The organism is Variovorax sp. P5_A3 (genome assembly GCF_056400665.1).
Genome location: NZ_JBFUKW010000041.1, coordinates 1 through 41,211 on the forward strand (window position 1 = coordinate 1; position 41,211 = coordinate 41,211).

General features: G+C 62.0%; 32 protein-coding genes and 5 pseudogenes. 23 read left to right on the forward strand and 14 right to left on the reverse strand.

The annotated features are described in order from the left end of the window. Positions 1–141: 141 nt before the first annotated feature. A pseudogene (locus AC1D3B_RS34105) lies at positions 142–1,249 on the forward strand (IS256 family transposase); the annotation flags it as partial. Between the two features lie 163 nt (positions 1,250–1,412). Continuing rightward, entirely contained in the window at positions 1,413–1,664 is a 252-nt protein-coding gene (locus tag AC1D3B_RS34110) for a hypothetical protein (RefSeq protein ID WP_478195100.1), read from the forward strand. A gap of 484 nt (positions 1,665–2,148) precedes the next feature. Here AC1D3B_RS34110 and AC1D3B_RS34115 read toward each other — a convergent pair whose 3' ends face one another. Further along, entirely contained in the window at positions 2,149–3,021 is an 873-nt protein-coding gene (locus AC1D3B_RS34115) for an SDR family NAD(P)-dependent oxidoreductase (protein ID WP_478195101.1), read from the reverse strand. Between the two features lie 212 nt (positions 3,022–3,233). On the opposite strand from AC1D3B_RS34115, the gene AC1D3B_RS34120 reads away from it, so the two are divergent. Beyond that, the gene (locus AC1D3B_RS34120) at positions 3,234–4,313 is read left to right on the forward strand and encodes a helix-turn-helix domain-containing protein (protein WP_478195102.1); all 1,080 of its coding nucleotides are present in this window, start codon (positions 3,234–3,236) and stop codon (positions 4,311–4,313) included. Positions 4,314–4,520: 207 nt separating this feature from the next. Here the strand turns inward: AC1D3B_RS34120 and AC1D3B_RS34125 are convergent, their stop codons facing one another. After that, positions 4,521–5,006, reverse strand: a complete 486-nt coding sequence (locus AC1D3B_RS34125) for a SixA phosphatase family protein (protein WP_478195103.1) — start codon at positions 5,004–5,006, stop codon at positions 4,521–4,523. Positions 5,007–5,087: 81 nt separating this feature from the next. On the opposite strand from AC1D3B_RS34125, the gene AC1D3B_RS34130 reads away from it, so the two are divergent. Both AC1D3B_RS34130 and AC1D3B_RS34135 read left to right on the forward strand, forming a co-directional pair. Continuing rightward, on the forward strand, positions 5,088–5,264 hold the full coding sequence (locus AC1D3B_RS34130; protein ID WP_478195104.1) for a hypothetical protein: 177 nt from the start codon (positions 5,088–5,090) through the stop codon (positions 5,262–5,264). Positions 5,265–5,763: 499 nt separating this feature from the next. Further along, positions 5,764–10,959, forward strand: coding sequence for a RecQ family ATP-dependent DNA helicase (locus tag AC1D3B_RS34135; protein ID WP_478195105.1), 5,196 nt, complete (start codon positions 5,764–5,766; stop codon positions 10,957–10,959). 144 nt (positions 10,960–11,103) lie between these two features. Here the strand turns inward: AC1D3B_RS34135 and AC1D3B_RS34140 are convergent, their stop codons facing one another. After that, the gene (locus AC1D3B_RS34140) at positions 11,104–16,719 is read right to left on the reverse strand and encodes a DUF3320 domain-containing protein (protein ID WP_478195106.1); all 5,616 of its coding nucleotides are present in this window, start codon (positions 16,717–16,719) and stop codon (positions 11,104–11,106) included. Between the two features lie 700 nt (positions 16,720–17,419). On the opposite strand from AC1D3B_RS34140, the gene AC1D3B_RS34145 reads away from it, so the two are divergent. From AC1D3B_RS34145 to AC1D3B_RS34170, 6 genes and pseudogenes are all read left to right on the forward strand, one after another. Then, on the forward strand, positions 17,420–19,336 hold the full coding sequence (locus AC1D3B_RS34145; RefSeq protein ID WP_478195107.1) for a metallophosphoesterase family protein: 1,917 nt from the start codon (positions 17,420–17,422) through the stop codon (positions 19,334–19,336). Between the two features lie 18 nt (positions 19,337–19,354). Continuing rightward, positions 19,355–19,504 (forward strand): annotated as a pseudogene (locus tag AC1D3B_RS34150) (STAND family AAA ATPase); the annotation flags it as partial. A 69-nt stretch (positions 19,505–19,573) separates the two neighbouring features. Next, positions 19,574–20,524, forward strand: coding sequence for a hypothetical protein (locus AC1D3B_RS34155; protein WP_478195108.1), 951 nt, complete (start codon positions 19,574–19,576; stop codon positions 20,522–20,524). 866 nt (positions 20,525–21,390) lie between these two features. Further along, the gene (locus tag AC1D3B_RS34160) at positions 21,391–21,759 is read left to right on the forward strand and encodes a hypothetical protein (RefSeq protein ID WP_478195109.1); all 369 of its coding nucleotides are present in this window, start codon (positions 21,391–21,393) and stop codon (positions 21,757–21,759) included. Continuing rightward, positions 21,756–22,031: a hypothetical protein gene (locus tag AC1D3B_RS34165; protein WP_478195110.1), complete on the forward strand. Its 276-nt coding sequence runs from the start codon at positions 21,756–21,758 to the stop codon at positions 22,029–22,031. Before AC1D3B_RS34160 ends, AC1D3B_RS34165 begins: the two co-directional genes overlap by 4 nt. A gap of 102 nt (positions 22,032–22,133) precedes the next feature. Then, the gene (locus tag AC1D3B_RS34170) at positions 22,134–22,646 is read left to right on the forward strand and encodes an HIRAN domain-containing protein (RefSeq protein ID WP_478195111.1); all 513 of its coding nucleotides are present in this window, start codon (positions 22,134–22,136) and stop codon (positions 22,644–22,646) included. An 11-nt stretch (positions 22,647–22,657) separates the two neighbouring features. Here AC1D3B_RS34170 and AC1D3B_RS34175 read toward each other — a convergent pair whose 3' ends face one another. Together AC1D3B_RS34175 and AC1D3B_RS34180 are read right to left on the reverse strand one after the other, a co-directional pair. Continuing rightward, on the reverse strand, positions 22,658–24,121 hold the full coding sequence (locus AC1D3B_RS34175; protein WP_478195112.1) for a hypothetical protein: 1,464 nt from the start codon (positions 24,119–24,121) through the stop codon (positions 22,658–22,660). Between the two features lie 228 nt (positions 24,122–24,349). Beyond that, positions 24,350–25,447 (reverse strand): site-specific integrase, encoded by a 1,098-nt coding sequence (locus tag AC1D3B_RS34180; protein ID WP_478195131.1) that lies wholly within the window; start codon positions 25,445–25,447, stop codon positions 24,350–24,352. A gap of 217 nt (positions 25,448–25,664) precedes the next feature. On the opposite strand from AC1D3B_RS34180, the gene AC1D3B_RS34185 reads away from it, so the two are divergent. Continuing rightward, a complete protein-coding gene (locus AC1D3B_RS34185) occupies positions 25,665–26,765 on the forward strand; it encodes a DNA-binding protein (protein WP_478195113.1) in 1,101 nt (366 codons plus the stop codon). A 21-nt stretch (positions 26,766–26,786) separates the two neighbouring features. Here the strand turns inward: AC1D3B_RS34185 and AC1D3B_RS34190 are convergent, their stop codons facing one another. Next, complete coding sequence (locus AC1D3B_RS34190; protein WP_478195114.1) at positions 26,787–27,803, reverse strand: NADP-dependent oxidoreductase; 1,017 nt, start codon at positions 27,801–27,803, stop codon at positions 26,787–26,789. Between the two features lie 255 nt (positions 27,804–28,058). On the opposite strand from AC1D3B_RS34190, the pseudogene AC1D3B_RS34195 reads away from it, so the two are divergent. The 3 genes and pseudogenes from AC1D3B_RS34195 to AC1D3B_RS34205 all read left to right on the forward strand — a co-directional run. Next, positions 28,059–28,299, forward strand: a pseudogene (locus AC1D3B_RS34195) (hypothetical protein); the annotation flags it as partial. Between the two features lie 118 nt (positions 28,300–28,417). After that, a complete protein-coding gene (relB, locus tag AC1D3B_RS34200; protein WP_478195115.1) occupies positions 28,418–28,729 on the forward strand; it encodes a type II toxin-antitoxin system RelB family antitoxin in 312 nt (103 codons plus the stop codon). Further along, the gene (locus tag AC1D3B_RS34205) at positions 28,726–29,022 is read left to right on the forward strand and encodes a type II toxin-antitoxin system RelE/ParE family toxin (protein WP_478195116.1); all 297 of its coding nucleotides are present in this window, start codon (positions 28,726–28,728) and stop codon (positions 29,020–29,022) included. Before relB ends, AC1D3B_RS34205 begins: the two co-directional genes overlap by 4 nt. 422 nt (positions 29,023–29,444) lie before the next feature. On the opposite strand, the gene AC1D3B_RS34210 is transcribed toward AC1D3B_RS34205, so the two are convergent. The 3 genes and pseudogenes from AC1D3B_RS34210 to AC1D3B_RS34220 all read right to left on the reverse strand — a co-directional run bounded on the left by AC1D3B_RS34210 (position 29,445) and on the right by AC1D3B_RS34220 (position 30,401). After that, positions 29,445–29,681, reverse strand: coding sequence for a hypothetical protein (locus tag AC1D3B_RS34210; protein WP_478195117.1), 237 nt, complete (start codon positions 29,679–29,681; stop codon positions 29,445–29,447). An 85-nt stretch (positions 29,682–29,766) separates the two neighbouring features. Beyond that, a pseudogene (locus tag AC1D3B_RS34215) lies at positions 29,767–30,172 on the reverse strand (IS6 family transposase); the annotation flags it as partial. A 13-nt stretch (positions 30,173–30,185) separates the two neighbouring features. Continuing rightward, positions 30,186–30,401: a porin gene (locus AC1D3B_RS34220; protein WP_478195118.1), complete on the reverse strand. Its 216-nt coding sequence runs from the start codon at positions 30,399–30,401 to the stop codon at positions 30,186–30,188. A 556-nt stretch (positions 30,402–30,957) separates the two neighbouring features. On the opposite strand from AC1D3B_RS34220, the pseudogene AC1D3B_RS34225 reads away from it, so the two are divergent. Then, a pseudogene (locus AC1D3B_RS34225) lies at positions 30,958–31,451 on the forward strand (porin); the annotation flags it as partial. 223 nt (positions 31,452–31,674) lie between these two features. After that, complete coding sequence (locus AC1D3B_RS34230) at positions 31,675–32,574, forward strand: pirin family protein (protein ID WP_478195119.1); 900 nt, start codon at positions 31,675–31,677, stop codon at positions 32,572–32,574. Between the two features lie 59 nt (positions 32,575–32,633). Here AC1D3B_RS34230 and AC1D3B_RS34235 read toward each other — a convergent pair whose 3' ends face one another. Then, a complete protein-coding gene (locus AC1D3B_RS34235) occupies positions 32,634–33,530 on the reverse strand; it encodes a LysR family transcriptional regulator (protein ID WP_478195120.1) in 897 nt (298 codons plus the stop codon). A gap of 144 nt (positions 33,531–33,674) precedes the next feature. On the opposite strand from AC1D3B_RS34235, the gene AC1D3B_RS34240 reads away from it, so the two are divergent. After that, the gene (locus tag AC1D3B_RS34240) at positions 33,675–34,328 is read left to right on the forward strand and encodes a hydrolase (protein ID WP_478195121.1); all 654 of its coding nucleotides are present in this window, start codon (positions 33,675–33,677) and stop codon (positions 34,326–34,328) included. 283 nt (positions 34,329–34,611) lie between these two features. On the opposite strand, the gene AC1D3B_RS34245 is transcribed toward AC1D3B_RS34240, so the two are convergent. Beyond that, positions 34,612–34,914 (reverse strand): hypothetical protein, encoded by a 303-nt coding sequence (locus AC1D3B_RS34245; protein ID WP_478195122.1) that lies wholly within the window; start codon positions 34,912–34,914, stop codon positions 34,612–34,614. Between the two features lie 510 nt (positions 34,915–35,424). Between AC1D3B_RS34245 and AC1D3B_RS34250 the strand changes: the two genes are divergently transcribed. From AC1D3B_RS34250 to AC1D3B_RS34265, 4 genes are all read left to right on the forward strand, one after another. Further along, the gene (locus AC1D3B_RS34250) at positions 35,425–35,616 is read left to right on the forward strand and encodes a hypothetical protein (RefSeq protein ID WP_478195123.1); all 192 of its coding nucleotides are present in this window, start codon (positions 35,425–35,427) and stop codon (positions 35,614–35,616) included. A gap of 789 nt (positions 35,617–36,405) precedes the next feature. Beyond that, on the forward strand, positions 36,406–37,569 hold the full coding sequence (locus tag AC1D3B_RS34255) for a serine hydrolase domain-containing protein (RefSeq protein ID WP_478195124.1): 1,164 nt from the start codon (positions 36,406–36,408) through the stop codon (positions 37,567–37,569). 557 nt (positions 37,570–38,126) lie between these two features. After that, complete coding sequence (locus AC1D3B_RS34260) at positions 38,127–38,522, forward strand: hypothetical protein (protein WP_478195125.1); 396 nt, start codon at positions 38,127–38,129, stop codon at positions 38,520–38,522. Between the two features lie 240 nt (positions 38,523–38,762). Beyond that, a complete protein-coding gene (locus AC1D3B_RS34265) occupies positions 38,763–38,981 on the forward strand; it encodes a hypothetical protein (RefSeq protein WP_478195126.1) in 219 nt (72 codons plus the stop codon). A 199-nt stretch (positions 38,982–39,180) separates the two neighbouring features. Here the strand turns inward: AC1D3B_RS34265 and AC1D3B_RS34270 are convergent, their stop codons facing one another. The 3 genes from AC1D3B_RS34270 to AC1D3B_RS34280 form a co-directional block, all read right to left on the reverse strand. Continuing rightward, positions 39,181–39,405 (reverse strand): hypothetical protein, encoded by a 225-nt coding sequence (locus AC1D3B_RS34270; protein WP_478195127.1) that lies wholly within the window; start codon positions 39,403–39,405, stop codon positions 39,181–39,183. Continuing rightward, positions 39,402–40,013, reverse strand: coding sequence for a glycerophosphodiester phosphodiesterase (locus AC1D3B_RS34275; protein WP_478195128.1), 612 nt, complete (start codon positions 40,011–40,013; stop codon positions 39,402–39,404). Before AC1D3B_RS34275 ends, AC1D3B_RS34270 begins: the two co-directional genes overlap by 4 nt. A 213-nt stretch (positions 40,014–40,226) precedes the next feature. Further along, complete coding sequence (locus AC1D3B_RS34280) at positions 40,227–40,688, reverse strand: hypothetical protein (protein WP_478195129.1); 462 nt, start codon at positions 40,686–40,688, stop codon at positions 40,227–40,229. 323 nt (positions 40,689–41,011) lie between these two features. Between AC1D3B_RS34280 and AC1D3B_RS34285 the strand changes: the two genes are divergently transcribed. Next, the coding region (locus AC1D3B_RS34285) for a hypothetical protein (protein WP_478195130.1) at positions 41,012–41,211 on the forward strand (200 nt) is incomplete at its 3' end.

A 41,211-nucleotide genomic window follows, 5' to 3' on the forward strand; every position in this document is an offset into this window, starting at 1 on the left:
ACGGTCGGCCGCATGAAGCTGGAACACACGCTTGGCCAAGTCGATGCCGAGAATATCGATTTCCATGTTGAGCCTCCTATGTCAGCGGTTGATAGTGCCGCTCAGTCTTCCAGAGAGGTGGCGTCGGGTCCATCTCAGTAGTTCATGGCTCAGCGCCTGATGGAGCTCGATGTCGAAGGCCGCTGCGGCGCCGCGTACGACGAGAAGAATCCCGAACGCCTCAACAGCCGTAACGGCTACCGCGAGCGAACCTGGGACACCAGAGCCGGCAGCGTCGAACTGAAGATCCCCAAGCTGCGCCAGGGCAGCTACTTCCCCGAGTTCCTGGAGCCTCGGCGCACCGCCGAGAAGGCGCTCACCGCCGTCATCCAGGAAGCCTATGTGCAAGGCATCTCCACGCGTTCCGTGGACGATCTGGTCAAGTCGCTGGGCATGAGCGGCGTCTCCAAGAGCCAAGTCAGCCGGCTGTGCGGCGAGCTCGATGAGCGCGTCAACGCCTTCCTCGGGCGCCAGATCGAGGGCGACTGGCCCTACCTGTGGATCGACGCCACCTACGTGAAGACGCGCGAGGCTGGGCGCATCGTGATGCGTGGCCGTAATAGTGGCGGTGGGCGTGAACACCGACGGCCAGCGCGAAGTGCTTGGTTTGAAGGTCGGCGCCTCTGAAGCCGAGCCCTTCTGGACCGAGTTCCTGCGCAGCCTGAACCGTCGAGGTCTTCGCGGTGTGAAGCTCGTGATCAGTGACAGCCACGAGGGCATCAAGGCGGCCGCCGCGAAGGTGCTGAAGGCCACCTGGCAGCGTTGCCGAGTTCACTTTATGCGAAACGCTCTGGCGTACGCTGGCAAGACCCAGCGGCGCATGGTCTCGGCCGCCATCGGCACGGTCTTCGTACAGGACTCGGCCGATGCGGCTCGAACGCAATGGCGATCGGTGGCCGATCAGCTCCGAGACAAATTCCCCAAGCTGGGCGCCCTGATGGACGATGCGGAGAACGACGTGCTGGCCTTCATGACCTTCCCACGAGCCCACTGGACGCAGATCTACAGCACAAACCCTCTGGAGCGGCTGAACGCCGAGATCAAGCGACGTACGAACGTCGTGGGCATCTTCCCCAACGACGCCTCGATCACGCGCTTGGTTGGCGCCATGATGCTCGAGCAGAACGACGAATGGTCGCTCAACCGGCGATACATGCAGCTTGAAGGCTTGCAGACCCTGAGCGACACTGCACCCACTCGGCTGTCCGCTGTCTCGCTGAGTACCGTGCAGCTCAGCCTTCTCCGGGCTGGGGAGCTACACCACGGAATGGGACGCGACCTTCCTTGCGCCCTCGTTCGCCCGATTACCGCCCCTGGCTTACTTGCTCGACGACCAGGTTGAGTCGCGAAGGAAAATTGCTCGGCATCTGGGGGTGAGCTTACGGACGCTGCAGCGCTACCAGGCCAGCGGCAACGCACCCCGGGCGGTGTATTTAACTCTCTGGTTCGAGAGCCGCTGGGGCATGGCCGCCCTGCACACGCAGGCCTACAACGAAGCCCAACACGCCCGCGCCTGGGTCGCCTCCCTGGAGCGCGAGTGCGAGCGGCTGCGCGGCGTCATCCGTGTGTACGAGCGGGCGCAGGGGCAGCCGGCGGCGAATGGGGCGGTTTTTCACTCGGTTTGAGCACGCGGCAATGACAGGACGTGGGCCGCCCCAAGACCGTTGGACGGCTCTGTTCGCCGAATTCGGCTCTGCGGTTGCTGTCTGTCGCAGCCGACTGACGAACTCACGCTGTAACTCAGGTTGCAGTCATTCGGGTGCGGCGAGCGTCGCAGCATCGACGACCGGTTCAAGTGTGCAGACATAGCCGCGCAGAAACCCTCGAGGGGCATTTTGTTCGATGCATCGAAGACCAACCGAACGGCCGCCATGCTGGCCGTCGGAATGGTAGTCCGGGCCCTGAGCTGACCGACAGACTACGAAAGCCTGCGCCCCGAAGCAGTCGTTTGGGACAGCCGCGTTGCCCATCAAAAACTCTATTCCGCACGTGCAGATGCCGGTCACGCAGCGGCTCAGCGCGTGCGACCTCGAGAATAACAAGCTCAAAGGGCTCCTGGTCAGCTCGATGTTCGAAGTCGCCTCTGTGCGCGAGGCACGCACGCAAAGATCAGCGTGGACTGTGTTGCTTAATGAGCTTCCCAAATTTCCGCAGACCAATTGCGTCGGCAAGGGACGGCGAGACGGCGTTCGCAAGCGTGAGCATTTTGAGTAGCCCTCCCCCCATGACATGGGCCCGACGTCGTTGGCGGATTGTGGCAAGGATCTCGCGAGCGACCACTTCGGGCTCGCACAGGGCGACGCCCATCTCGCGCCACATGTCGAAATACGGAGATTCCGACTCGGTGTTGGAGGGTACAGGACCGAAGAAGGAGAGCACCACGTCGGTCCCGGCCAACTCGCGGTTAGCGCCTTGCACGTAGCTTGCCAGCGCGCCGCGGGTCGCCGCGTAGGCGCTCATGAAAGGCAGTGCTACCCGGCCGTCCATGGCGCCGCCGAGATGGACGATCACTCCGCCGCCGGCTTGCTTGCGCAACCCCGGCAGGAATGCCTGAGTCACGAAGATCGGTCCCTTGACGTTGATCGCCATCAGCGCGTCGATGTCGGCCATCGTGTAGTCCTCAAGAGGCTTGCGTGGCGAGATGCCCGCGAGGTTCACCACCGCATCGATCCGGCCAAGATGATCGAAAGCCGCCGTCGCCAGCTTCTCGAGGCTCGCTGGATCGGTGACATCTGCGCGCACATAGATTGCCGAGCCGTCGCTCCGGCCAGTCAGCGCCGAAGCGTCGTGTTCGCTCCGCGCCGCGAGCAAGATTCGGAAGCCTTCGGCCGCGAGAAGTCTGGCCAAGGCGTGACCAAGCCCTCCGGTCGCTCCGATGAGAACGGCGGTGGGCGCATTGCTGCCCTGATTGGCTTTGGCGCGTTCATTTCCGGTAGCGTCACCGGCAGTCAGCGGGGTATTTGTCGTGATCTGGTTATTCATTCGATTTGCTTTCCTTTGTAGGTGTTGACAGGGCACTTCAGCCCCATGGCAGGTCGATTGTTCTGTCGGCTCAATGAGGCCATTGTTCCAACGGCACCGCCTGCGCGCACTCGCCAATGACGCCTCATTGCAGCCAAACGCGCCAACACACCCCTTCCTGCTTGGCGCCATCCGCCGATGCGCTGGCGCGATGCGCGAACTAAACTCGACGCATGCCATCCGAGCTGACCGACGACCTGACTGCCCCAAACGCCCGCATCAGCCACGCACGCTCCCTCTGGGTCTGGCCCGGTTGGCAGGTGCTGATGCAAGACGCGGGGGTGGACCGCGCCAACGTGCTGCGCCGCGCGAAGTTACCGGGCGACCTGTTCGCCCGCGACAGTGTGCGGCTCGATGCCGCGAGCTACTTCCGGCTCTGGGATGCCATCGATGAGGAGGCCGGCAACGCGGGCGGCCCCGCACCGTTGCGCCTGGCGAAGAAGATGTCGGTCGACTGGTTCAATCTGGAACTCTTCGTCGCCTTGTGCAGCGAAGACATGAACAGTGCGCTGGCCCGCCTCGCCAAATACAAGAGTGGGCCAATGGCGCTGAAGCTTGAGCACAATGCACGCGGCACCACGGCCACCATGGAGTTCCTCGACCACGGCCTGACGCCGCCGCGCGTGCTCATGGCGTTCAAGCTGGTTTTCTTTGTGCAGCTTGCGCGCTTGGCCACGCGCAGCCCGGTGCAGCCTCTGCGCATAGGCTGGCCTTCGCCGGATCTGTCGGCCTCTGATGCGCGCGCCTACACCACCTGGTTCGGCGTTCCGGTGGAAGACCTACCTCTGCCCACCGTGATGTTTGCGGCAGAAGATGCGCAGCGCCCGTTTCTCACGGCGAACCATGGCATGTGGAAGGTCTTCGAACCGGCCTTGCGCCAACGCCTGGAGGACCTCGAGAAAAACGCCAGCACCGTCGACCGCCTGCGCAGTGCGCTGCTCGAGGCCCTGCCCGCCGGCGAAGTGTCGATGGCGGCCGTGTGTAGAAAACTCGGCGTCAGCACGCGCACTCTGCAACGCAGGCTGCAGGAAGAAGGCAGCAGCTTCCAGCAGACGCTCGACGCCGTGCGCAATTCCCTCGCGCAGCACTACCTGCACAACTCGTCACTGTCTGGCGCGGAAATCTCGTTTCTTCTCGGCTTCGAGGATCCCAACTCGTTCGTGCGGGCATTCCAGACGTGGACTGGATCGACGCCGCAGGCAGTTCGATTGGCGCAGTCGAAAAGCGGGAAGGGATTCAATCTTCGCCCTTGACGTACTGGAACAGTTTGCGTCCGGCCATCGTGGGCGCAACAAGCGCGGACCTGTGATGCCGTCGAGCGTATGGCCGCCTTGGTGGAATACTCTCGGCAACCCGCTCGAAGGGCTGCTTTCGGGCGGCGCCTCAAAATGGTGATCTCGGCCACGAGCGGGTGTTCCTGAACGTCCGATTCAGGCGTCCCTGAATCTTCGACTTGCGAGCTACTTCGTTGGCGCATCCAGGCTAGCCGTCGCCGGTCCAATGTCTTCCACATCTGCCCACGCCGTTACGTCGAAGCGGAATTCGGCGATCGCACACGTGGGCATGTCTACGATCTCGCTCGACAGTCGGTGCGCGAGATTGGTGAACTCGGGGTTGTGGCCGAAAAGCATTACGCGGTTGAGCTTGTCATCAAGTGCGCAAATGAAGGCGAGCAAGTCGCCCGGGCTGCTGGCGTAGAGCCGTTCATCGATGACGATATTCTTGAGTTCGTAGCCGATCTCTTCGGCGACGAGTTCCGCTGTCGTCAGCGCGCGCAATGCCGGGCTGGAGACGAGCAAATCGGGCGTCACCCCGCGTTCGCCGAGCCGCTTACCCATCGTGGGCGCGTCTTTGCGGCCACGATCATCCAATGGTCGCTCCCGGTCAGGCAAGGACAGACCGCCGCGACTTGACTTGGCATGACGGACGAGAAGCAGGGTTTTCACGATCCAACTTTCGGACTTGATCAACTGTACATCGCTACATCGGCATGACGGCGGTACAGGGGCTGGGATTGGCTCTTCGGCGTGCTGACGCTCGCCGCCTTCGTCACCGTCATCATGCTACGGATCGGCTACGGCCTCATGGCCGACAGGAAGACGGCACACCCCTTTGAGCCGCAGGAAATGGCGCGGTGGAACCGAGTACAACGGCTCACCCGCGTGGGCATCGCTCCATTGCCGGTCGGCGACGGGACCAGCTAAGAGCTGCTTTCAACGGCTGCATTTCGGAGGCCAGGTCGGCAAACGTAAAGTCTGCAGAGGGCCCTGAACGCCATTTCGCGGCGTTGGGAAGCAGCCGTTCAAAGCATCGTGGCCCTGGTCGTTGGCAGCACTGAACAGCGAAGGTCAAGTATCCAAGTAGACCGGCCGGTCGCGTACAAAAGCGCAAACGTCAGCGATCCGCGGCCTCCGACGCTCTCCGGCGGAAATCGACTGGCTGCAACCAGTCTTGAACGGGCTTCCGTGCCCCGATCTTTCCCGCTGCCTTGACCTGAAAAACTGCTCCCGAGCGCTCATGGGAAGCGGTGTTCGGACCGAGGCACGAGCCCAGCCTTCGTTCGCTTCTACCGCGAGACCAATGGCTAGATCTGCCAGTTTCTCCACAAAAGAAGGGAGAAGGCGAAACCACCAATTGCACGTGCGCGTCACTTTCGGTTACAAGTGATCACTCCCTAACTTTCGGCTGCTTGCCCCGCCTTCGTTGGAAACGCTCGTCGTCGATTCCTTGCGCGCACGTGCCCGGCGCATCGCCGCGGAGGGCCGATTCGTTTCCGTCGATGTCGAAGCCCATCCGGAGAAGGGTGATCGAATCTTCGCGGTCGGTGCCGTGCGCTCCGATGCTGCGGACGCCTTCAGCAGCGCCTGCTCGCCGGCTAAGGCGCTCTCGGTGACCGCTGCCTTGAACGGCTTTGCCCGCGAGGGCAGGGTGCTGCTCGGGCACAACCTGCGGCGCCACGACCTTCCCTTGCTGCGGGACCAGCTCCCGGAACTCGAATGCCTGCACTGGCCCCTGCTGGACTCCCTCGAACTGTCGGCCCTCGCATTTCCCAGCAATCCATACCATCGGCTGGTCAAAGGCTACAAGCTTCTGAGCGACGAGCGCAACAACCCCGCCAAGGATGCGCGGGTTGCGCTCAATGTGTTCGAAGAGGCCGTCGAAGCGCTCCTGGAAACCGATGAGCAGGAACCCTGGTGGTTGGCACTCCTGCATTTCTTGCTTCGTGACGAGGAGGGCATGGCCACGTTGCTGTCCCAGGTCCGGGAGGAGGCGGCGCCAACCAGCGAGGCTGCTGGATCCCTCGTCGCGAGCCGCTTCGTCGACCGCTGCTGCGCCACGCGATTGCGGGATCTGACGGCCAACGTTGCCAGCGCGGACAGTAGCCAGGATCCCTGGTCGCTCGCATTTGCCCTCGGCTGGATCCGGGTCTCCGGCGGCAACTCCATCCTCCCTCATTGGGTTTTTCATGAATTGCCCGCTGTCCGGCAGCTGATCGCCGACCTGCGGGAGATCGACTGCGGACGGCCCGACCGCCAGTATTGCCGCCTGAATCACCACCCCGAGTCGCTCCTGTCGATGCTGTTCGACAAGCCGAGCTTTCGGGCGCAGCCGGCGGCGCCTGATGGCAGCTCCCTGCAGCGCGCCATCGTCAGCGCAGGCCTGGCGCGCGAGAGCCTGCTGGCCGCGCTGCCGACCGGCGGGGGCAAGTCCATCTGCTACCAGCTTCCTGCGCTCGTCCACTACCGCCGCTCGGGTCGATTGACCGTGGTCATCTCCCCGCTTCAGTCGTTGATGCGCGACCAGGTGGACAATCTCATGAAGGCCGACATCCAGTGTGCGGCCACGGTCAACGGGATGCTCACGCCATTGGAGCGACGGGATGTCCTTGATCGCCTCCGCCTGGGCGACATCGGCATCGTGCTGGTCTCGCCCGAGCAGTTCCGAAGCCGAACCTTCGTGGAGGCGATACGCGTGCGGGAGATCGCCGCCTGGGTGTTCGACGAAGCCCACTGCCTTTCCAAATGGGGGCACGACTTCCGCACGGACTACCTGTACGTCTCCCGCTTCATCCGAGAGCAGTTTCCGGGTCAGGCACCTGTCGCTTGCTTCACCGCCACCGCCAAGCCCGACGTCATCGAGGACCTCTGCAGCCATTTTCAGGAAAGCCTTCAGATCGAGCTGAAGACTTTCCTGGGTGGTCACGAGCGAACCAACCTGTCCTATGCGGTCCTGCCCACCACGGGTGGAGAGAAGCCGCAGCGCATCGTCGAGCTGCTGCGCGATGGCCTGCGCCGGGAGGACGCGGCCGTGGTGTTCTGCGCCACCCGCAAGAACGCCGAGACCCTCGCCCAAATCGTCGCGCAACAAGGCATCTCCTGCGGCTGCTACCACGGGGGACTCACCGCGGACCTGCGCAAGGAGGCCCAGCGGCAGTTCCTCGACGGCGAGCTGCAGGTGATCGCGGCCACCAATGCCTTTGGCATGGGGGTGGACAAACCCAACGTGCGCCTGGTCATTCACGCGGACATCCCTGGCTCCCTGGAGAACTACCTGCAGGAGGCAGGCAGGGCAGGGCGCGACGGCGAGGAAGCCCGGTGCGTCCTGCTGTTCGACCCGCAAGATGTGGAGACCCAGTTCAAGCTGTCCTCCAGCTCACAGCTCTCGAAGCGGGATTTCAGCGGCCTGCTGCGCGCCCTGCGCGACCAAGCGAAGAAGCTCGGCAAGGACGAGATCGTGGTGTCGGCCAAGGAACTCCTTGCACAGAGCAGCGGCACCGCCATCGATGTCGATGCGCCAGACGCCTCCACCAAGGTGACCACCGCCATCGCCTGGCTCGAGCGAAACGACTTTCTCAAGCGCAACGAGAACGCAACCAAGGTGTTTCCCGCGAGCCTGCGGGTGGCTTCCCTGCAGGAAGCCAAGGACCGGATCGACAAGGCGAACCTGCCGGCCAGCAAGCAGCAGAAGTTCCTGGCCGTCGCGATCGCGCTGTTTCGCTCCGACACGCCGGAGGGCCTCAGCACCGACGAGCTCATGCTCGATGCCGGCATCCGGCCGGAAGAGTGCTTTCGGATCGTCCACCAACTGGCCAAGCTCGGGATTCTCGTCAACGACCTCGGGTTGACGGTGCGCCTGATGCGCGGCGTTCGAGGTGCCTCTCCCATTCGCCTGGAATTCCTGTGCGCCTTAGAGAAGGAACTCCTGGACCTGATGTCGGAGCAGGCACCCGATGCCGATCAGGACGAGTCGCACCAGCACCTGAATCTGCGGGCGGTCTGCACCGAACTGCGCACGCGGCTCTTGGAGGGCGGCGAGACGGTGCAGGTGGACCCGACGCAGGTGCGGGCCTGCCTGCGATCGATGGCCGACGGCTTCGGCTCGGGCAATGACAAGCGCAGCATGATCCAGCTGCAGCCCCTGGGTGACGACACCCTGCGCGTGACCTTGCGCCGCTCGTGGGCCCAGATCCGAAGAATCTGCGAGCTGCGACGTGCCGTGGCGCAAGTCACGCTCGATCGCCTCCTTGCAGAGGTGCCCGAGGGCGTCAAAGGCGCCTGCATGGTGGAATGCAAGGCTCAGGCGCTGATCGACGCGCTGAACGACGACCTGGTCCTGAAAACCCAGCTTCGTGAACCCGAGGTCGCTCTCGAGAATGCACTCCTTTACCTGCATCAGACCCGGGTGCTCGAGCTGGACAAGGGGCGCTCGGTGTTCCGCTCCGCGATGACCATCCAGATGCAAGGCGAAACCTCCAGGCAGTTCACCGTGGCCGCCTTCGCGCCGCTGGAGGAGTTCTACAAGGAACGGACCCTGCAGACCCATGTCATGCACGAGTACGCCAAGCTCGGTGCGGAAGATCCTGCCAAGGCGCAGGACCTGGTCAAGGCGTATTTCACACTGCCGCACAAGCAGTTCATCAAGGAGTTCTTCCGCGGCCGCACGGACCTGCTGGAGCGCAAGACCACCGATGAGTCCTATCGGCGCATCGTCGACGATCTTCAGCACCCGGTGCAGGAGGCGCTCGTCACCCAAATGAAATCGGGCAATCACCTGGTGCTGGAGGGGCCCGGCTCAGGCAAGACGCGAGTGATCGTGCACCGCATCGCCTACCTGTTGCGGGTGCTTCGCGTGAGCCCGGGCCGCATCATCGCGCTGGCCTATAACCGGAGCGCTGCGGTCCAGCTGCGCCGACGCCTCCAGGCCTTAGCCGGGGACGACGGCAGGGGGGTGCTGGTGATGACCTACCACGCCATGGCGCTTCGCTTGACCGGCACCAGCCTGGCGGGGGCCGAGCGCGCCGCCAGCGCGGTCGACTTCAAGCAGATGCTCCAGGATGCGATCGATCTGCTCGAAGGCAGGAGTTCGGCGCTGACCGATGCGGACGAGATCCGTGATCGGCTCCTGCAGGGGTACGAATACATCTTCGTCGACGAGTACCAGGACATCGACGAGCAGCAGTACGCCCTGGTCAGCGCCTTGGCCGGCCGACGGCGCGTCGATGCGGACAGCAAGCTGAGCATCATGGCGGTCGGGGACGACGACCAGAACATCTACTCGTTCAAGGGCGCGAACGTCGAATTCATCCGGCGCTTCCGGGCCGACTACGAAGGCGAGCTCACGTACCTGGTCGAGAACTTCCGCTCCAGCCAGAACATCATCTCGGCGGCCAACCATGTGATCCAGCGCGGCGCTGACCGGATGAAGGTCGATCATCCGATCCGGATCGACGCCCGGCGCAAGGACGATCCGCACGGGGGGCGATGGGCCGAGGTGGACGAAGAGAGCAGCGGTGCGGTGCGGCTCCTCACCAGCCCGACCAGCCCGAACCTTCAGGCCCAACTGGTCTATGCAGAGATCCAGCACATTCGGCGCATCGACCCTGCCGCGAAGCTGTCGGAGATCGCGGTGCTCTGTCGCACGCATGCTCCGCTGGAGAAGATGCGGGCCATCTGTGATGTCGAAGGGCTGCCCTGCGAGATCACGGGGCCTGAGGCGGCCAAGGGGCAGATCTCGCTGATGCGGACACGCGAAGGTTGGGCACTTGCACAAGCGCTTCGGCGGCGCCAGGTGCGCATGGTCCGACTGGGTGCGTTGCGCAGGCAGTTGAATCGCCACCGGCGCGCACAACCCCGAAATGCCGCGCTGCAGGACTTGCAGGAGATCGTCGAGGACATAGCCTCGACGCTTCAGGCGGACGTCGTCCCTGCGGCTGAAGTGCTGGAGCTTTTCTATGAGGCCGCGGGGGAGATGCGACGCGACGGCCGGGACAGCGCCATCAAGCTGATGACGGCGCATGCCGCCAAGGGCCTGGAGTTCGACCACGTCATCGTGATGGACTGCGCCGACTGGCGCTGGGACCATGAGGACGAGAGGCGGCTCCTCTACGTCGCCATGACGCGCGCCCGGCAGACGCTGACCTTGATGCGGGCAGAAGGCGGGCGCAACCCCTATCTGGTCGATCTCGGGACAGTCGGCGGGGTGCAGGACTGCTTGCCGGCCATTCGGCCTCAGCAACGCGCGGATCTCGAACGTCGGTACATCATGCTCGGGGCAGCCAATATGGACATTGGGTTTGCCGGACGCAGCCCGCCTTCCCATCCGGTCCATCGGGCGATCGCGACCCTACGTCCCGGGGATCCGGTTGAACTGAGAGACCGATTCGTTCATTCGACTAACGGTCAAATCGTTGGGAGGCTGGCCACGAGCGTCGACGAAGTCCCATTGCAAGGAGGCGCCGCCGCGGTCGTGGCGATCATGGTGCGCACGCGATTCCAGACGTCCGAGAAGTACTGGCCCTCCTTGCAAGCGGATCTCTGGGAGACGCCGCTGGTGGAGGTCCGACTGGGCGCCTTGCGCATTCACGAAAACCAAACGGAAAGCCCTGAGCCAAGGGGCTGACAACCAAAGATTGGTACTCTGAAGCGCCACGCCCGGAGGCGTGCGCAGGCGTCAGAGCGACGGAAATTGGAGGTCGCTGCACAATGTTCGAGCCCCCTTGAACAGTGCGCAGTCGGTTTCAACTCCCGGCGTCGAATCTCGGCCTCAAGAGCCCGCGGCCGCAAGGGGGTATTCTGGACCGCTTTGAGAGAGATCGCCGCGTGGCTTGGCCACGATCATGTTGTGATCTCGACTGAAGTCCCCACTGAGCAATAACGTGTCTACGACGGATTCAATGATCCTGCGCAGCGGTGCACTGGTCGCCTTGAAGCCGAGTTGCCGGGAGATGGCCGTCACGATCTCCTCGGCGGTCGCTCCGAAGTTTGCCGAAACGATGCGCGCGATGCCGGCGGCGATCTCCACCGGCGGAATCATTTCGGATTTGCGCAGTCCCGGTGAGCGAGCGTCCGCTCGATCGCGAAGCGTGGCACGAACGCCTGGGCTGGAGAGGAATGCGCCTTCGCGTTCGATTCGACCGGTCGCGTGCGCGTGCTGGACTCCCTGCAGAACCGCTGCCTCGATCCTGCCCCCCGAGCGCTGCAACCCCCAAGCAGTGCGCAGACGAGTCACCACCTCATCAACGTGCACTGGCGATTCGACGTGGACGACTTGGGCCACCAGATCAGTCATCACGCCGAGCGGTGTCTCGTGCAACTCGTAGGCGCCTGGACGCGCAGGCTCTGCTTCAACGTAAGGTTGACCTGCGGACTCGTCGGTGGCCTCGGACAGGCCGATCTCCGTGACTTCGTGCCGATCGATCGTGACGATGTCTACCGGAACGGCGCGCTGGGGCGTCTGTGCGGCGTCAAGATGCGCAGCCAACTGAACCTTCGCGGCCTCGATGGCGCGAACCGTGCGGTCGAGTTGCTCCATCGGGCGCTGGAACCAGTCGGTGCTCCAGATTCGATGAATCATCCATCCGTGGTCCTCGAGTACGGCTTGCCGCAAGCGGTCGCGATCGCGAGCTGAGCGGGCGGAGTGGTAAGAGGCGCCGTCGCATTCGATGCCGATCAGATAGCGGCCAGGACGTTCAGGATCCGCGATGGCCAAATCAATGAAGAAGCCAGCGATGCCGACCTGAGGATGGACTTGGTAGCCCCTGGACTGGAGAGCCACAGCAACTTGCTCCTCGAAAACGCTGTCCATATCGCGACCGGAAGTTTGAGCCATCGACAGCCGCCCCGTCCTGGCGTAGTGCAGGAACAGCTTGAACGCGAACACGCCCTTGCCCTTGGCGCGACCGAGATCAATATCCTCGTCGGTGATCGAAGCAAACACGTCACAACGGCGCTTCGCGCGACTGATCAGCACGTTGAGCCGTCGTTCACCGCCATCGGCACCCAGAGGGCCGAAACGCATCGCCATGTAGCCCTGTGTGTTCCTGGCGTAGCCGACCGAGATCACGATGACGTCGCGCTCGTCGCCCTGCACGTTCTCCAGGTTCTTGACGAAGAAAGGTTCACTCGGATGCGCGTGAAAGAACTCCTCGGTGTCCGGATTGAGTCGGCGCAGCGCCTCCAACTCGTCCTGAATCGCACGTCTCTGGGAGACGGAGAAGGTGGCGACGCCAAGCGAAAGTTCGGGACTGGTCTTCGCGTGACGGATCACGGCTTCTGCCACGGTGCGCGCCTCGATTGCATTGGTGCCCGTACCGCCCGAGTCGAACCGCCCTTCCGCTACATGATGGAAGCGCAGACCCATTCCCGCCTCCTTCGTGTACGGGCTAGGCACGATGAACAGCTTGTTCTCATAGAACTGGCTGTTCGAGATCGCGATCAAGGATTGATGGCGGCTGCGATAGTGCCAGCGAAGCATGCGTTGCGGAAGACCGCGCGCCGCGAACAGGCCAAGAATGCTCTCGATATCCGCCACCGGCGTGTCGTCATCGTCCTCATCGCCCGATTGCGATCCGGTCATCTTCGCGAAGAACTTGGTCGGAGGCAGCTGACGCTCGTCGCCGACGACCACGACCTGCTTGCAGCGCGCGATCGCGCCCAGGGCATCCACCGGCTGAATCTGACTGGCCTCGTCCATCACCAGCAGATCGAAGCTCAGGCGACCGGGCGTGAGGAACTGGGCGACCGAGAGCGGGCTCATCATCATGACGGGCTTCAGTGCCTGGACCGCTGGCCCAGACTTTTGCATGAGCTGACGGATCGGCATGTGGCCGCGCCGCCTGGCCATTTCCGCTCGAAGAACGCCGACTGGGCCGACGCCGCCATCCCGCGACGGTATCTTGCGGTGATGGGCGCGCACGACCTCCATACTGGCGGCCTTGATTCGCTGATGGTCGAGCTCGGCAAATTGCCGCACCTGTTGAGCGTGCTGGTCGCCATCGAACTGACCGATGGCCGGGTCCCGGCTCACCAGCTCGGACAGCATTGATTCGAAGTAAGCCATCTCGAACGATGGATGCGCCTCGGGTGTGGGCAGGCGGCCGTCGACCAGACGGTCCACGAGCTGGCCAAGTCCGGCGACGCGCGCCTTGCTGGCGCGCTCACGGTAGATGACCCACTTGGAGAGCTGCTCGGTATGAGACAGCCAGCTGGCAATCCTTTCCTGTGCAACCTTCATTTCCGCTGCCGACATGCTCGCGAGACCGAAAAGCGTGGAAGCATCGGCCTGCAGGGTCGCCGTGATTTTCGTCAGCTCGGAAGAAAGGTCAGAGGCTTCGCGCGCCAGGAGGCGAGTTCGTTCCGCGACCTCGCGTCGCTCTGGGAGCCGCGCTGCGAGCAGGCGCAGATCGAGGTGGGCAGCGATCCAATCGGCGCCCGCGGAGAGCCGGTCCCAGTCCGACCGGCGAGCCTGCCAAGCCTCGCCGAACGCAGACTTTGCGTGGGCATCGTAGCGGTCGATCTGTTCGCCCAACTTCTGCCAGAAGCTGAGGCGACGGACCAGATCGAGGCGCGCCGACCTGGCGGCTGGCACCTCAAGCAGGAGCTGGCGTAGCAATTCGTCGGACCAGACCATCTGCCGCGCCCTGGCTCCGAAAGCCTCTAGCGTCGCTCGCTCCGCCGAAGCTGCCTCCGAGAGGAAGGAAGGGGCCGCGGCGCCCAGGTCGAGCCACAGTCCATTGAGCACGGGCGCCACCTGCTGCAAGAGGTGGCGCACTCGCTGCGCTCGGTCTCCGACAGCCGAGCGCTGCTCGAGCCGGCTTGCGATGAGCCGAGGCTCTGCTCCCAAGCCGCGCAGAGTCCGCATCCATTCCACGAGCGCCAACATTGGCACGCTTTGCGATCGCTCGCCCCGCCATTCCGACCCGAAGGCGGATCTGCCGAACTCTTCGCCATCCCGGACCTTCGCCGCCGCGGCCTGGCCTTTGATGAGGGCATCGAACAATTGAACGAGCTGTTCCGTGGGCATCGTCGGGTCACTGACGATGGAGCGGGCGAGGGCGTTGGCTCTTCGCCAGCTGCCATTGAAATGCCTGAAAAATCCCGTGTGAACAGCGAGCGCTTGGCGAGTGGCCGATACCTCCGTCGACCAAGCGGCATCCAGAAGGCGGTCGCCGATGATTTTGCGAGCCTGTTCCAGCGCCGCGACGGCGTCGACCAGATCGCCCGCCTGTTCGACGCCGTGGTCCCAAACGGCGGCGGCGAATGCGTCTGGACTTGCGTCGGGGGCGACCGCTACCCGCTCAGCGGTCGCGGTGAGGCGCTCAATGCTCGCCAGCGTGTCGATCGACGTGGCTGAGCCGAGCTCGGCGCTCAGGCGTTGCGATTCGGCTCGCAGCGAGGGCAATAGCGATTGCAGCTGCCGGGCTCGGTCGTAGGCGCCTGCGGGCAACTCCTCAGGCAGGCTCGCGAGCTCGGTCTCCAGGCCATCGAGACTTGCATCGATAGCATTTGGCTGGAGCGACGGCGCTAGCTCGGCGCCGGTCTGCGCATAGAGCGCGCCGCGGCGCAGGAGCTCCTTGAGCGCGTTCGGGGATTGCTCCCACAAGGGCGACGAAAGCGCTTCGGCCGAAAGATCCGGTGCGGCAGCCAATGCCTCGGCGAGCTCGAGCACTTCGTTGGCATCTTCGAACCGAGCCGACGGCTGCAACCGCTCCAGCCGTTCGCAGACCGTCGCCAGCTCAGTGCGCAGTGTACGGATGCGGTCGTGCAGCGCCGTGAGCCGAGGGACGAGCCGCTCCACAGTCGTGGGCAGAATCATCTCCAGGCCCACGCCGTTCCAGGGGTGCGCCGAGGGCAGGCCAATGTCGTCGATGCGCTGCGCAAGTTCGAGGAGCGCTTGGCGACGCTGCGCGACCTCGTCCCGGCTCCAGGAGGTGGCGTCCTCAAGTTCGAAATCCACGGGCTTCTGCCCGAGCTGCCGGAGGCGCGTGAGATGGCCCATCACTTCGAAAGGCGTGAGTTCGGACGGGACGTGGCGGACATGCATGCGAGCAGCGTGCGCGTTGAGAAGATCGCGCGCGTCCGTCAGCTTGCCGATAAGCCCGTCGGGGAAGTCGCCGCGCGGGGAGCCGAGCTCCCATGTTCTGCGCAATTCCTCCAGCAGCCCCCGCTTGTTGGCCTTGTTGCTGTGGAGTTCCAGGCACACGTCGCCCACGCCAGCCTGGTCGAGGCGACGCTTGACGACTTCTAGCGCGGCCATCTTTTCCGCCACGAAAAGAACGGTCTTGCCGTCGGCGACCGCCGAGGCAATGACGTTGGCAATGGTCTGCGACTTTCCGGTGCCGGGTGGCCCCTGAATCACCAGATCGCGCCCGCGTCTCACGTCGTGTACGGCCAGCGTTTGGGAACTGTCGCTGTCGACGATGTGAAGCATTTCCGCGGGCTCGATATGCGCGTCGATCGAGAGTTCATCCGACATCAGCGGCTCACGTTGATCGAAGCCGTCGGCCAGGAGCGCTCGTATCGTGGAGTGGTCGGTCAGTCGACTCTCGCCGGGCCAGTTTTCAGGATCTAGATCCCTGTACATCAGAAATTTGGCGAATGAGAAGAAGCCAAGGACGACGTTGTCCGCCGCCACCGACCATTCCGGCTTGGTGGCGATGGCTTCGGCAACTGCGGTGAAGTAGGACTCCGGATCGAACTCGTCGCCCCCATCGAAGGTCGGAAGCCTCAGCGCATGGACCCGGTCCAGGTAGGCTTCCAGGGACAGGTTCGAGATAAGGTCTTCCTGGCGCAGGCGCAGCCGGAAGCGCTCGCCCGCAGTGCCGCGCTCGAGGCTGACGGGAACGAGGATCAACGGCGCTTGGCGGACGTTTTCCTTCTTGTTGGGATCCACCCAGTTCAGGCTACCAAGGGCAAGGAAAAGGATGTTGACGCCTTGTTCCTCCTCCAGCGTGCGCGCGTCGTGATACAGGTCGAGCAGACGCTTCTGCAATCCCTTCGGCGTCATGCGTGTTTGGACCCTGGTATCAACATGGCGAGCCGACACCCCGCGCTCGTCCGGCCCGTCTTCTTCGTCGGGCTGCGCAAGCACCACCTCGCTGTCAACATTCTCCTCTTCGACCTCATCGTCCTCGGCTGATGCGCCACTGCGGTCTGGACGGCCAGCCAAGAAAGTGAAGGCCCGGTTCTCGCGCACCAGAAGGCGAAAGATCTCAGCCGACTTTTCGTCTACGACATCGATGGTCTTGGCGGTTTTTGAGAAGCGGGGTACGTGCAGCAGACGATTGCGAGCGGACAAGTCCAGGAGTTCCGTGCGAGCCCGCTCCAGTTTGGCCTCGAGAGACAGGCCGCTATGAAACACGGAAGCATCGGTATCGGACATGCGGCCTTCTCTTTTCTCTTTTAGGAGTGCGCTCGGCGGCGAGGACCTCGACGCGTGCGCGTACCGAGACCGACAGGCGGGTCCGCCCCATGCGCCAGCGAATCGACACAAAAGGAAACATTCTGCCGGATCGCTAGCGCTTCGAGACCGCGAACGTTCGACATTGAAAATGGATGTGCCCAAATAACCGCGTCAATGTGCAAAATTTGTGGAGGCATCGGGTGCCGTGCTTCCGGGTGTTCGATCGGTGTTGAAGTTCGCGTGGTTGATCTGGGTCACCTTGTTGGAGTACTTGCGCAAGGCCATGTTGTCTCCTCCGCGCCAAGTTGCGCACTCTGCATGGTTGCGGGAGGGGCCAGGCCCAACGTTGGGGGCAAACCCTTGCTGCGGTAATAGGTCACACCTTCTTGATGCGTTTGCGCAACATGGGTGCAATGGCACGCGCGTGGGGAAGCTAGGGCCCAAGGCCAGCACCGCGTCGAGCCAATCGCGGCCTGTCTACTCTTGAACCAAGCGCCTCACAAGGGGGCGTCGATTGGACAGCGCCTTACCGCGAACTCGACAAGGATTCGGCCAATGGCACTTGTCAACAACTTGGCTGCTACGCGGCGGGCATCGCGAAGAAACTCCCGAAGAACCAAGAACAGCAAAGACAACTTGATACATTAGACACATTTGTTCCGACCATTGGGAAATTCAAGTGACCGTACTCGTACTGCATCTAAGCGATATCCACATTGATAAAAATGATGACCATATCCTAGCGCGGTCCGAAAGGATTGCAGCCTGCACATATGCGCATTTGCCAACGGCGGAGCAGGTGGTCATTTTGATATCTGGAGACATCGCACAGTCGGGACAGGAATCCCAGTATTTACTGGCCCAGCAATTCATCGAGAAAATTAAATCAAGCATTCTTTCCCAAAAAACAGTTCCGATCGCTATTTTGGTGGCGCCTGGAAACCACGACTGTAATTTTGAAGGCGACCAAGAAGCCCGAAACGTCATCGCGCTCTCTGCCGCCAAAAAGGGCCCCGCAGTACCGCCAAGCTACATTGAGATAGCCACAGGCGTACAAGGTGAATATGCAGCCTTTAAGCAAAAAATAGCGCCTACCCCGAAGCGCGGCGACAGGCTTTGGGAAACATACGAAATCGAGGTCGGCGGAAAATTAATTACCTTTGATGCCTTGAACGCTAGCTGGACATCCACAAGACACGAACAACAAGGAAACCTTTATTTTCCGTACGAGAACTACGAATTCGAGTCACGTACTGAGCCTGCCCCAGATTTGAGAATAGCAATTCTGCACCATCCATTCTCATGGTACAGCCAGACGAACGTCCAGAAGTTTCGCAGTTTTATGCATAGCCTTGAAGACCTAATCTTCACTGGCCATGAACACTACGCCAATGCACGCTCGTCTGACGAAGTGTGGTCTGGCGGTTGCAACTATATCGAAGGCTCGGTACTTCAACAACGAAGCGACCCAACCGTATCGGGTTTTAACATTGTTCTTTGCAATGTAGAAAATTCGACGTATCTCTTCGAGACTTATAATCTCATCGGAACTACATACTCACGCAAGGACACATCGGCAAAGTGGACGGAATTCAGAACCTTGAGTACAAAGGTAACGTCTGCAATTCCTTTCACCACCACATGGGAAGAATGCCTGTCTGATGCAGGCGCAACACTTAAGCACCCATCAGGTCACAAGGTTACTCTTCAAGATATATACGTCTATCCAGACCTTGACAGTCGAGCACAACGCAGCGGCAAGGACACCGGAACAAAATTGGGTAAGACGAGCGCAAAGATGCTCAACGATTTGAAAAGATCTGAGCTCGATGTGTTAGTCGAGGGGGCGGAAAATGCGGGAAAAACACGCCTCCTTTACATGCTTCTGCAGAAAGCCCATGCCAGTGGACTCATGCCCTTGTTCATTAAAGGATCTGCTCTCCGAAGCGGCGCAGATGCGGAAATAAAAAAATTGATCCGCAACTCTGTAATCGCACAGTATGGGGAATCAACTTTAGAAAAATACGAGCAATCGAACCTTGCATGCAAAATATTGTATTTGGACGACTTGGACGGTTCACCGCTTAACGCACAAGCATGTTCAGCGGCGTTCAGCAGACTGAGGAAGAATTTCAGTCGCGCCTTCATTACAGTCGGAGAGAACTACCAGCTTGCAGAATTATTTGGCGACACCGACGCCGTGCTGGATACTGACGAAGAATCGATAGGCGATCGAGCCGAACATTACAGACTTTCGCCTTTGGGCTACCAACGTCGCGCAGAACTTGTTGAAAAATGGAATTCCATCGGGGCGAACGGAACGGAAGACAATAACGTCTTACTAGCTACCTGCGACGAGGCCGAAAAGCTTATCGAGGCTGCTCGTATACAGCATGTGGCATCGACAGTTCCCATCTTCGTGCTCTCTCTTTTGCAAGCGACTGCATCAGGCGCAACAAAGGAACTTCTGAAATCGTCTTTTGCACATTATTATTACTTCTTGGTAATTGGTGCTTTTGAGAAAGGCGGCGTCAAACCTAATGAGATGGAGGCACATCTGGCCGCAGCAACTCATCTCAGTTGGTTTATAAAATAATACGGTGACCAACAGCGAATTTCCGTTGGCCAATTCAATACCTTCGTAGCGCAATATTCGGCCGAATGGACTCAGACAGATGCAAATGAATTGCTCAAAGTACTTCTTTTGTCTCGACTACTCGAGCAAGACGCTGATTCTCTATACTTTACTTACCCGTACGCCTACTATTACTTTCTTGGTCGATTTGCAAGCATAAGCGAACGGAAAGAGGTGCAGGACTACATCGTTTACTGCATGCGCAACCTCTACGTTCGCGAGTGCGCCAATACAATCTTGTTTTTGGCTCACCATACCTCGAACAGCAAGGTGTTAGACCACGTCGTTGGCTCGCTGAATGAGCATTTCCCCAAATTCACGCCGGTGACACTATCCAAAGAGGATGTTAAATCGGTAGCGAAGCTAATTTCCTACGCGCCTAACGTACGCTATCGAGCTCAAAATCCGAAAGAGTACCGCCGTCAACGGGCGCTGGCCAAGGACTCCCATGATAATGGCCAGGATGACCTTGCAGAAGCACCGAACGCAAGCGATCAGCCCAAAAATAGCATTCAAGAATTGATTAGCCTCTTTAAATCTGTTGAAGTGGCAGGCGCGCTGTTAACACATCAGTTTCCAAACTATTCGCGCGCCAAAAAGGCGGAAGCAATTCGTGCGGTATTCGACAGTTCGCTTCGGGCCGTTCGCATGTTTTTTGATGTCTTCGAAAAAGACACCGCTGGATTGTCCAAGGCTCTATCCTACAAATTTCAAAATGGTCATAGCGAGATATCCAAGGAAGAGGCTGAAACTATAACTCGAACGGCTATCGGTTTGCTGCTAAGGTTCATCTCTACAATTTTCATTACCAAAGCAGGCGCACACCTCTCGTCTAAAGAAATATCCAACAATATTTCCGATGTCATGGGGACTACGCCTAGTTGTGCTTACCGGCTGATTAAGCTGTCCCAAGAATTGCAGAGGCCTGGTCGATTGCCTCGCTTAGAAATCCTGCGCCTCATCAGAGATGAAGCAGACAATGTATGCGTAATGGGCGTTTTGCAGATGCTTATAACCCAGCGCCTTTACATGTATGAGGCGGACTATGATGACAAGGACTGGGCTGTATCAACCTTCCAGCTTGGGGGTCAGAAAAATGCTATTGAGATGAAGCACCAAAAACGGCTTGGGGCCAAGCGGTGGGCTTAGCGGCACGCATTTTTTTGGAGTAACAGTTCTTGCCGTCGAATACATTGGCGTTTAGCTGCCGATTTTGAGAACTGTTTTTCGACGCAAGGCTGTCGGTGGAAAATCAGCGCGCGACCGTTTATCCGGCAAGAGTGGCAGGATGGCTTATCTCCTTCATCGATGCTGTCCACGTTCGGCCTTGTACTATGCGAGGGAGTGTTTTGGGCCCGCCACGGCTCGTCAAGAAGCTCTGGATGGCTTCGCGGGACCGCCCTCGGGTCGCGGCATTTGTTACCCGCGAATTTCGGCGCTTGCCCGGTGCAGAATTCTTTGCAGCCAAGCAAACCTCGGGCAGTCCCTCGTTTGCAAGGCGGTGAACTGCTATGTCCAAGCGAGCCGCGAATGCGCGGGAAGCGCATGGAGAGGCTTGGCTCAGGCAACAAGAAGCCCACCCTCGCTGTCGGGCGTGAACCCGTCAGCCCGGGATAGTTCCTCCCCCCTTCGTCGACCAAGGCGGCCTGGTCCAGAAAACGGCAATGTCTTCGCGCGCACACAGCGCTCGGGCTTCCATCTCTGAGAGCTCAATCACATCCACCCCCGCAGCCGGGTCGGCCGGCTGAATGTGTTTGCGCGCCGACGTCGGCGCATCGTCGAGCGGGAAGGGCTGGCTGACCTCGGGGAGGTCGGGGTCCATAACCCCGGCGGGCCGCACAGACCGTGGGATTAGTCGTTTCAGCATGGGAGCCTCCAGTGGACCAGAAGCAATGCTCTTTGCTCGTTGCAAAACGGCACGAGTTGCAAGCGGTCGTGTCAGGCAGGCAGGCGGAGGGTGGGCTGACCAGGCCTATACGCAGTAGGTCAACATCACCACGAAAGGACACACGACCATGGACGCAGACCGCGATCACTACACCCGCTTCAAACAGGACCACGCAAACCACATCGCGACCCTGGTGACCGCCATCGGCGGCATCACCGAGGATGCGCACTGGACCCTCATCGACGAGATGAAGGGCGTGCTCGGCGCACAGGCGGCCAACAAGGAGACGGGTGCCGACAACCAGGACATCGCGCTCTGCACGGCGGAGTTCTGGGTCTCCACCAACTGCTCCAGCGGAGGAATCGCCGAGGACGTCGCGATGGCCCTCTGGCTGCGCGGCGTCGACAAAGGCGAGTCTTTCCTCAAGGAGAACCGCGCCACCGGCGCCGCGCTCGCTGCTGCCTCGATCCGAAGCGAAGCGAGAGTCCAGGCATGACCGCCGCCAACAACAGCGCCACACCCATGACACTGCCGACCGACCTGAACGAGCTGCACCGCATGGTGTCGGCCTACCGGAGCCTGGTTGCGCAGTACGCGGAACGCGAGCAGGTCTACCTGCGAGCCCTCGACCAGCTCGTGGCGCCAAGCGACCCCGCGGGCTACCACTGCATAGTCGACATGAATGAGGACGTCACCGACGCCGTCGGCGAAGTCTTCGCGATGAGTCCAGCTCCCGTTGCGGTCTTCAACCGCGCTGTGGCCTCCTGAGCCACGACCACCCCTCGAGCCCTGCGCATCTCTCAGATGCCAAGGCTTTTCTTCGACCAGGCGGGTTCGCCGATACTCTCCAAAACGAATGGAGCGAGGCGGATGGACAAGGTTTGGATCGTCGTGGCGCTGGTCGCCTGCGTGTTCGCTTGGGCCTATCTCAAGCGCAAGCCGGCATCGAAGCAGCCAGCCGCCCGACCAGGCAGCGCCGCGAAAGCCCGGCCAGCAGCGACTTCGGCCGGGGAGCGCTTTCGGTGGCCGGCCCTGGGTGGCTTCAACTTCGAGGTGGTCGGGGAGTCCCACTACCAACCCACGTTGAAACGGCTCGCCGGCGAGCACGGCTCGGAAAACGCAGCGGCGGACTGCGTCGCAACGCTCATGCCGCAGGACGACAACGCCTATGACAAGAGCGCGGTCCAGGTGTCCGTTGACGGGGAGGTCGTGGGCTACCTCTCCCGCGACGACGCCCGCAGCTTTCGCCGGCGGCTGGGCAGCAAGGGATTGACCGGTCAAAGCACCCTCTGCGACGCGAAGGTCGTCGGCGGCCGCACCAAGCGGGGCGGCGAGAAGCTTTCCTACGGAATCCAGTTGGACCTCAAGCCCTTCGAGAACTGAGGCCCCGCGGCTCAGGCCTGTCGCGCTTCACGACGAGCTCGAGCGTCCAGCAAGCTCGCCACCCAGGGGCTGAAGATCGCGCCCTCGGCAGACAGGCGGTAGAGCTGGTCCCGCGCGGCGCCGGCGTTGAAGTCAGGCCGCTTGAAGAGCTCGTAGAAGGTCGCCATCTTCAAGAGCAGCTCGGCGCCGGGCTTGGGCGGGTTCAGTTGCTTCCAGAGGATGGCCTTTCGCAACCAGCGCGCCACCGTGATGCCCGTCGTGACGATCCAGGCCGATTGGGGCTCACCTTGCGTCAGGGCAAAGGCGAGGAAGAAGGTGGCAACGAGCTTCAACCCCTCAACGAATAGCTCCCCGAGTCCCTTCAACCATTGGCGCATCGCGCCAGGTGCGGCCTGCGCGCCCTCCAGCGGCGTCGCCAGGGGCATCCCGAGCATCGTCTTGTTGGAATGGACGATCTGGGCCAGACCCAGGCACTCGGCATGGACCAGGGCATCGATGAGCGCCCATTCGAGGGTGGGCGAGCTCACCTCAGGTCGGCTGAGCAACCGATGCGCGACTTCGTCAAATTCATCGGCGTTGGACTTCATGCCCGAGGCCCGGGCGCCGACCAAGGCTTCGCCCTTTTGCACGACGTGCGCGAGCGTGAAGTGCTGCCAAAGATGGTCGTAATTCGCCCTGAGTTCCCGCTGCTTCTTCTCGTCGAAGTCGCCGAGCAACTGGGTGAACTTGTCCTTCGGCTCGTACCAGCCATTTCCACTCGCCGGCTCGAGGTTCAACGGCTCCTTGAACGCACCGCGCGCCTCAGACACCAGCTCTTCGATATGCTCGTAGAGTTCCGACCGGTTTGGCCAGGTTGCGATAGACGCCGCCGCAGATTGGCCCAATTCGGCCACGATCTTTGACATCTGAGAGTGGCCGCCGAAATGAAGCTTCTCCCAGGCATCGCGCAAGTCTTGCCGCATCCCCTCGGAAAACCAGTCCGCCGGGATCGAGGCGGGTGCAACGAGCGACAGGCGTACACCTTTCACTTGAGCGCTGGCGGACGAGTCCTTGCACACGAGAGGACGGTTGTAGCCCGTACCGAGCACGTCGGAGTCAAGGCGCAGGGCGACATCAGGCTGAGGGAGGTCCCAGAGCGCCTGGAATCGCTCGGGTGCCAACACCAAAGTCAGGGTGCATGTCGGGCTTCGTTCCGACGTGTCGATGAACATGTGGCCATGGCCGTCAAACGGCAACCCGAAATCGGTCTGCACTTCAGACTCCGCCACCTCTTCAGCGCGAATGCGTACCCGGCCAAATCGCAGCTGGTGTTTCGTGGCGGGGTCGTCGGCTGACGCGGAACGCTCAACGACCAGCGGGCTGCCGAACGAAATTTCTCCGACCATGGTTCTGTCGCCAAGCCCAGGCCTACCCTCCTTGCGAAGGCTCCGAATGAAGCCCATCAGATTGCTTGAAACCCCGAGTCCCTCTTCCATCTGTTGTCCTCCTGCGCCCTCGCGCGAGGCGGATTGTAGGGAGGGGCCCGCCACCTCGAAGACGAACTCGAACAGGGGTCTTGTTTCTGCCTTTAGATTCAGGGCCTCGAAACCTCTTCTCAGGGCTCCCGAAGCGTTGCAAGGTAAGCCTCGGAGCTTGCGCTTTCCTGTGGACGCTGACTTGCTTCGCGCGATCCGCCGCCTTGGCGCTCCCGGTCTACAGGCGGTTCAGGCATCGTCGATTCGCCGGCTGTTTGAATCCATCATCCGCGCCACCGCGCTCACCTGGGCGGCGCCTGCCCGGAAGTACCCTGCGACCGTGTCCGTACTGCGATGTCCCGTCATCGCCATCGTTTCTTGCAAGGGCATGTTCTGCCTTCCAGCCTCGGTGACAAACCCCGACCGCAACGAGTGCGCCGAGAAATCCTCTCCCACACCCGCGAGCGCACACCGCGCCTTCACGATGTCCCGCACCGCGGTCCCCGAGAGCCCGTCGGTGCCCAATTTCCCGTTCTTGAGGATGCGCCGGAAGAGGGGACCCGCGGTGATGCCGCTCGCCTTGAGCCAGCCGTCCAGGGCCTCGGCCGCCGACCCGACCACCGGCTTCACGTCTTCCGGACGGATCTTCCCGTTGTGGTTCGTCTTCGAGCTCGCCAGCGTGTACAGATAGGCGCCTTCATCGCCGCGGTGCAGGTTCTCGAACACCGCTTCTGATACTTCCGAGCGCCGGCGTCCACCCGAGGCCCAGGCGAAGAGGAGGAGGGCGCGGTCGCGCTTCCCCTTGAGCGAGTCGTCGCAGGTTTCGAGCACCGCTTCCAGCGGCTCCCTGGTCAACGCGCGCTGCTTGTGGGGCAGGGCGTTGCGCTTGGCGTAGGCCTTTCTGGTCTTGCTCAGCAACGCCTTGACCGCCGGATCCACGCACGGATTGGGCTGCTTGGACAAGTGATGCGCCATCGAGAGCACCGAGATCCGGTGCATCAGGGTGTTCAGCGCCGGCGCCCCGAGTTTTCCCTTGAAACCCGCCTCGACCAGGGCTTCGTCGATTGCAGGCGGCAGTTGATGTTCCAGGACCGTCCTGGTTCCCGCCTTGGTCGAGCGCTGCGCATGGTCGACGATGAACTGCACGACCACAGGAACTGCAACCGGAAGCGCCATCTGGCGGCCGTAGCGCGCGCCGAACCAGGCCGCCCAGTAGCGCATGGCGGCGCGGTACGCGAGGCGCGTGTTGTCCGACTCGCCCTCGGCCATCAGGTCGTGCGCGGCTTCCTCGGCCATGCCCGACAGCTCGCCGGGATCGAGCAATGCGTGGTCGCCATTCAAAGGCATCAGCGCCGAAGACGCCTTCGGCGAAGTCTTCTTTTCAGCAGGTTTCATTCGCGACCTCGAGCAGCATTGAATCGTTGGGCGACGACGCCAGGCAGTCGGAGCATTGCCTCGTTTCTGTATTTTTGCAAACGTATTATGTATGATGTCTTACGTACAATGGTCATCACTTCCGATAATCTATTATTATCGCAAGTAAAAGAAGGTCATGAAAGCAGCCATGGATCTGAAAAGTTCGAGCGACAACATTCATCCGATTCGCGGTGGCCGCGGGATCCAGGAGGCGCAGGTCTGGGAAGCCGCCGACGCGCTGCTGCAGGACGGCCTGCGCCCGACCATCGAGCGCGTGCGCCAGAAGATCGGCAGCGGCTCGCCCAATACGGTGAGCCCGATGCTGGAGCGCTGGTTCGCCACGCTTGGGAAGCGCCTGGATGGCCATGGCGCCAACCTGGCCGACGGCGAGGCGCACCAGCTCCCCCTGGCCATCGTCCAGGCGGCACAACAGTTCTGGGGGGTCGCTCGGCGCGAGGCCGATCAGGTGCAGGTCCAGAAGACCGAAGCCACCCGGCGTGAGCTCGAGTTGGAGCGCAGCGCCCTGGCCCAAAAGGAAGCCGATCTGCAGCAGCGCGAAATTTCCCTCGAACAGGCCCGCGTCGCGCTCGACGAAGCCCTCGCTTCGTCGCGGCAGGCGGTTGCGGCAATGGAAACCCAGATGCACACGCAGCAGCAGGAATCCGCTCGCCTGCTCAGCGACGCGGAAGCTGAGGTGCGCCGCCTGCGCAAGTCCCTGGACGAAGCCGTGGCCAGCAAGGAAGCCCTGCGCGAGAAGGCAGCGATGGAACTCGGCGCCAAGCAGCGCGCAGCGGAAGAAGCCGAGGAGCGTCATCTCGCCCATGAACGCCGCCTCCTCTCGGAAGTGGATCGTGAACGCATCGCCACGCGCCACGCCGGCGCCGAACTCATCAAGGCTCAGAAGGCCCACGCTGCCGATGCCGAGACATCTCGAGCCGCCCTGGGTGCCGCGCAACAAGCGCTTCAACATGAGAAAGCCGCACACAGCGACGCAGCCGCGGCATGGTCGCTCCAACATCAAGCGGCTCAGGTCGAGCTGGCAACTTTGCGCGAACGCGCCGCCGGTGCGGAACAGCGGGCAAGCGATCTGGCCTTGCAGCTTCAGCGCCTGCAGGTGCAGTCCGATCGCGAGATCACCCACCTCCGTGAGAGCCACGCCTCGACTGTGACCGCATTGCGCCAAGCAGAAGAAAAACTTGTGGAAGGCGACAAAGCACCGCTCGGCCGCGGCAAGAAATCTCCCAAGTAGCCGTAGCCGTGCTGCGCATGATCAAGCCACCCGCACGAGCCGCTTTCCCCGGTTCTCACCGGCGAGCAGGCCGACCAGTGCAGCGGGCGCGTTCTCGAGCCCTTCGATCACGTCCTCGGGCACCTTCAGCGCACCACCCTCGACCCAGGCCTGCAATTGCGCATGGGCGGCGTCTCGCTCCGCGTAGTGGTCCGGCAGGAAGAAGCCCTGCACCAGCAACCGCTTCAACACGATCAGCCCCGGCACTCCACGCGGCCCGTGCGGCGGCGTCGCGCCGTCGTATTGCGAGACCGCGCCGCAGCAGACGATGCGGCCGCGCGGGTTCATGGCGAACAGGCAGGCGCCGAGCACGTCGCCACCGACATTGTCGAAGTAGACATCGACACCCTTCCGCGCGGCTTCCTTGAGCCGGTGCGCCAAGGGCCCTGCGCGGTGATCGATGGCCGCATCGAAGCCGAGTTCGTCGACTAGCCAGTCGCACTTGGCACGCCCACCAGCGATCCCGACGACACGCGCACCTTGCAGCTTCGCGATCTGACCGACCAGCGAGCCCACCGAGCCGGCCGCCGCCGAGACCGCGACCGTCTCGCCCGGCTGCACCCGGCCGACATTCTTCAAACCGAGGTAGGCGGTCAGCCCCGAGCTGCCGTAGACGCTCAGAAGATGGCTCAGCGGCTCACACGCCGGCAGCCTGAGCGCTTGGTCACCCGCGACAACTCCATACTGCTGCCAGCCGATGCCGGCGGACACCAGGTCGCCGACGGAAAAACGCGCATCGCGCGACTCGACCACCTCACCGATGCCGGTACCGGCCATCACGATGCCGGCCTTCAGTTCATCGCGGTAGGTCGCGGACTGCATCCATGCCCGGTTCGCCGCATCGATCGACAGCATCCGCGTGCGCAGGAGCAGTTCGCCGAGTCCCGGCTTCGGCATCGGCGCCTCGTCGCGCACGAACTGCCCGGCGGTCAGCGGCCCCTGCGGCTTCTCGGCCAACACAATGCGCGTGTTGAGGCGCGCTGTGGTCAGGTCCTTCAAGTCAGCCTCGCTCGATCCACTCGACCGCGCGCTTGAAGAGGCCGAGCGCCGAGCGGTGCAGCCGCTCGCCGGTCTCGACCGGTGCCTGCCCTGCGCAGGCGCGCGCGTAGGTACCTTCGAGAATGATGCCGAACTTGTAGCAGGCGAGCACGACGTACCAGTGGAAGCGGCTCATGTCGCGCGGACTGCGCTCGGCGTAGTAGGCGATCAGCTCGTCGGCGGTCGCAAAGCCGTCCCACGGCTGGAGACGCCGGCTGCTCTCATCTCGAATGGCAAAGACGCCCTCCAAGCGCCACGGGCCTTCCATGCTCGCCGAAACACTGGAGAAATCGGCTACCTCAAATCGCTTGGGGTGCACGAGTGGGCACTGGCCGGCGTCAGCCTGCCCAAGCAGCATGCTCATGCCCAGCAGGTGCAAGCGCGACGACCGGCAAAGAACCCCGAACTCAAAGAGACCCGCCAAGCGATCGAGTTGGTGTGCTTCCTGCGCGTGAGCGACTTGGGGCGACGAGGGGCAGGTGCAGTGAACTGCCGGGTAACTGCGTGGCGGCGGCGCCTCACGATGCCATTCATTTGCATTACAATGCCTCCTCGCCCGCTGTCTGGAGCCGTTGATGACCACTGCCAATGCCTTGGTGCAAACCCGCATCGCTGCAAATGTTCGGGACCGCGCCGTCGAAGTCCTCGACGGATTGGGCCTGACGGTTTCGGACGTCGTTCGGATCGTGCTGACGCGCGTTGCGAATGAAGGTGCGCTTCCTGTCGGCCTGGTCGCCGACACTGAGGCTCATGACGCTTGGTTTCGGGCCAAAGTGCAGGAAGCTTTAAACGACCCGCGTACTCCCCTTCCGCACGATGAAGTGGAAGCCCGTTTCGCAAAGCGTCGCGCCGCGGCGCTGCGCAGGAGTGCCAAGGGTGGCGCGTGAGAATTGAATGGTCGCCTGTAGCGCTCGACGACCGGGATCGCATTTTCGACTACTACGACATTGAGCAGGACAGCCCGCGCGCGGCAATCGCGATAGACGAACGCATCGCGCGGCAGATCGAAGTGCTGATCGATCACCCGGAGTTCGGGCGCCCCGGTCGCGTCGACGACACACGAGAACTGGTCATCAGTAAAACGCCCTACGTCGTCGCCTATCACATCATCGGGGACACGATCCGAATCCTGCGTGTGTTGCACGGCAAGCAGCTGTGGCCAGACGACATTCAAGAGTAGGTCTGCTTCGCTGCTCGTAGCTGCGCAGCCACCGTCCTCCTGATGGAGTCGACATTGGGATTCGTCTCTGCAGGCGATAGGCCGGCAAGAGAGGCTCGTCGTGCGTCAGACGCACGACTGCTCCAGCACGAGCATCAAAGCGTCTGAGCGCTGGGCGGTGCCCCCGCGCGCCGACTCCCAGTGAGTATCTTGCAATACGTTTTTATTATCAACAGTAGATATAGGCTGGATTGAAACCCATGGGCATCCGGCTGTATGAGCCTGCGGTTTTAGGAACTCTTGTGCGCATCAGGTCGTCCTCAAAGACGACGCTCGACGAGCTGAAAGGTCAAAAATGGAAACGAACGCATCGAGCTCCACATTCCTGCCGCGCGGCGGCCGCGGCATCCAAGAAGCTCAGGTTTGGGGAAGCGGCGGACGCGTTAGTGCACGAGGGCCTGCGCCCGACCATCGAGCGCGTGCGCCAACAGTATCCGGCTGAGGGGTTCGCGCGAGCCCATCAGAGCGACGCCAGCCCAGTTGAGCACGCACTGCCGCGCCAGTTCGCGGGTATCGGCGTGAAGTGCGGTATTCGCGAAGGCCGTTGCGCGCGCAACCAGCGTCGGCGTGACTAGCAAACCGACGTCGGGTTGTGATGTCTCCTTTGAATCGGTCTTCATGCTTTCCTTGGTGCTCTTTCTGGCTTTCTGGGGCTCTGTCGCAATAGCAACGCCGGCCCGAGCATTTGCGCGCTGTCCGTGTCGCTCAGAAAGCTAGCGTGTAGAACTTCGATACTGCGGATGAGGCTCGGCCTTCGAGGCAATCCATTTGCCCCTTCCTGATCATGTGTGTCGTCTCGACGCCGGCGAAGAGCGCTTGCCCGGATCGGAATGACTTGAAGCCGAGCATCGGCCGCACTTATGCGATTGACGGCTCGATGGTCTTGTTCGACGATGCTGTTGAGGTACTTAGACTGGCGCATCTCGATGTCCGCCCCGGAGTCAACTTTAATGCTCCGCACGGCGGCCGTGTTGGCGCGGCTCTTAGCAATCGTGATCGTCTTGGGCACCCCGTGTAGACCGTTGGCCCGCTTAAAGAAGCTTCGTGTGGCAGCGTAGTCTCTGTTGGCACTAAGCAGGAAGTCGATCGTTTCGCCGTCGCGATCGAACGCACCCTGGCCGGGGTTAGAAGGAATGACGGAGACCAACATCGTATCCACGCGAGGTCTTCGCCTGGAACGTTCCTCCAGTGAAGAAATTCGGACTTCCACCGAGACCGAGGTCATACCCATTCGAATTATTGATCTGCGCAAGAGTCGTGTACAGAGCGGTGCGCTTCGAGAGGTTGTGTACATATCCAATGGCCCATTTCGCCGACTTTGGGTCGCCACCGATTTGCAAAGGGCCGCGGTCCGGTCAAACTATGTGGGGCGAATGCAGCAGTCAACATGCGCAATCGGTCGCCCCTGAGACTCTGCACGCCCTTTCCGAGATCGCTCGCGAGGCTTTCACCAAAGCAATCACCCTCGCACTCGGCCACGATGTGGGGAGCCGCGCGCTTGAATGCCTGGCGCTTCTGCGCCATTCGACGTCTCGCAATCGCTGCCTCTTAGTCTCGTCAGCGCTGGAGATGCTTGGACACAGCTCAGCCCAGTCGGGAGATACAAGCTGTTGTTCGATCAATTCCTTTCGTGCAGAACCGATCTTGGTCGACCGAAGCGACGCGCTCAACGACGGCGCAACGGAATCAGATTTTCCGGCTAGAGCACAGAGCCTCAAGCAGGAGGCAGCGCCCCCTTGCACTCGCTCCGTCCACGTCGTGTTCGCGAAGGCATCGTCCTCACCAACGCTGAATTTGGATGCCGCCGGACCGTCGCTCTCGTCGCATTTGTACTGGCGCGCCAATCGCTGGCGCTCGCCTTTCGAAGACCTGCTCAATTCGTGGAGAGACGCTCAGATGAAGATTCCTTTGATTTCCTTGGGTTTGCTGGCATTCACCGGATCCGCTTCCGCGCAGTCTTCTCTCACGCTGTTTGGTGTGGTGGATATGGGCGTGAGCGGATACCAGAACAAGTCAGAAAACGCCCTTGGCGTTGCCGTAAAGACTAGTCGAACTGTGCTTTCGAGCAATGGCTACAACTCCAGTCGTCTCGGCTTTCGCGGGACGGAAGATCTCGGTGGCGGGCTTGCGGCGAGCTTCTGGCTTGAGGCCGCGCTTTTCCAGACGATGGGACTGTGGGGACGAATGTCTCCAATTCTGGGCCGAGTGTCATTGGCTACTTTTCCCGCCGTTCCACGGTAAGCCTATCGGGCGATATTGGCGAGGTGAGGCTAGGCCGAGACTATACGCCGACCGTTTGGAACGACAGCGTGTTCGATCCTTTCGCAAGCAATGGCGTCGGAACGAGCTTGATCTTCTCCGCCAATGGCTTCGGCGTGAAAGCACCCGCAGGAACTTCGCGACAGAATCGATCCTGGTGACGAACTCGGAACCTAAAAGCTAGTGCGCGTCTTATGGGCGGCCCGGCGTTCGAGACGAGTTTTTTAACAGAATTGGCCGAAAGCACTTAGCGCAGCGTTCCTTCTTTCGCGACACAGATGTCCGTGTTGCGGGGCTAGTGCGGCAAGCTTCGCAACCTTAGATTTGCACCACACAAGAAGTGAAATCAAAATCATGCAATCCATCGCACCCCGTAACAGGAGCATCGTCTATCGCACCCGCGGACACGGCCACGGCCACGGCAGGATCACTCGCCTGATGAGCCCGTCCGACCTCGGCGAAAGTTTGAAGCCGTTTGTGTTTCTGGACATTTTCAACATGGAGCGCCCGCTGCTCGAAGCGATGCGCGCCGGCGCCGGCATGTCGATTCATCCGCATTCGGGGATCGCCACTGTGACCGTGCTCACCGAAGGCCGGATGAAGTTCGACGACCCCTCTTCCGGCACTGGCGAGCTTTCGTACGGGGGAGTCGAATGGTTGCGCGCGGGCAGCGGCGTGTGGCACGGGAAGGAACTCACGCCGGACGACGTGCCGCTGGTGCAGGGCTTCCAGCTGTGGATCGCACTGCCGCCGGAGCTGGAAAACGGGCAGCCGGAAAGCCGCTATCTTGAGTCGCAAAGCATTCCGTCGGCAGGCCCTGCCCGCGTCATCCTCGGAGAGCATGCCGGGGTGCGCAGCCCGACGCCTGCGCCCGCGGGCATCAACTACCTGCTCGTGACCCTCAAGGCCGGCGAATCGTGGACTTACCAGCCACCCGCTGGCCATGCGGTCGGCTGGCTGGCGGTGGCACGCGGAACCCTGGAGGCCAGTACGTCCGTGCGCACGGGCGACATGGTGGTCTTCGAGGAGGCAGAGGATGCGATCACCGTGCAGGCCCGTATGGGTGGCGATGCGGTGTTCGTGCTGGCATCTGCCATCCCGCACCTGTATGAACTGCATTTGGGAAGCTATTCGGTACACACCTCCGCGCAGGCGCTCGAAACCGGCGAGCGTCGCATCGAGGCGCTGCGCGAGCAGATGGTTGCGGCGGGAAACCGGCGAACACCCACCGGGAACGTTCCGGTGTTTCGCTGACAGTCCGCCCGCATCTTCTGGGCAGAGCCCAGCCCCGCAGCACGCCCCCGAGGCACTCTTCAAGCATTGGCAGTCCAGCCTGATTTGTCAGGCGGATCACAGTACTCAATCAGGAGTTCGGTCAGGACACGTATCTTCCGGGCGGGATGCTGGCCCGGTGGCCGGACGACGAAGGCGCCGGCCGGCGGCGGTGGATACCGGGTCATGACGGGCACCAGTGCGCCGGCGGCCACGTGCTCGTCCGTGAGCCAATCGGGCACATACGCGATACCGAGTCCTGCGACCGCCGCAGCGACCAGTGCGATGCCGTTGTCGGCCTTGAACCGCCCCTGCGGTCGCACGGTGACGATCCGGTCGCCATCCATCAACTTCCAGGCCTCGGTTCCCTGCATCAGGGCTTCGTGGGCCACCAATTCGTCCGGCGTCTCCGGCGCCCCGTGCGCGCTGACATAACCCGGACTCGCGACGAACTTTCCGTAGACCGGGCCAACGCGCCGTGCGATGAGGTTGGAATCCTCCAGGTAGCCCACCCGTATCGCGCAGTCAAAGCCTTCCGCGATGAGGTCCACGAAACGGTCGCTGTAGCACGTTTGCATTTGCAGTTGGGGATGTCGCCGCGCCATCTCGGCGAGCATGGGTGCGAAGTGGGTCGGGCCGAAGGACAGCGGCACCGCGATCCTCAAGCGGCCACGGAGGTCGCCTTCAGGCAGCATCGTCTCTTTCGCCACGTCGATTTCGGTACAGACCCTGGCCGCGTGGTCCCGGAACACTGCGCCGGCCTCGGTGAGTGCGGCTCCGCGCGTGGAGCGCGCCAGCAGCTGGACGCCGAGTTCCCCTTCCAGCCGGACCAGTCGCCGGCTCACCATCGACTTGGAGATGCCGAGCCGACCGGCTGCGGCCGAGACCCCGCCCGCCTGAGCCACCTCGATGAATGTACGCAGGTCCTCGATGTCCACTCTGGCGTTCCTTGAAGCGCGACACAGCTCGCCCGAAGATGGTACTACCGCTCCAGTGAGGGGAACGGAATACTACGACATTGCCCCGAGCGCATCGACCACCGGAAACCCCCTCCGCTCACCGCGGCAAACAAGGAACCAACCATGAACCCTCGCAACGGCCTCTCATCCCTTCTCCGCCCTGAAGATTCGGTCCTTCTTCTGATCGACCACCAGCCCTACCAGCTTGCCAACCTGAACAGTCACGACCCGCAGATGGTCATTAACAACACCGTGGGGCTGGCAAAGGCTGCCAAGGCCTTCGGCGTTCCCACCATTCTGACGAGCGTGATTGCGGAACGCGGCGGGCGCCTGTTCCCGCAGATCACGGACGTCTTCCCCGACCAGGAGGTCATCGACCGAACGTTCGTCAACACTTGGCAGGATAAGAAGACGGTGGACGCCGTCAAGGCAACGGGTCGCAAGCAACTCATCATCGCGGGGCTGTGGACCGAAGTCTGCGTCGCGATGCCGGCTATCCACGCGCTGGGCGAAGGCTGGGATGTCACCGTCGTCACCGATGCGTCGGGCGGGATGTCCGTCGAGGCTCATCAGGTTGCCATCCAACGGATGATCGCGGCGGGCGCGAACATGCTGACCTGGCTCGCGGCGACCGCCGAATGGCAGCGCGACTGGGCTCGGACCGAAAGCGCTGCTGAGTTGACGAAAGTGATCACGCAGCATGCCGGCGCCAGCGGCATCGCGTACCTGTGGGAGCAGCAGTTGCTCAACACGCCTGTGCCTGCCAGCGTGGGCTGACTTTGCACGGGCTGGAGTCTCCTCCGAAGTAGAGAGCAGCCAAGCCAACGCCTGGGCGAATCGGGCGCCCACTTTCATGCGCTCGCGCCAGGCGCGATCTCGCCCAGGTCATTCTGAACGGGGAGCGCATCGATCGCTGCCTTGGCCTTGGTTGCCCTCCTCGGTGTCGCCACCGTAGACGGATTTGGAAGGAGACAAAACGGCATCGGCAACCGTAAAGGCGGCACCAAGAGCGTTGCCTCGGGCCGCCGCCGCGCTTGCTGCGCCCAGAGGAGAACGATTGCTAACCAATTCCCATCGCCCGGCGCATTCGGCGTCCGGCCAGCGCAGGATCCTCGTCTTCGTCTTCGTCTTCGTCTTCGTCCTCGCCGACCAGCCTCGGCCCGATGGTGCGATCGGCGACCAGGCTCTTCAGGGTCGCGACCCCACCGTCGAGCGCGTCCTCCCAACTGCCGAAGACCTCGGCGCTGCCAAAGAGCACCGTGAAGCCGGTGGGATCGTCGATGCTCTCGATCAGGAGCCAGTGGAAGAGGCCGCGCTCCGATTCCTCCACAGTCGCGGCAATTGTTCTAAGATAGTCAGTCATGAAAATGAGCCTGCGCTTCAGCCCGGTTGGCGTTCGACCAGTCTAGAACGCGCACATGACAACTTCCACCTGGGCAGCTTCGGTCTCACCGGTTCCTGAACGAAAGCCTATGGCGATGACGCTGCGAAGGTGCACGGTGGAACACGTGTTCGGCATGTTGAAGTACTGGATGGGATCAACCCACTTGTTGACCAGACCGCGGGAGCATGTGAGCGCGGAAATGAGTCTTCACGATCGCGGGCAGCGAAAAAACGGTAAAGCCGGTGCGTTATGGCGCGTATAGCAACCCGTTGATTTCATTCGGCTTTTTTCAGGTTTCCGGATTCGCAGGTGATAGGGCGCGCGAGTCCGATCGCCCAATCGGCGCCAAGCCGCAGCGAATCGGGTGCTCATCCCAGACGGCGCTCCGCGGTGCCCAGCGGCCGCACCGGGAGCGGCGCACCCAGGGCATCTCGTCCTTACGCCGTTTGAGCTTCACACCAATTGATAGGCCGGCGCGTTGGCCGCAGGATGGGCCTGCGCACTCTCGTACACACGGATGACGCCGCGCAGCCGCTCGCACTCACGCTCCAGGGCGGCGACCCAGCCGCGGGCGTGCTGGGCTTCGTTGTAGGCCTGCCTGTGAGGGCGGCCATCCCCCAGCGGCTCTCGAACCAGAGCGTCAAATACACCGCGCGGGGCGCGTTGCCACTGGCCTGGTAGCGCTGCAGCGTCCGAAAGCTCACCCCCAGGTGCCGAGCGACTTTCTTGCGCGACTCGACTTGGTCGGCGAGCAGGTAGTCCAGGGGGGGCAGGCGGGCGAATGAGGGCGCGAGGAATGGCATGACTGGCTCCTGCGAGGGTGCAAGTGCGAGAGCCGGCCATGCCGACACTGGCCATGACAGTTTGTCGCAGGGCCGCGGTGCCCTCCCCTCCTTTGCCATGCGGCCGTTTCCCGGGCAGGGAGAGCAGATCAAAAGCTAAATCCCCTCGGGCCGGATGAAACCCCCCACCTTTCCCGCCCCTCCCCCGCAGCCTTTGACTTCGCTTCGCAGCGCAGCGCAGCGCAGTAAACATAATTGAAATCGAGTCCGGACGACTCCGTAGCCCAGTAGTCAGAGGCGTTTGGATGCGGTTCATAGGCCGCCTCGCGCGGGTGCCGCAAGGGCCCGCTCGATCTTCCGGCCGCGACGCGCAAACTGCCCATCCCGTTGGAGATGGGCTCGAACAATGAAGTCGCGGATTCGTCGCTCCTTCCGTTGCCATTTGCGGACCGGCGGTAAGCGCCCGGGCAAGTCACTCTTGACGAGGGCTGCACGGTTTCGGAAAGTGGTCGTCGGCAACGCATTGACGCGGACCGGCCGAGGCCACTTTCCTGCCGACCCGCAACCGGGTCTTGTGTTGTGAGTCGGGCGCCCATTCAATCTATGGTGAAGAGCCCTCAATGCACCGTCAGAATCCGGTCAGGAGGCCGGCGCTACAACACCAGCGGCCTGAATCAAAGGATCGAGCATGAAACGGCGCGAGTTCGCTTCACTTCTCGGGGGAGCCGCCCTTGCACCGCTCCCTGGACTGTCGGCGCGCGCGGACTCGCCAGATCGCTGCGGCGCTCCAGGCGCGCGACACGATGGGTGGGCGGTCTCCGCCAACGACGACGACAAGCTCATCGACCGGGGCGCCCTTTGCAGGATGGCCGATCGACTCGCGACGTCGTCCAACATTCATTCCGTGCTGGTTGTCCGCAGCGGCAAGCTGGTGTTCGAGCGGTACTTCAGCGGTCCTGACCAGGTTCCCGACCTTTTCTTCGGCAGCCGGGTGGAGCAGGTCAACTTCGATGCCAACACCCTGCATAGCGTGAAGTCGGTGTCGAAGAGCGTCGCTTCGCTTGCGGTCGGGATCGCCATCGATCGGGGACTCATCCGCGGCATCGATGAACCGATCTTCAACTTCTTCCCCGAATACGCGGACTTGCGTTCACCCGAGAAGGATCGCATCCAGCTGCTGCACGCGCTCACCATGACGATGGGCCTCGAGTGGGTCGAGGCAACGCCAGCCACGGGGGCGAACAACGACGAGACGAGCATGCACATGGCGGCGGACCCGTCTCGCTACGTACTCGCGCTGAAACCGACTGCGCCGCCGGGCCGGGAGTTCTTCTACAACACCGGTGCGCTCACCCTCGTGTCCGCCATCGTCCGCAAGGCGACCGGACATCCGCTGGATGTGTTTGCCCGGGAGATGCTGTTCGAACCTCTGGGCATCACCGACGTCGAATGGAGCAGGGTCAAGGGAGACACCGATGCCGGAGGAGGATTGCGCATGCGACCGCGAGATATGGCGAAGATCGGCCAGCTCGTCCTCGCCGACGGTCGATGGAACAACCGCCAGATCGTTTCCAGAGATTGGGTCGCGACATCTACGGCAACAAAGGTCAAGGCGACGGACGATCAATCCTATGGCTACCTCTGGTGGCTCGGCCGTGCCCGGGCCGGCGCGCATGTAGTCAAGTGGACTGGCGCGTTGGGTCGAGGCGGCCAGTCCATTCGCATCGTCCCGGAGCGCGATCTCGTTGTCGTGGTGACCGCAGGCTACTACCAGGACTACAGCCCACAGGCGTTCAAGTTGCAGTTCAGCGTTTTCAGCGACGTCCTGCGAGCGATTCCGTCGCTGGGCTGAACTGCGCATGCGGCTGAGGCCAAATGCGTCGGTCTACTCAGAACTGTCGGTCAAGAAGAAAACGACCGCTTTGGAAGCTCCCGCCGAGATTCCTACCAGTCGGCCATCTGGCATGCTCCGCTGCGACGGGAGATCGACCGACCTCTGACGTATGCAGCCGACCGCAGTTCGTCGTTGAGCGGGAAATGGGACAGCGCCGGGGTCAGCACGAGAGCGCCGACCATATCCAGAGGAGCAAGCAGGAGGTCGTCCGAAGAAAGCACTGATGAGGGCGGAGCAGCGGGCACCTGAGCGGAGCCATGGGCCGCCCAGATATGTCTCGATCTCGTGCGCTATTTCCTCGCGAAGCGGAGGCCTCCCAGGCTAAAGTGGAGCCGTTCCCGGGGATTGCGATGCGCTTTCCTCGCAGAGACGCCAGGGACTACTGCGGAGCCAAATCGCAATGTGTGGTAGTCGTCAAGAATTCATCGAAGACTGATGGGCATGGAGCGGATCTCGCCTGGACTAGTCCTCAACCGACCTCGGATCCGTGCGGAAGAATCCATTCGAAGGCATGCATGACTAAGATTCTTCGAACGTGGACGTTCTGGATCAAGACGGAACTCACAGACGAGTGTTGCGGCTATCTCGACCAGTTCGTGTTGCCCGATTTGCGTCGGCAGATCGGAAGCCTTCGTGCTTCCTCGCTGTTTCGAGATCGAAGCGACGGCACAACACAAGTGGTGGTGGCGTCGGTTTGGGAGTCGATGGAGCGCATTCGCGCCTACGACGGGGGAGGTACTTCGCGGCCCATGATCGATGCGTCCGTTCGAGAGAAGATCCTGGATCGAGATGCGGTGATGCGCTACTACGCGATCGATTCTCTCGACGACCCCGCCCTGACCGATCTCACTCAAGTGGAGTTGGGTACCTCGCTCGTTGGGCAACCCGAAGACTCCGAGCGATCTGACTGAAATTGGCAATGCTGATGTGCAAGGCTGAAGTGAAAGCGCTTGTCGGCCGTCAATCCTGTGCATGCCTTTCAAGATGTCCCAGCGCTGGAACTCCGTGATGCCCCGCCCTGCCCCATCGTCGCGCGTGGTGCGAATCAGACGGTCGAGCTTGTCGTGGAGGTAGCCCGTGCTCGCACCGTTGCCGGTCTGGTTGGCCACAGCATCGGCGGTGCGCACCTTGTTGCCGGAGGCGCCGTAGGCGTGGCTGACCACGCCGCCGTCGGCCCGCAGCTCTTGCATGAGGTTGCCGCCGGCGTCCCAGACCTGGCCGCTGACATGGCCGAGCGCATCGACCACCGCCACCTGCCGGCCCAGCGCGTCGTAGTTGATCCGGGTGACGCCGGCGTGGCGTTGCCCTCGCCCGGGTTGCCGTCCGAATCTGTCTGCACCTGCTCGACCACCTGGTCGTTCGCGTTGTAGCGGTAGGTGGCCTTCTACGCGACCGAGCGCGGGTCGGTGATGCTCACCACGTTACGCCAACGGTCCACGTTCTTGGTGAAGGCTGGAGACCTGTCACGACTCGATCAAGGCACAACGCTCGACCGAGCCTTTCTGGGGCTTCCCCCGGCGGGCCAGGCACCTTGCGTCGTCCTTCGAGCACTGTTGTGGCGTCAGATCATCATTGACCCGAGCGATCGGTACATGCGGTGATTGCGTAATGGTCGTCATCCGACAGGATGACCTTCACCTCGGCGATCGCGGACAAGAGTTTCAGTGCTTGGGGGTCATTCACCGTGGACAGCAGGACAGCCACTTGGCCAAAAGTGGCAGCTGTGACCGGCGTGTACCGGGTGGCATTCATCGAGATGGCGCCAGCCCCGGCAAATGCATACGCCAGCTTCATGAGGGCAGCGTTGAGCTTGTACACATGTACACAGGCGCACTGTATTTTTGGTCGTTGGGGCTCACCGCAAGGCTTGTGTAGACCCCTTGGCCGGCCAGCCAGGACAAAGACAGGGGGTCGCTTGACTCCACCAGCGCCCGCTCGGCGAGCTGGTGGCGTTGGATGAGGGTGGAGAGTCGTTGTGCCGCCTTGTAGGCGGTCAGGGGCGAGAGCTTGCGAAGATCCTTGGCATCCAGCCAGAAAAATCCTCTACCTGCGTACTGGGAGAGCACCGACTCCAGCTTCAGCGGATTGCCGTCGAAGAGTGTGTAAGGACGATCGTGGGAGACCACGAAGTCGTTCAGTTCGCGGTCAAAGAGAATATCGATCTCCACCCCGACCGCGCCGCGCTCGAACGCACCTTTCACGCTCTGCAGACTGTTCTCGCCTCCGGTCTCGGCGTGCCCGCGGTGCGCCCAGACCTTGTGGCACGCCGAAAAGGGAAATGCCGGCGCTTGCGCAACGGCACGCTGATAGAGGGTCTCGCTCAGCAGCAGCAAAGAAACGAACACGAGGAGCGGGACCAGCAGCAGCGCCCACCAGCGCCGCCTGGACGTTGCAAAAATCATTGGCCATCCCTCGGAGGGGCGCCCTCGGTCACGCCGATCGTCAGCGATCGGTGAAGGCATCTCGGTTGCTCAAAACCCGGCAGGCGTCCTGTGCGCGATGACGAAGCCCAAAGCCGAGATTCCCGGACGTGCCATTCGCATCGATCCAAGCGAGAGCGACCCGACGCGCTCGTGCTCGGGGTTTGTGCTCGCGCTGGCCCACAATTCGCCGATTCACCTTTCGGGCGGCGACGGGTTGGCCGGGCTAGGTTCGACGCTGGGAGGCGGCAGCGCGTTGTCATCGTCTTTGGCCGCGACACGCGCAAGCAGGGCGGTCATTGCGGCCATGGCGTCTTCCTGCCGTCCGAAGGGCGGCACAAGGGATTTGCCGTCCGGGCCCACCACTTCATATTCCGTGGTGCCGTCGGCCTTGACCGATCCGTAGACGCTGTAGTTGCCCGCCGTAGCGACGAGTTCGCCTGGAAAGGCTGTTGGGAATGTTCTCATGGTTGAAAGGATCCTTCGAAACCGCGGGGTGGGCGAACCAGACCCAGAAATTGGTGGCCGCGCACTGGCGACGACAATGTGATCTTTAGCCTTTCCAGCACGCCCGGTCGGCGTCTTCGCGCGCGGTCGTGCAGCACGAAGAAGCGCCAGGTCAATCGGCACGCCGACACGATAGTCGACTTCGGCCATCTTTCCAGACTGATCGTACGCTGCCTTGGCCCTCAGCGGCCTCAACCTGCGGGAGGGGAAATCGTATGGCCGGGACGTCGACCTTGAGCGCTCGCCCTGCAGATCAGGCCTCAGAGCAAACCTGGCGGTTTCCTTGCGCGCGTCAAGGGGTTGATGTCCCAGCAAGTGGTGTAAGTCTTCTATCACTCGCTGCGCGGCAAGGCGCGTAGGGCGTAGCCCGAAGCGGCTTGCCGCGCAGCGACCGCTCTCTTCGGGGTGGTCATCGTGAAGTCCGGATAAGTTTGGGGTGCGACCCACCAAACCTGTCCATAAAGGAAATCACAATGACCACCGCAACTATCGCACTTGCCGAGCTCGCCGAGAAGGGAGCCGACGTCGACGTCCTGCGCCAGATGGTGCATGTATGGACCCGACGCCTTTTGCAAGCTTTCGCCAACGATGAGAACGGTCTGCACGCATGTATCCGGCTTGCTTGTGGGCGAAGTCGGCAACGCGCCCGCAGCCTCGATGAGATTCGCGCACT

What these genes read in the sequence shown, in the direction of transcription:
- AC1D3B_RS34280 (WP_478195129.1), bottom strand. Translation starts at nt 40,688, where the DNA reads ATGGCCGAAGTCGACTATCGTGTCGGCGTGCCGATTGACCTGGCGCTT.
- AC1D3B_RS34115 (WP_478195101.1), bottom strand. Translation starts at nt 3,021, where the DNA reads ATGAATAACCAGATCACGACAAATACCCCGCTGACTGCCGGTGACGCT.
- relB (WP_478195115.1), top strand. Translation starts at nt 28,418, where the DNA reads ATGACCACTGCCAATGCCTTGGTGCAAACCCGCATCGCTGCAAATGTT.
- AC1D3B_RS34245 (WP_478195122.1), bottom strand. Translation starts at nt 34,914, where the DNA reads ATGACTGACTATCTTAGAACAATTGCCGCGACTGTGGAGGAATCGGAG.
- AC1D3B_RS34170 (WP_478195111.1), top strand. Translation starts at nt 22,134, where the DNA reads ATGGACAAGGTTTGGATCGTCGTGGCGCTGGTCGCCTGCGTGTTCGCT.
- AC1D3B_RS34260 (WP_478195125.1), top strand. Translation starts at nt 38,127, where the DNA reads ATGACTAAGATTCTTCGAACGTGGACGTTCTGGATCAAGACGGAACTC.
- AC1D3B_RS34185 (WP_478195113.1), top strand. Translation starts at nt 25,665, where the DNA reads ATGGATCTGAAAAGTTCGAGCGACAACATTCATCCGATTCGCGGTGGC.
- AC1D3B_RS34255 (WP_478195124.1), top strand. Translation starts at nt 36,406, where the DNA reads ATGAAACGGCGCGAGTTCGCTTCACTTCTCGGGGGAGCCGCCCTTGCA.
- AC1D3B_RS34275 (WP_478195128.1), bottom strand. Translation starts at nt 40,013, where the DNA reads ATGATTTTTGCAACGTCCAGGCGGCGCTGGTGGGCGCTGCTGCTGGTC.
- AC1D3B_RS34120 (WP_478195102.1), top strand. Translation starts at nt 3,234, where the DNA reads ATGCCATCCGAGCTGACCGACGACCTGACTGCCCCAAACGCCCGCATC.
- AC1D3B_RS34240 (WP_478195121.1), top strand. Translation starts at nt 33,675, where the DNA reads ATGAACCCTCGCAACGGCCTCTCATCCCTTCTCCGCCCTGAAGATTCG.
- AC1D3B_RS34230 (WP_478195119.1), top strand. Translation starts at nt 31,675, where the DNA reads ATGCAATCCATCGCACCCCGTAACAGGAGCATCGTCTATCGCACCCGC.
- AC1D3B_RS34140 (WP_478195106.1), bottom strand. Translation starts at nt 16,719, where the DNA reads ATGTCCGATACCGATGCTTCCGTGTTTCATAGCGGCCTGTCTCTCGAG.
- AC1D3B_RS34270 (WP_478195127.1), bottom strand. Translation starts at nt 39,405, where the DNA reads ATGAAGCTGGCGTATGCATTTGCCGGGGCTGGCGCCATCTCGATGAAT.
- AC1D3B_RS34250 (WP_478195123.1), top strand. Translation starts at nt 35,425, where the DNA reads ATGGGCCTGCGCACTCTCGTACACACGGATGACGCCGCGCAGCCGCTC.
- AC1D3B_RS34155 (WP_478195108.1), top strand. Translation starts at nt 19,574, where the DNA reads ATGCGCAACCTCTACGTTCGCGAGTGCGCCAATACAATCTTGTTTTTG.
- AC1D3B_RS34165 (WP_478195110.1), top strand. Translation starts at nt 21,756, where the DNA reads ATGACCGCCGCCAACAACAGCGCCACACCCATGACACTGCCGACCGAC.
- AC1D3B_RS34160 (WP_478195109.1), top strand. Translation starts at nt 21,391, where the DNA reads ATGGACGCAGACCGCGATCACTACACCCGCTTCAAACAGGACCACGCA.
- AC1D3B_RS34175 (WP_478195112.1), bottom strand. Translation starts at nt 24,121, where the DNA reads ATGGAAGAGGGACTCGGGGTTTCAAGCAATCTGATGGGCTTCATTCGG.
- AC1D3B_RS34180 (WP_478195131.1), bottom strand. Translation starts at nt 25,447, where the DNA reads ATGCCTTTGAATGGCGACCACGCATTGCTCGATCCCGGCGAGCTGTCG.
- AC1D3B_RS34210 (WP_478195117.1), bottom strand. Translation starts at nt 29,681, where the DNA reads ATGAAGACCGATTCAAAGGAGACATCACAACCCGACGTCGGTTTGCTA.